At 60.4% G+C, this 57,352-nt stretch carries 56 protein-coding genes (1 of these 56 cut by a window edge); 41 read left to right on the top strand and 15 right to left on the bottom strand.

The features are described from left to right. The 6 genes from H8S57_RS00280 to H8S57_RS00255 form a co-directional block, all read right to left on the bottom strand. Positions 1-903 carry the 5' portion of a C39 family peptidase gene (locus H8S57_RS00280; RefSeq protein WP_144232837.1) on the bottom strand. Its footprint begins 474 nt before the window's first position, so only the first 903 of its 1,377 coding nucleotides appear in the window; its start codon is at positions 901-903; the stop codon falls past the left edge of the window. Continuing rightward, positions 904-1,896, bottom strand: coding sequence for a hypothetical protein (locus tag H8S57_RS00275; protein ID WP_144232838.1), 993 nt, complete (start codon positions 1,894-1,896; stop codon positions 904-906). Between the two features lie 11 nt (positions 1,897-1,907). Continuing rightward, positions 1,908-2,618, bottom strand: a complete 711-nt coding sequence (locus H8S57_RS00270; RefSeq protein ID WP_144232839.1) for a hypothetical protein — start codon at positions 2,616-2,618, stop codon at positions 1,908-1,910. Positions 2,619-2,657: 39 nt separating this feature from the next. After that, entirely contained in the window at positions 2,658-3,056 is a 399-nt protein-coding gene (locus H8S57_RS00265; RefSeq protein WP_186292842.1) for a fimbrial protein, read from the bottom strand. Positions 3,057-3,309: 253 nt separating this feature from the next. After that, positions 3,310-3,861, bottom strand: a complete 552-nt coding sequence (locus H8S57_RS00260) for a hypothetical protein (RefSeq protein WP_144232840.1) — start codon at positions 3,859-3,861, stop codon at positions 3,310-3,312. Between the two features lie 12 nt (positions 3,862-3,873). After that, entirely contained in the window at positions 3,874-5,013 is a 1,140-nt protein-coding gene (locus H8S57_RS00255) for a MarR family transcriptional regulator (protein WP_144232841.1), read from the bottom strand. Positions 5,014-5,617: 604 nt separating this feature from the next. On the opposite strand from H8S57_RS00255, the gene H8S57_RS00250 reads away from it, so the two are divergent. The 6 genes from H8S57_RS00250 to trmFO all read left to right on the top strand — a co-directional run bounded on the left by H8S57_RS00250 (position 5,618) and on the right by trmFO (position 13,539). Beyond that, entirely contained in the window at positions 5,618-7,000 is a 1,383-nt protein-coding gene (locus H8S57_RS00250) for a TrkH family potassium uptake protein (protein WP_186906118.1), read from the top strand. A gap of 176 nt (positions 7,001-7,176) precedes the next feature. Further along, on the top strand, positions 7,177-7,830 hold the full coding sequence (locus H8S57_RS00245; protein ID WP_186906117.1) for a potassium channel family protein: 654 nt from the start codon (positions 7,177-7,179) through the stop codon (positions 7,828-7,830). A gap of 9 nt (positions 7,831-7,839) precedes the next feature. Beyond that, positions 7,840-8,598, top strand: a complete 759-nt coding sequence (locus H8S57_RS00240; RefSeq protein ID WP_186906116.1) for a TrmH family RNA methyltransferase — start codon at positions 7,840-7,842, stop codon at positions 8,596-8,598. Positions 8,599-8,629: 31 nt separating this feature from the next. Next, complete coding sequence (gene dprA / locus H8S57_RS00235; RefSeq protein WP_186906115.1) at positions 8,630-9,850, top strand: DNA-processing protein DprA; 1,221 nt, start codon at positions 8,630-8,632, stop codon at positions 9,848-9,850. Between the two features lie 68 nt (positions 9,851-9,918). Next, a complete protein-coding gene (topA, locus tag H8S57_RS00230; protein ID WP_256174563.1) occupies positions 9,919-12,192 on the top strand; it encodes a type I DNA topoisomerase in 2,274 nt (757 codons plus the stop codon). A gap of 42 nt (positions 12,193-12,234) precedes the next feature. After that, on the top strand, positions 12,235-13,539 hold the full coding sequence (trmFO, locus tag H8S57_RS00225; RefSeq protein ID WP_186906113.1) for a methylenetetrahydrofolate--tRNA-(uracil(54)-C(5))-methyltransferase (FADH(2)-oxidizing) TrmFO: 1,305 nt from the start codon (positions 12,235-12,237) through the stop codon (positions 13,537-13,539). Between the two features lie 87 nt (positions 13,540-13,626). On the opposite strand, the gene H8S57_RS00220 is transcribed toward trmFO, so the two are convergent. Next, complete coding sequence (locus tag H8S57_RS00220) at positions 13,627-13,878, bottom strand: hypothetical protein (RefSeq protein WP_186906112.1); 252 nt, start codon at positions 13,876-13,878, stop codon at positions 13,627-13,629. Positions 13,879-13,963: 85 nt separating this feature from the next. On the opposite strand from H8S57_RS00220, the gene H8S57_RS17170 reads away from it, so the two are divergent. The 5 genes from H8S57_RS17170 (at position 13,964) to H8S57_RS00195 (ending at position 17,024) form a co-directional block, all read left to right on the top strand. Further along, complete coding sequence (locus tag H8S57_RS17170) at positions 13,964-14,116, top strand: helix-turn-helix domain-containing protein (protein WP_353845851.1); 153 nt, start codon at positions 13,964-13,966, stop codon at positions 14,114-14,116. 165 nt (positions 14,117-14,281) lie between these two features. Further along, positions 14,282-15,319 (top strand): phosphate acyltransferase PlsX, encoded by a 1,038-nt coding sequence (plsX, locus tag H8S57_RS00210; protein WP_186906111.1) that lies wholly within the window; start codon positions 14,282-14,284, stop codon positions 15,317-15,319. Between the two features lie 93 nt (positions 15,320-15,412). Next, on the top strand, positions 15,413-15,646 hold the full coding sequence (gene acpP / locus H8S57_RS00205) for an acyl carrier protein (protein ID WP_186906110.1): 234 nt from the start codon (positions 15,413-15,415) through the stop codon (positions 15,644-15,646). A 65-nt stretch (positions 15,647-15,711) separates the two neighbouring features. After that, on the top strand, positions 15,712-16,383 hold the full coding sequence (gene rnc / locus H8S57_RS00200; RefSeq protein WP_186906109.1) for a ribonuclease III: 672 nt from the start codon (positions 15,712-15,714) through the stop codon (positions 16,381-16,383). A 287-nt stretch (positions 16,384-16,670) separates the two neighbouring features. After that, entirely contained in the window at positions 16,671-17,024 is a 354-nt protein-coding gene (locus tag H8S57_RS00195) for an arsenate reductase family protein (RefSeq protein WP_186906108.1), read from the top strand. A gap of 53 nt (positions 17,025-17,077) precedes the next feature. Here H8S57_RS00195 and H8S57_RS00190 read toward each other — a convergent pair whose 3' ends face one another. Then, complete coding sequence (locus H8S57_RS00190) at positions 17,078-18,013, bottom strand: alpha/beta hydrolase (protein ID WP_186906107.1); 936 nt, start codon at positions 18,011-18,013, stop codon at positions 17,078-17,080. A 105-nt stretch (positions 18,014-18,118) separates the two neighbouring features. Between H8S57_RS00190 and pepT the strand changes: the two genes are divergently transcribed. Continuing rightward, positions 18,119-19,336 carry a peptidase T gene (pepT, locus tag H8S57_RS00185; RefSeq protein ID WP_369807581.1) on the top strand — a complete coding sequence of 406 codons (1,218 nt, stop codon included), beginning with the start codon at positions 18,119-18,121 and terminating at the stop codon, positions 19,334-19,336. Between the two features lie 63 nt (positions 19,337-19,399). Here pepT and H8S57_RS00180 read toward each other — a convergent pair whose 3' ends face one another. Further along, positions 19,400-20,062: a GDSL-type esterase/lipase family protein gene (locus H8S57_RS00180; protein ID WP_186906105.1), complete on the bottom strand. Its 663-nt coding sequence runs from the start codon at positions 20,060-20,062 to the stop codon at positions 19,400-19,402. 10 nt (positions 20,063-20,072) lie between these two features. Next, the gene (locus H8S57_RS00175; RefSeq protein WP_186906104.1) at positions 20,073-21,455 is read right to left on the bottom strand and encodes an ROK family protein; all 1,383 of its coding nucleotides are present in this window, start codon (positions 21,453-21,455) and stop codon (positions 20,073-20,075) included. 186 nt (positions 21,456-21,641) lie between these two features. Between H8S57_RS00175 and H8S57_RS00170 the strand changes: the two genes are divergently transcribed. From H8S57_RS00170 to H8S57_RS00120, 11 genes are all read left to right on the top strand, one after another. Continuing rightward, entirely contained in the window at positions 21,642-22,847 is a 1,206-nt protein-coding gene (locus H8S57_RS00170) for an AGE family epimerase/isomerase (RefSeq protein ID WP_186906103.1), read from the top strand. Between the two features lie 11 nt (positions 22,848-22,858). Continuing rightward, complete coding sequence (locus tag H8S57_RS00165) at positions 22,859-23,713, top strand: MurR/RpiR family transcriptional regulator (RefSeq protein ID WP_186906102.1); 855 nt, start codon at positions 22,859-22,861, stop codon at positions 23,711-23,713. Positions 23,714-23,872: 159 nt separating this feature from the next. Next, the gene (locus H8S57_RS00160; protein WP_186906101.1) at positions 23,873-25,243 is read left to right on the top strand and encodes an ABC transporter substrate-binding protein; all 1,371 of its coding nucleotides are present in this window, start codon (positions 23,873-23,875) and stop codon (positions 25,241-25,243) included. A gap of 209 nt (positions 25,244-25,452) precedes the next feature. Further along, positions 25,453-26,334, top strand: a complete 882-nt coding sequence (locus H8S57_RS00155) for a carbohydrate ABC transporter permease (RefSeq protein ID WP_186906354.1) — start codon at positions 25,453-25,455, stop codon at positions 26,332-26,334. Between the two features lie 15 nt (positions 26,335-26,349). Continuing rightward, entirely contained in the window at positions 26,350-27,273 is a 924-nt protein-coding gene (locus H8S57_RS00150; protein ID WP_186906100.1) for a carbohydrate ABC transporter permease, read from the top strand. Positions 27,274-27,352: 79 nt separating this feature from the next. After that, complete coding sequence (locus H8S57_RS00145) at positions 27,353-28,258, top strand: dihydrodipicolinate synthase family protein (protein ID WP_186906099.1); 906 nt, start codon at positions 27,353-27,355, stop codon at positions 28,256-28,258. Between the two features lie 104 nt (positions 28,259-28,362). After that, complete coding sequence (nagB, locus tag H8S57_RS00140) at positions 28,363-29,115, top strand: glucosamine-6-phosphate deaminase (protein ID WP_186906353.1); 753 nt, start codon at positions 28,363-28,365, stop codon at positions 29,113-29,115. Beyond that, entirely contained in the window at positions 29,106-30,233 is a 1,128-nt protein-coding gene (nagA, locus tag H8S57_RS00135) for an N-acetylglucosamine-6-phosphate deacetylase (RefSeq protein WP_186906098.1), read from the top strand. The genes nagB and nagA overlap by 10 nt, the downstream gene beginning before the upstream one ends. Before the next feature lie 186 nt (positions 30,234-30,419). Beyond that, positions 30,420-31,544 (top strand): ABC transporter ATP-binding protein, encoded by a 1,125-nt coding sequence (locus H8S57_RS00130; RefSeq protein ID WP_186906352.1) that lies wholly within the window; start codon positions 30,420-30,422, stop codon positions 31,542-31,544. Between the two features lie 794 nt (positions 31,545-32,338). Next, positions 32,339-32,980 carry an HDIG domain-containing metalloprotein gene (locus tag H8S57_RS00125; RefSeq protein WP_243204622.1) on the top strand — a complete coding sequence of 214 codons (642 nt, stop codon included), beginning with the start codon at positions 32,339-32,341 and terminating at the stop codon, positions 32,978-32,980. Between the two features lie 16 nt (positions 32,981-32,996). Continuing rightward, complete coding sequence (locus tag H8S57_RS00120; RefSeq protein ID WP_186906097.1) at positions 32,997-33,926, top strand: tocopherol cyclase family protein; 930 nt, start codon at positions 32,997-32,999, stop codon at positions 33,924-33,926. 376 nt (positions 33,927-34,302) lie between these two features. Here the strand turns inward: H8S57_RS00120 and H8S57_RS00115 are convergent, their stop codons facing one another. Then, on the bottom strand, positions 34,303-34,965 hold the full coding sequence (locus H8S57_RS00115) for a GntR family transcriptional regulator (RefSeq protein ID WP_186906096.1): 663 nt from the start codon (positions 34,963-34,965) through the stop codon (positions 34,303-34,305). Between the two features lie 4 nt (positions 34,966-34,969). After that, a complete protein-coding gene (locus H8S57_RS00110) occupies positions 34,970-35,563 on the bottom strand; it encodes a UbiX family flavin prenyltransferase (RefSeq protein ID WP_186906095.1) in 594 nt (197 codons plus the stop codon). A gap of 476 nt (positions 35,564-36,039) precedes the next feature. Between H8S57_RS00110 and H8S57_RS00105 the strand changes: the two genes are divergently transcribed. The 11 genes from H8S57_RS00105 to H8S57_RS00055 all read left to right on the top strand — a co-directional run bounded on the left by H8S57_RS00105 (position 36,040) and on the right by H8S57_RS00055 (position 48,068). Continuing rightward, positions 36,040-37,245 (top strand): 4Fe-4S binding protein, encoded by a 1,206-nt coding sequence (locus H8S57_RS00105; protein WP_186906094.1) that lies wholly within the window; start codon positions 36,040-36,042, stop codon positions 37,243-37,245. A gap of 27 nt (positions 37,246-37,272) precedes the next feature. Then, entirely contained in the window at positions 37,273-38,913 is a 1,641-nt protein-coding gene (locus tag H8S57_RS00100; protein WP_186906093.1) for an FAD-binding protein, read from the top strand. Between the two features lies 1 nt (position 38,914). Further along, the gene (locus H8S57_RS00095) at positions 38,915-39,580 is read left to right on the top strand and encodes an RraA family protein (protein ID WP_186906092.1); all 666 of its coding nucleotides are present in this window, start codon (positions 38,915-38,917) and stop codon (positions 39,578-39,580) included. Positions 39,581-39,725: 145 nt separating this feature from the next. Continuing rightward, positions 39,726-40,895 (top strand): iron-containing alcohol dehydrogenase, encoded by a 1,170-nt coding sequence (locus H8S57_RS00090; protein ID WP_186906091.1) that lies wholly within the window; start codon positions 39,726-39,728, stop codon positions 40,893-40,895. A 62-nt stretch (positions 40,896-40,957) separates the two neighbouring features. Further along, positions 40,958-42,274 carry an NRAMP family divalent metal transporter gene (locus tag H8S57_RS00085; RefSeq protein ID WP_186906090.1) on the top strand — a complete coding sequence of 439 codons (1,317 nt, stop codon included), beginning with the start codon at positions 40,958-40,960 and terminating at the stop codon, positions 42,272-42,274. 269 nt (positions 42,275-42,543) lie between these two features. Beyond that, on the top strand, positions 42,544-43,998 hold the full coding sequence (locus tag H8S57_RS00080) for an aldehyde dehydrogenase family protein (protein WP_186906089.1): 1,455 nt from the start codon (positions 42,544-42,546) through the stop codon (positions 43,996-43,998). Positions 43,999-44,099: 101 nt separating this feature from the next. Continuing rightward, a complete protein-coding gene (locus H8S57_RS00075) occupies positions 44,100-44,714 on the top strand; it encodes an RraA family protein (RefSeq protein WP_186906088.1) in 615 nt (204 codons plus the stop codon). 99 nt (positions 44,715-44,813) lie between these two features. Beyond that, positions 44,814-45,482, top strand: coding sequence for an RraA family protein (locus tag H8S57_RS00070; RefSeq protein ID WP_243204621.1), 669 nt, complete (start codon positions 44,814-44,816; stop codon positions 45,480-45,482). Between the two features lie 36 nt (positions 45,483-45,518). After that, on the top strand, positions 45,519-46,733 hold the full coding sequence (locus tag H8S57_RS00065; protein WP_186906087.1) for an aconitase X: 1,215 nt from the start codon (positions 45,519-45,521) through the stop codon (positions 46,731-46,733). Between the two features lie 2 nt (positions 46,734-46,735). Continuing rightward, a complete protein-coding gene (locus H8S57_RS00060) occupies positions 46,736-47,155 on the top strand; it encodes an aconitase X swivel domain-containing protein (RefSeq protein WP_186906086.1) in 420 nt (139 codons plus the stop codon). Between the two features lie 19 nt (positions 47,156-47,174). Continuing rightward, entirely contained in the window at positions 47,175-48,068 is an 894-nt protein-coding gene (locus tag H8S57_RS00055; protein ID WP_186906085.1) for an EamA family transporter, read from the top strand. A 130-nt stretch (positions 48,069-48,198) separates the two neighbouring features. Here the strand turns inward: H8S57_RS00055 and H8S57_RS00050 are convergent, their stop codons facing one another. Both H8S57_RS00050 and H8S57_RS00045 read right to left on the bottom strand, forming a co-directional pair. After that, the gene (locus H8S57_RS00050; protein WP_186906084.1) at positions 48,199-49,575 is read right to left on the bottom strand and encodes a PepSY1/2 domain-containing protein; all 1,377 of its coding nucleotides are present in this window, start codon (positions 49,573-49,575) and stop codon (positions 48,199-48,201) included. 71 nt (positions 49,576-49,646) lie between these two features. Beyond that, a complete protein-coding gene (locus H8S57_RS00045; protein WP_186906083.1) occupies positions 49,647-50,267 on the bottom strand; it encodes a superoxide dismutase in 621 nt (206 codons plus the stop codon). Positions 50,268-50,353: 86 nt separating this feature from the next. Here H8S57_RS00045 and H8S57_RS00040 point away from each other — a divergent pair, with 86 nt between their 5' ends. The 7 genes from H8S57_RS00040 (at position 50,354) to H8S57_RS00010 (ending at position 56,906) form a co-directional block, all read left to right on the top strand. Continuing rightward, positions 50,354-50,767 (top strand): Mini-ribonuclease 3, encoded by a 414-nt coding sequence (locus tag H8S57_RS00040; protein ID WP_186906082.1) that lies wholly within the window; start codon positions 50,354-50,356, stop codon positions 50,765-50,767. Continuing rightward, the gene (locus tag H8S57_RS00035; protein ID WP_186906081.1) at positions 50,758-52,482 is read left to right on the top strand and encodes an Rqc2 family fibronectin-binding protein; all 1,725 of its coding nucleotides are present in this window, start codon (positions 50,758-50,760) and stop codon (positions 52,480-52,482) included. Before H8S57_RS00040 ends, H8S57_RS00035 begins: the two co-directional genes overlap by 10 nt. A 1-nt stretch (position 52,483) precedes the next feature. After that, positions 52,484-53,191, top strand: a complete 708-nt coding sequence (locus tag H8S57_RS00030; RefSeq protein WP_186906080.1) for a response regulator transcription factor — start codon at positions 52,484-52,486, stop codon at positions 53,189-53,191. An 82-nt stretch (positions 53,192-53,273) separates the two neighbouring features. Continuing rightward, entirely contained in the window at positions 53,274-54,197 is a 924-nt protein-coding gene (locus H8S57_RS00025) for an ABC transporter ATP-binding protein (protein ID WP_186906079.1), read from the top strand. Beyond that, positions 54,190-54,945, top strand: a complete 756-nt coding sequence (locus H8S57_RS00020; protein WP_186906078.1) for an ABC transporter permease — start codon at positions 54,190-54,192, stop codon at positions 54,943-54,945. Before H8S57_RS00025 ends, H8S57_RS00020 begins: the two co-directional genes overlap by 8 nt. Positions 54,946-54,966: 21 nt before the next feature. After that, positions 54,967-55,722, top strand: coding sequence for an ABC transporter permease subunit (locus H8S57_RS00015; RefSeq protein WP_186906077.1), 756 nt, complete (start codon positions 54,967-54,969; stop codon positions 55,720-55,722). A gap of 287 nt (positions 55,723-56,009) precedes the next feature. Beyond that, positions 56,010-56,906, top strand: a complete 897-nt coding sequence (locus H8S57_RS00010; protein WP_186906076.1) for a sensor histidine kinase — start codon at positions 56,010-56,012, stop codon at positions 56,904-56,906. A gap of 149 nt (positions 56,907-57,055) precedes the next feature. Here H8S57_RS00010 and H8S57_RS00005 read toward each other — a convergent pair. Beyond that, positions 57,056-57,352, bottom strand: a 297-nt coding sequence (locus H8S57_RS00005; RefSeq protein WP_186906075.1) for a transposase, incomplete at its 5' end; no start/stop codon positions are given.

Below are 57,352 nucleotides of genomic sequence, written 5' to 3'. Positions count from 1 at the left end.
ATCCAGTTGGTTATAGTACACCACCGGTGTCACACCATCGGTAAAGGTTACATCCCCAAGAGAGGGGATGCTGTTTCCGGTCCACTCCGTCATGTTCTGGAGCAACCCATCACCCAAAAAGGTACTCAGGTTGGAAGCGTAGTCAGAGGCAAGTTTCTTTTGCTCATCCGTGAGTGCGAAAACATGGTCCGCAAGATAGGATTCACCGTTATACCGGATCGTGTAAATGATCCATGTTTCGGTAGTGGTGGTTTCCTCGCCGGTTTCCGGGTCCTCGGTAGTAACCTCACGGGATTCCTGGACGCTGGTGTAGGAATACAGGTGTTCCTTATTATCCCGGAGAACAGCGGCCAAATCATCCAGTGAAATACTTTCAAAATCCTCATCCCGGGCCGCACAATACTGAGAGATGATGAGATTGGCATTGAAAACAGGGCCGGAGGAATAGGAATTCTTGATCTCCATGTGGTCGACACCGGACGAAGCAAAATCTTCCTCAATCCGGGCCATCACATCATCCAACGCCTCGCCCAGAATGGAATTGATGGTGAATGTTATGTCGTTGGCATTTTCCACGATAGCTGTCTCGCTGTTGAGAACAGGGGCTTCGGAATCTGCCGGAGAAAAGGCATTAACCAGACCTCCAAAGATAAGCCCGGGGAGCATCAGGACAAACAGTACCGGAAGCAAAAGCAGAATGATGATGACGGCGATGATCTTGCCGATGTGCTTGCGCCCGGCCCAAACGGCCCCGGCCACGGCACCATACGGGCCGCCGGCGGCAGCTCCTTTTGCGGCACCGGGAATTGCCTTGCCTGCTTTAATAGCGCCTTTTATGGTGTGGGCAGCGGATGCTCCGGTTTCCACGGCATCGGCAAGACCAGTCTTTTTTTCTTCACCCATTTAGATCTTGTCCTTTCTGCGGGGAGTGGGGGGCAGCTTCTTGACGATTGACTCGTTGTAGGCTATCGACCCATCCGGTGCCATGTAGGGGGATTTCTCCACAGTGTCAACAGCGTATTGCTTATACCATGCCGCACCGTCGGCGGAATGAACCGTTGTGTATTGGCCCTCGGGTGCAACATACTGATCTGCATGATACATTCCGAAAGCGATGCCTTCCGGATGCTCGGCGGTAACTTCGGTGCCTGTGATACGCCCGCCGCCGATCTCAACATTCTGGTATTGAGGAATGTTTTCAGCACCGGCTTCCAAAGCAGCGTGCCCCATGTAAGAGTGCAAAGCGTCAACAGCTTTCTCACCGGAAATTGTACCCATCTGGGTAATGTTCCCGGTGGCAACAGAACCGATCACATTGTTGGCGAAATTGCCGCCCTTGCTGACGGACGAAGTATAGATGTGGCCGCCGATACCCCCTGCAGCACCGCCTACGAGACCACCAAGGCCAGAGGCTTTTGTTTCTGAGGGAGTTGTTGCTGTTTTTACCGCATTGTTCGTGACCTTCCGGCCAATCACCCCAGCCAAACCGCCGCTGGCAAAGCCGGCACCAAAGCCGCCACCCTTACCGCCACCGCTTGCATTCACATGGGTGGAATTGCTGCTGTGCCCACCGCCGAAATGGTGGCTGGAAAAGCTCTTGAATCCACTGAAGCCCCGGGCGGCTATTAAGGCCTCCGCCAGCATACTGCCGCCGGTATGACCTACATTGACCCCAAGACTTGCCATGAAAGAGTCGATTTTCTGTGATACTTTGAGAAAACCAATCGCACACATGAACCAAATCAGGACATTGCCGGATACAGCTTCTTTGCCCACGGCGTCTACCTGTGCCTGCACTTCTTCCTCCGAAACGGCGGCAAAAGCGGGTTGGCAGCACAGGCAGGCAAGAAGACCGACCATGAGCGCAAGAAACAGAATTCTTCTGAGTTTTTTCATTACGCCCCTCCTTAAAGCGAAAGCGGGTTGGAGATAAACGAACCAACCATGCTCGTAAATAGGCGCAGACACCAGGCGTTCATAAGCAGCAGAAAAATCTGCCCGCCCAGCATCCGGCACCAGGATTTCCAGATGTTTGATGTGGTCTGGCTTGCCCCCATCGCAAAAGCGACTGGTGCAGTATAGACCAGCACACCAAGCAATACATATCGTTCCGCTGCTTCAAGCAGCAGTTTCAGATAGTTCCATGCCAAAATGATGACCAGAATCAAAGTGATCAAGGCCACGGCTCCATTGGCGCATACACCGATGATCACCAGCATCACCGAATTGAAATCGGCAAAGCTGAGGGGCGGCAGTTCCGAATCCATGATCCAGCGGTACGGGGTGCCGCCGATGGTCAGTATCGTGTTGATGATCTCGTCTGAAAAAAGTGCCAGCAGAATGAAGAGAACCGAGCGGATGCTCAGCTTCACAGGATCTTCTGCCTCGATGCCGGCGCTCAGACCAAAATTCTTAAACAGCTGCCATACCCAGTTGAGCAAAATCAGACCGACAGCCAGAGCTACAAAAATCCCGTACATCGTCTCTGCGGCGGGGAAATAGCGCAGAAAAACGGTCATGTCACAACCAAGCGCGCCCAAAACCGAAGTAGTCACAAGGTCGAGACCTGCCATGATCTGCTCTGCAATCCATTCAACGATGCCATCCAGGATACCCATAAATTACGCCTCCTTCCAGCGGGTGTAGAGTTGTCTCTGTCATCCAGCCCACTGACCGCCGGCAAACAGAGGCGTCACATAAGCCATGATAAAGCCTAATCCGTTGAGGATCGCCCAGGTGATACAGATGCGCTTCAGCCAAGCACGGCTTTCATCGACGGTCCGGCCCGAGCGGGAGAAGTTCATCAGCAGCAGGGCGACCGAGGCGGTCACAATAGCCGCAATGGTGGAAATTGCGACAATCTGCTTGTAGACATCCTGCATGATCTCTTTGGCTTTAGACCAAACATCGGTTGCAGCAAAGGCCGGCTGACAGAAAACCAGCGACATCGTGACGCAGAGAAAAGCCATATAGGCGAGTTTGGCAGCGGAAAAATGATGCTGAGGCGTGCGGTCGGCATCTTTCCGCTTCGACTGGGGAAGTTTCAGTTTCTTCAATGTTTGAGGACCTCCAATCCAAATGTGATGATCGTTGCTCAAAAGCAAAGAACAAGCCCGCACCTGATTTGCAGATGCGGGCTTATTCCCGGGCCGGACGGCCGTTTGGACAGAAAAAAAGCACTTCGGAAAAAGGCGCTGTTCTCTGTCCGTATTCGGTTTTGGGTGCAAGTTTGAGCATATTCAGTCTAACACATTGAGATTTACGCCTCAAGGGCAGAAACGCGCCAATTATTTTCCCGATATGTGCCAATTATTTGCCCTGCTTGTTTTCGCCGGCCGTCAAGTCTGGGAAAAATTGCTCCAGCACATTCAGGCTGTCCTTGGAGGTATATCCCCACAGCACGGAACTGAGGGCTTCAATGGCCTCCCGCCGCTTACGGTAATAGGTACGGAAGGAAATATCCCGGATATGAGGGCGCAGGTTCTCGATGATCTCCTCCACATTTTTCAACTGCTGGGGGGAGAGAAAAGAGTAGTACAGAAGCCAGTAGTATGCTTCACCGTTCTTGTGCTTGGTGCGGAGCAGATCGACTGCCGAATCCAGCAATTTCAGCATTTTGTGGCTGCGCTCAATGCACTTGGCGTGATGCTCAATATCGCTGCCCGCCAGATCGGCGCCGGCCAGGTAGACAGAATCCAGAAAATCCTCGATGGAAGTGCCATACTCGATCTCAAATTTTGTCCGGACATGCTGAACAGACAGCTCCAGGCTCCATACCACATCACGGTATTTCTTCAGCAGCTTCCAGGTGTCGTGGTACAGCGGGTTTTCAGCAACATTCTTTTCGTCAAATTTCTTCATGGTTATGCCTCCTTATTTGTTTTCAACAATGGGGTTGAGAGTAAGTTCAAAACTTGCGACCTGCTTGTTGCCACACAACACAGCCAGGCCTAAGCGCAACACAGTTTGCTCGTGTGCGCGGGGTAGTAATTCTTCCCGGCAGTCGCCCGATAAAGGATATAACTTGTAGTGAGAGAGGGAGCATCCAAAGCACGAAATCCCTTGTGCCATCAGGATTTGCGCCATTTTCTGCATGATGATTTCAATGTGAGATTTTGAAACGCTGGAGAGTTCGTCTGAAACGATGACCTCATGCTCCATGGTGGGCTCTTCCTGGTCAACACAGCCCTCCGCAGGAAGCTCCAGACGGATATTGAGTGTCATAGCGACCTCCTCTTTGTCCACCATCACATCAGATATTTCAAACATGGTGGACAAGTAGTTTTTAAGATAGATCACGCTGCCGTGGCGGCCGGGGAAGGACATGAGGGAAATATAGTCCAAGGCGGACAGCTTTTTAAGAATACGGCCAACGGTGGCCCGGGACAGTCCCCAGCGGGCAGCAAGTTCCGTATAGGTGACCAAAGGATTGCCAGTGCCATTGCGGAAATAGGCTACAGGCCCAAGACCCGACCCCTGCACTTGACTGTCGTTGTAGATGGCCGAAACCCATAGATCCAGCACGATATCCATTTCGGAACAGCGGTCAGAGCTGATTAGGTCAGTAACGATAGATACCGGCAGAAAGAAAAAGCCGGTGTCCTTTTGACAGGGAGCGTTATACTCCAAAACCGTGTTGTGCCGGGCCCAGTTCCGGATTTTATAGCGGATCACATTTCCGCGCCCGAGAGAGGAGAAGTCAATGAGGTGCCGCTGCTGAAGCTCTCCCAGGATGGAAAGCGCCTGACACTGAAAACGAGTCCGAAACCATTGAGACAGTTCTTTGAGCGTACAGACCCATTCGCCGGGGTAGACGGTGTAGCTGATGCCATCGATGCGCCGGTATGAGGTGCGGAAGTTTGCAAAGCTGCAAAGCACGGTATAATGAAAAAGGCCGGAGCCGCCGCTTGCGCGAATGCTCCGGTCATCTATCAGACGATGGATAAACTGTCGGTAAATCCGACAGCGTGGATAGTCCACCACCTGTTTAATTTGTAATTGATAGGCTGGCATAAGAATCTCCTTTTTATATATAAGGTATGAAATTGGAACATGCTACGAGAAAAGCGTTGACTTGAATGGTTTTCTGGCTTATGCTATTATTGTATGGCTTAGAGAATCCGGCTGGTATTTTGGCTGATTTGGGTTAACGGATTGCTCTTCATGTATGTTGGTTATGCCGAGAGGTGCAGCATTCGGGATGTACTTCATAGCTGCAGAATGTATCGCACTATTTTCTGGAAATTCTCCGCAGAATATTCTGCTTGTGATTTTCTGGAAAAACGATTGAAAAAAGGCGAAAAAAACGGCCTACAACTTTTTACAACTTTTCTACAACTTTTGCCCCGAATCAGACGAAACGGGAGGACAGTTTATGAGATTTAAAAAGTTTGAAAAACCGCATAAAAACGCCAAATTTCAGGCAAAACGGGCTGTGATGAAGCAAGATGAAACGGTCAAAACTCAAATCCCGACCATGAAGCCGCTGGACTAAAGAGAGAATGGCATACCGAGGGCGCCAGCCTCGGTATGCCTTTCTGCGCTTCACGCGCGCCGTGGGGACCGCACCGGCGCGGGTCCGTCCGGCCGTTGATTCTTTTGCTCTGGAGGTACCTCTTTGATCAAAAAGATCGCCCTCTGGCTGCGGGACCGCCTGATCCGCAGCCGGAGCCTCAACGCCACCCGCCTGGTGGCCGGCTCCTTCGCCCTGATCATCCTGGCCGGCACGCTGCTGCTCACGCTGCCCGCGGCCTCCCGGGACGGGCAGAGCGCCGGAGTGTTTACGGCGCTGTTTACCGCCACGTCTTCCTCCTGCGTCACGGGCCTGATCCTGGTGGATACCTGGACGCAGTGGTCCCTGTTCGGACAAGCGGTCATTCTCTGCATGATCCAGCTGGGCGGCCTGGGGTTTATGACGGTCATCACCCTGTTTTCCTTTGCGCTGCACCGGCGCATCGGCCTGTCCGAGCGGCTCATCATGGTCTCCACCCTGAACCTGAACGACCTGGACGGGGTCGTGCGGATGGTGCGCCACGCCCTGATGGGGACCTTCCTGTTGGAGGGGGCGGGCGCGGCGCTGCTGTCCATCCGGATGGTGCCGGACTTTGGCCTGCTGCGGGGCGTCTGGCATGCGGTGTTTCACGCGGTCTCCGCGTTCTGCAACGCGGGGTTTGACCTGCTGGGGGGAAAGTTCGGCGCCTTCTCCAGCTTGGCCGGCTATCACGGCGATCCGCTGGTCCTGGGCACCACCGCCGCGCTGATCGTGGTGGGGGGCGTCGGGTTTTTCGTCTGGGAGGATGTCTTGGCCAAGCGCAGCTGGCGGCGTCTGAGCGTATACAGCAAGATGGTACTGCTCATCACGGCGGCGCTGATCCTGGGCGGCGCGGCCTTCTTTTTTGTGGAAGAGTTCGAAAACCCCGCCACGCTGGGCGGGATGCCGCTGTGGGAAAAGGGGCTCAACGCCCTGTTCCAGTCGGTCACCTTGCGTACCGCCGGATTTGACGCCCTGGGCCAGGGCGCTTTGACCGACAGCAGCAAGGCCATGTCGGTCATCCTGATGCTCATCGGCGGCTCCTCCGGCTCCACCGCGGGCGGCCTTAAGACCGTTACCATCGGCGTGCTGCTGCTGGCCCTGCGCGCGGGGCTGACCGGGCGGGAGCAGGTCACCTTCCGGGGGAGGGCCATTCCCTACCGCCGGGTGCTGGGCGCCATGACCCTGGTCCTGGTGGTGCTCTTTTTGTTCCTGACGGCCTCCATGTTCCTCTCCACCGTGGAGAATCTGCCTTATCTGGACGCCGCCTTCGAGGTGGCCTCGGCCATGGCCACGGTGGGGCTGACCTGCGGCATTACCCCGGACCTGACGCCCGCTTCGCAAAGCCTGATCATTTTGCTGATGTATCTGGGCCGGGTGGGGATCTTGTCCTTCTCCATCGCCTTTATGACCCGAACCAAATACCATGCCAAGGTCAAATATCCGGAAATGAACGTCATGATCGGATAAACGTCCGGAGGCGTTCCCTCCGGATCTGTGGCCGGCGCGCCGGCCCGGAAAGCGCTGAGCGTGACCTCCCGCCTGCAGGGCGGGCGGCGGCGTCCTGCGCAGGCGCATGTCCCGCTTCGGACGCGGATTGAATGTTGGCTTCGCGCTGCGGAGCAGATTGCATCGAGGTTGCAGGTATGAAAACATTTGTCGTAATCGGTCTGGGCCGCTTCGGCACCGCGGTGGCGGAGGAGCTCTCCGCCCTGGGACATGAGGTGCTGGCCCTGGACGGAGCGGAGGAAAACGTACAGAAGGTGGCCGATCAGGTCACCCACGCCGTCACCGGCGACGCCCGGGACCCCGCCGTGCTGCGGGCGCTGGGCGTGCGGAATTATGACTGCGCGATCGTGGCGGTGGGAGATGACGTGGGCAACTCCGCGCTCATTACCCTGAACCTGAAGGAACTGGGGGTCAAAAAGGTCATCTGCAAGGCACAGAGCCACGTGCACCGCAAGGTGCTGGAAAAGATCGGGGCCGACCGGGTGGTCTTCCCGGAGCACGAGATGGGCGTCAAGCTGGCGCAGGGGCTGTCCAGCTCCAACGTGCTCAATTTTATCGAGCTCAGCGAGGATTTCGGCATCGTGGAGACCGCCATCCCCCGGGAGTGGCAGCAGAAGACCATTCAGGAACTGGACGTGCGGGCGCGGTACAAGGTGAACATCATCGCCATGCGCAAGGGGAAGAGCGGGGAGCTGAACATCGCCCCAGGCCCCGCTTATGTGATGGAGAGCGGGGACGACGCGGTGGTGCTGGGCCGAACGGAAGATATTAATCGCCTGCAAGACCTGTAGAGGTGTCGTATGGAGCAAATCACCAGCCGTCAAAATCCGCTGATTGCCCGCCTGCGGAAGCTGGGCGGAGACCGGAGCCTGCGCAGGCGCGAGGGGGTCTTTCTCTGTGAGGGCGTGAAGCTGGCGGAAGAGGCCGTCCGGTGGGGCGCGGAGATCGAGGTGCTGGTCCGGGCCCGGAACTTTACGCTGCCGTTTGCGCCTCCGGCGCAGGCCAGACAGGTGGAGGTGCCCGAAGACCTGCTTCGGGCGGTGTCCACGGTAGACGCGCCCCAGGGGGTGCTGTGCCTGTGCCGCATGCCGCCGCTGGCGCCGCCGGAGCGGCTGGAGCCGGGGCGGTACCTGGTGCTGGACGGCCTGCAGGACCCGGGCAACGTGGGCACCGTCTGGCGCACGGCCGACGCCTTCGGGGCCGCCGGGCTGTTTTTGATCGACGGCTGCGCCGATCCCTTTTCCCCCAAGACCATCCGCTCCACGATGGGGGCCTGTTTCCGGCTGCCGGTGTGGGAGACGGGGTGGGAGCGTCTGAAACCCCTGCTGGACGCCGCCGGGATTCCGCTGTACGCCACCGCCCTGCGTTCGGATACGGAAGACGTGCGCGGCGCTGCGCTGGGCCGGGCGGCGGTGATCATCGGCAGCGAGGGCCGGGGCGTGTCCCGGCAGGCGCTGGAAATGTGTGAAAAGACCCTGAAGATCCCCATGCGGGAGCGCTGCGAGTCGCTCAACGCCGCGGCCGCGGCCGCCGTGGTGCTGTGGGAGGGCTGGCGGTAGATTCGGAAAGCAACGAAGGAGGTGCGGCCGGATGGCGGCATTGCAGTATCTGCTTTGGCTCACGACCCGGCCCTATCTCCGGCCGGAACGGGCCGCGGCGCTGTTGGAGCAGTTCGGCAGTGCGGAGGCGGCTTATTTTGCCGACCCCTCGGAGTACGACCTGCTGGGCCTGCCCGGCGGATTGAAAAACGCGCTGCGGGACAAGAACCTGGACCGGACGGAACAGATCCTGGCCGACTGTGACCGGCAGGGGATCTGGCTTTTGACCTGTCAGGACGCGGCTTACCCGGAGCGGCTGCTCCAGATCGGGGATTATCCTCTGGTGCTCTATGGCCGGGGAAGGCAGTTCCGCTTTGATGAGGAGCTGGCCATCGGTATGGTGGGCGCGCGCAAGTGTACCCCCTACGGGCAGGCCATGGCAGGCCGCCTGGGGCTGGAATTGGCCCGGGCGGGCGCGCTGGTGGTCTCGGGCATCGCCCAGGGGATCGATACGGCTTCTCTGCGGGGCGCGCTTCAGGGGGGCGGGCAGGTCGTCTCCGTGCTGGGCAACGGGGTGGACGTGGTCTATCCCGCCCAGAATCAGTGGCTCTATGAGGATGTGGCCGCCGCCGGGGCGCTGATCTCGGAATTTCCGCCGGGCACCGGTGTGGAGGGCTGGCACTTCCCCGTCCGCAACCGCATCATCAGCGGGTTGTCCCTGGGCGTGGTGGCGGTGGAGGCCTCCGAGGAGCGCAGCGGCACCCTGGTCACCGCCCGCAGGGCCCTGGACCAGAGCCGGGACGTATTCGCCGTCCCCGGACCGGCGGACGCCCCCATGAGCGCAGGCACCAACTCCCTCATCTCCAAAGGAGAGGCCAAGCTGGTGCGCTCGGCCCGGGACATCCTGGCGGAATATGAAGCCAGGTTTCCCCATAAACTGCACGGGAGCGTCCCGCTGACCCGGGAGGAGGCGGCGCAGCGGCTGTCCGCCGCCCCCGATGCGGCGCGGGAGCCGGAAGCCGCCCCGGCGGAGGAAGCGGCGCAGGGGCTGCCGGCGGCGCCCCGGTCCGCGCTGGACGCCATGGGGGATGAGCAGCGTGAGATCTTCTGGCTGTTGAGCGAACACACGCTGGTCCCCGACGAGATCGTGGGACGCACCGAGATCCCGGCCCGGCGGGTGAATACCGCCCTGACCCTTCTCCAGGCCGGGGGCTATATCAAAGAACTTCCGGGCAAGCGGTTCACGGCTGCCGTCCGCTTTGCGGAAGACTAGAGGAGCCGACGTCGGACCGGCCCCAATCCCAAATGGACCGGCAAGGTCGGATAAAGGAGCATACAGTTGTGGCGAAATCGAATCTGGTGATCGTGGAGTCTCCGGCAAAGGCCAAGACCATCGGTAAATATCTGGGCCCCGGGTATGAGGTCAAGGCCTCCATGGGCCATGTGCGGGATCTGCCGAAAAGCAAGATCGGCGTGGATGTGGAGCGCGGCTTCGCGCTGGATTACCAGCCCATCAAGGGCAAGGAAGAGGTCATCGACGACCTGAAAAAGAGCGCCAAGAAAAGTGAAAAAGTCTTTCTGGCCACCGACCCGGACCGGGAAGGCGAGGCCATTTCCTGGCATCTTAAGGAGATGCTGGGACTGAGTGATGAGAAGACCTACCGGGTGACCTTCAATGAGATTACCAAAAAGGTGGTGGGGGACTCCATCGCCCATCCCCGGGCGCTGGACATGGATCTGGTCAACGCCCAGCAGGCGCGGCGGGTGCTGGACCGGCTGGTGGGCTATCAGATCTCGCCTCTGCTGTGGAAAAAGATCCGCCGGGGCCTGTCGGCCGGGCGGGTGCAGTCGGTGGCCACCCGGCTGGTGTGCGAGCGGGAAGCGGAGATCCGCGCCTTTGTGCCCCAGGAATACTGGTCCCTGGACGTGGAACTGGAGCGCGTGGCGCCCAATCTGGGCCGGTTCAAGGCCGCCTTTTACGGCCGGGACAAGAAGATGGAACTGAACAGCGAGGACGCGGTCACGGCCGTGGCCCAGGCGGTCCAGGCCGCGCCCTTTACCGTCCGCGGCGTCAAGCGGCAGGACAAACAGCGCAACCCGGCGCCCCCCTTCATCACTTCCACCCTTCAGCAGGAGGCCTCCCGCAAGCTGAACATGACGCCCCGGCGGACCATGTCCGTCGCCCAGCAGCTCTATGAGGGCGTGGATCTGGAGGGGGAGGGCACCGTGGGCCTGATCACCTATATGCGTACCGACTCCCTGCGCCTGTCCGACGAGGCGACCGCCGCCGCACGGGATTTTATTCTGGCCCGGTATGGTTCGGATTACTATCCCGGCAAGCCGCGGGTCTACAAGACCAAGTCCGGCGCCCAGGACGCTCACGAGGCCATCCGGCCCTCCGACGTGCGCCTGACTCCCGAGGATATCCGAAAGGACCTGACGGCCGAGCAGTACCGGCTCTACAAGCTGATCTGGAGCCGCTTTTTGGCCTGCCAGATGGCAAGCGCCGTGTACGACAGCGTCGCCATCGAGGTGGAGAGCGCCGGCTACACCTTCCGGGCCAACCATTCCGCCCTCAAGTTTTCCGGCTATACCGCCGTGTACGTGGAGGGAAGAGACGAAGACGAGGAGGCGCCGCAGTCCCCCCTGCCCGACCTGCGGGAGGGGGAAGGACTCAGGCTGCTCAAAAGCGACCGGGAGCAGCACTTCACCCAGCCGCCCACCCGGTATACCGAGGCCACCCTGGTCAAGGCGCTGGAGGAGAAGGGGATCGGCCGCCCGTCCACCTACGCGCCCACCATCTCCACCATCATGGATCGCGAGTACGTGGTCAAGGAGGGCAAATACCTGCGCACCACCCCGCTGGGGGAGGTGGTCACGGGTTTGATGAAGGATAAGTTTACCGACATCGTGGACACCGCCTTTACCGCTCACATGGAGGAGCAGCTGGACGAGGTGGAGGCCGGAAAGGTGGACTGGAAGAGCCTGCTGTCCCAATTTTACGGCGGCTTTGAACAGGAACTCAAAAAGGCGGAGCAGGACCTGGACGGGGAGCGCATCAAGGTCCCCGACGAGGTGTCCGACGTGATCTGTCCCAAGTGCGGGCGCAATCTGGTGTATAAGTCCGGACGGTTCGGGCGCTTTTTGGCCTGCCCCGGCTGGCCGGAATGCGACCACACCCAGCCCATCGTCATCGAGATGCCCGGCAAGTGTCCCAAATGCGGGGGCCGCATCCTGAAAAAGACCTCCAAGCGGGGCTATGCCTATTACGGCTGCGAGTTCAACTCCAGCAAGGATGAGGCGAAGAAGTGCGACTTCATGACCTGGGACGTACCGGTGAAGGAGAATTGCCCCGCGTGCGGCCAGACCCTGTTCAAAAAGTCGGGCCGGGGCTTTAAGAAGCCCTTCTGCATCAACCCCGCGTGCCCCAATTTCCTGCCCGAGGACCAGCGGGGCTATAAGAAGAAGACCGCCGAGGCCGCGGAGAGCCCCGCGGAAGGCGCGCCTCCCCGGGAGGAGAAGAAGCCGCCCGCAAAAACGGCCGCCCGCAAAACGCCGGCCAAAGCGAAGGCGGCGGCCAAAAAGCCCGCCGCCCGGACGAAAAAAGAGGCCTGACGCAGCCCGGCGCGGATGCCGGGCAAGGCCAAAGGAGAACACATGGAACCAGTCATCGTGATCGGCGCGGGCCTGGCGGGGTCCGAAGCCGCCTGGCAGCTGGCCTGGCGGGGCTTCCCCGTGGAGCTGCGCGAGATGAAGCCCGCCCAAATGACCCCTGCCCATCATACCCCCTGGTTTGGAGAGCTGGTCTGCTCCAATTCCCTGCGCTCCGACCAGCTGGAAAATGCGGTGGGCCTTTTGAAGGAGGAGCTGCGGCGGATGGGCTCCCTGATCCTCGCCTGTGCCGACGCGCACCGGGTGGAGGCGGGCGGGGCCCTGGCGGTGGACCGCCACGGCTTTGCCCGGTCCGTTACCGAGAAGATCCGCAGCCATCCGCTGATCCGCGTGGCACAGGGGGAGGTCACCGCCCTGCCTCCGGAGGGGAACGTGATCGTGGCCTCCGGGCCCCTCACCTCCGACCCGCTGGCCCAGGCCATCCGGGACTTCTTCCCAGAGAGCCATTACCTCAACTTCTTCGACGCCGCCGCCCCCCTGGTCACCTTTGAGAGCGTGGATATGGACAGCGCCTTTTTTGCCTCCCGCTACGACAGGGGCACCCCGGACTACATCAACTGCCCCATGACGGAGGAGGAGTACGATGCGTTCTGGACCGAGCTGTGCGCCGCCCGTGAGGCGGAGGTCCACGGGTTTGAGGACAGCGGCGTCTTTGAAGGCTGCATGCCCGTGGAGGTGATGGCACGGCGGGGCAAGCAGACCCTGTGCTACGGCCCCCTGAAGCCCCGTGGCCTCCGGGACCCGAAGACGGGGCGGGAGCCCTTCGCCGTGGTGCAGCTGCGCCGGGACAACGCCGACGGCACGATCTACAACCTGGTGGGCTTCCAGACCCACCTGAAATGGCCGGAGCAGAAGCGGGTGTTCTCCATGATCCCCGCCCTGAGAAACGCCGAGTTCGTCCGCTACGGCGTCATGCACCGCAACACCTATCTGGACTCCCCCCGGCTGCTGGACCGGTACTACCGGGTGAAGAAGCAACCGCGCATCTGCTTCGCCGGGCAGATCACCGGCGTGGAGGGGTATGTGGAGTCCACCGCCTCCGGCTTCCTAGCGGCGGTGGAGCTGGCCCGGCGGCTGGAAGGCAGGCCCCCGGTGGATTTCCCACCGGAGACCGCCGTGGGGGCCCTGGCGCTCTATGTGAGCAATGAAAGCGTCACGGACTTCCAACCCATGAACGTGAATTTCGGCATTATTCCGCCCCTTGGCTACCGGGTCAAGGGCAAGCGGAACAAGAACGCCGAGCTGTCCCGGCGAGCCCTGGAGGCGCTGGACGGCCTGGATTGGCGGTAGGCCGCCCCGCTTGCCCTGCGGGCGGGAGCAAGGCGCATCCCCCAGAGGCGCTGGACAAGCCGGGCGTTTGAGGATAAAATGGAACGGTCACGATCCGGCGGAGAACGACTCCCCCAGCAGCCGGCCTGCCAGACGGAAGCCGTGGCGGAAACAGGCTTCTTCCTCCAGCGCGTATTGGGCGGAGAACGGGTCCATCAGCTCGTCGGCCTGTTTGCTCTCCAGCCGGTCCAGATAGGCGATGAGACGCTGTCGGCCTTCCGGCCAGCCGGAGAGGGAACGGTAACCCAATGCGCCGCGCTCCTGTTCCAGCAGAAAGAGTTCGGGAAGAAGAGAAGTCATATAATCAACCCAATAAAACCGTGATATCAATATACGCGGGTTTATTGGGCATACCAAGAGGCGAATTGCTCTGTACCGCAACGAATTGTTTGGCTTGCGCCTGCGAAAGGTTCGAAATCATGCAGGAGAGACACAGAAAACGCTGGCTGAATTGCTTGGAGTGTCCCCCAATCAAATGGGTGAAATGGAAAATGGGGGAGGGGGCAACCACCTTGGCACGACTTGCCCTGCCCTGTGAGCATTATAACGTTACCGCGGATTATCTCCTGGGGCTGACGGATGAACCACGCGCCTTGAAGCTGTGACGGCCCGCGCCCGGAACCGCCCCGCGGAGGGGGGATGCGGCCGTCCGCCGAAGGCGCGTCTCCGGAACGGACCAAGACAAACGAAAGAGGGAAGTTGCATGAAGATCATCGTAGACGCCATGGGCGGGGACAACGCGCCCGTCTCCAACGTGCGGGGCGCGCTGAGCGCCGTGCGGGAACTGGGGGTAGAGGTCGTCCTGGTCGGCCGTGGGGAGGAAATCCTGAAGGTACTCAAGGAAGACGGCGTGGACGATCTGCCCCCCGGCGTGGAGATCGCCCATGCCTCCGAGGTGGTGGAGATGTGCGACAATCCGGCCACCGCCTTCAAGGAAAAGAAGGACTCCTCCCTGACCGTGGGCCTCAACCTGCTGAAGAACGGGGCCGCCGACGCGTTTGTTTCCGCAGGCAGCACCGGGGCCATCCTGTCGGCAGCCACCCTGCTGGTTAAGCGGATCCGCGGGATCCGCCGGGCGGCCCTGGCCCCAGTGGTGCCTACCGGGGCGGGGGGCGCGGTACTCATCGACTGCGGCGCCACCGCCGAGTGCACGCCGGAGTATCTCCTGCAATTCGCGTTTATGGGCTCTTACTACGCCGAGCGGGTATTAGGGCGGCCCGAGCCCAAGGTGGGCCTGCTGAACATCGGCGTGGAGGAGTCCAAGGGCATGGACCTGCAGCGGGAGGCCTACGCCCTGCTCAAGCAGGCGGGCGAGGCGGGGCGCATCCACTTCGTGGGCAACGTGGAGGCCCGCGAGGCGGTCTACGGCGCGGCGGACGTGATCGTCACCGACGGCTACTCCGGCAATATTTTCCTCAAGACCATGGAAGGGACCGGCGGATTTTTGGCCAGGCAGCTCAAGGCCATGTTCCGAAAGAGCCTGCTGACCAAGCTCGCCGCCCTGATGGTCTCCGGCGGGCTGAAGCAGTTCAAAAAGCTGATGGACGCGGGCGAGGTGGGCGGCACCGCGCTGGTGGGCATTTCCAAGCCGGTCATCAAGGCCCACGGCTCCTCCGACGACTTCGCCATCAAGAACGCCATCCGGCAGGCGGCCGCGTTCGCTTCGGCCGGCATCATCGAGGATATTACCGAAAACATCGGGCATATGCGCCTTCCCGTAGGCGGAATGGAAAAAATTTGACTTTCCTATTGACAGGCTGTGGAATCTTGCCTATTATCATAGTGCAATGACGACGCCGCCAGTGCCGGCGGAAGCGATAGGAGTAGATGAGTAATGATCTTTGAGAAAATCGCCTCGATCCTGGCAGAGCAGTTCGGTATCGAACAGGATGAGATCACTATGGACACCAGCTTTGAGGACCTGGGGGCCGATTCCCTGGACGTGGTGGAGCTCACCATGGCTCTGGAGGAGGAGTTCGGCATCGGTGAGATGGAGGAAGAGGATCTGTCCGGCATCTCCACCGTGAGCGACCTGGTCCGCTATGTGAGCGACAAGCTGGAGGATTGAACAGAGAATGGGCAGAAGCCCCGCTGCAGAGCGGGGCTTCTGCTTTCGAGGAAAGAGGGACACGCATGGAAGCCTTGGAAGAAAAGCTGGGCTATCAGTTTGAACAACCGGCGCTGCTGGAAAACGCCCTGACCCACAGCTCCTACGCCAACGAGAGCCGGGACCGGGAGATGCAGAGCAACGAGCGGCTGGAATTTTTGGGAGATTCCGTGCTGGGCATGGTGGTGGCCGACTACCTTTACCGCGCCCACCCGGACCTGCCTGAGGGAGACTTGACCCGGACCCGCGCGGCCCTGGTATGCGAAGGCAGCCTGGTAGAGGTGGCCCAGCAGTTGGGGCTTGGCGCTTATCTGAAGCTCGGGAAGGGAGAGGACGCCGGCGGCGGCCGCACCCGGCCCTCCATCCTGGCCGACGCGGTGGAGGCCGTGCTGGCCGCTGTGTACCTGGATGGGGGCATCGGCTCCGCCCGCAAGATCATCCGCCGGTTCATCCTGGACCGGGAGGAGGAAAAAGGGGCCAGCCGGGACTATAAGACGGCCCTGCAGGAGATGGTGCAGCGGGAGAGCGGTCAGGTGCTGACCTACCGCCTCACCGGTGCGGAAGGGCCGGACCATGCCAAGGTCTTCTCCATGGAGGTGGACCTGAACGGCGCTACCGTAGGCCAGGGCAAGGGCCACAGCAAAAAAGAGGCGGAGCAGAACGCCGCGCGCGCGGCGATCGAAGCGCTGAACCGGTGAGGGGCGTTCGCTTCGCCTCCTCCGGGCGTAAACAGGCCACCGCATAAGCCGAGCACCGGCGCTTTGCCGGGCAAATCCCCTGGGCGAATGGTCCCGATCGGACCGGGAGAAGGCGAGCTGGGGCAGGATGCCGGGCGGATTCCCTGCGCAGCCGTTGACGGCTTTGCCGTCTTGCGGATGCGGCGTACCCCTTGCGGCCCTTCCGCCCCCACGCAGGAAAAGGGGGGCGCCCAGGATGCCGGGCAGCCCGGGGCGGCCGCGATGACACAGAACAAGGAGGAAACGGTATGCTGTTTGTCTGTTATCCCAAATGCAGCACCTGTCAAAAAGCCAAGGCTTGGCTGGAGGAGCGGGGCCTGTCCTTTGAACTGCGGGATATCAAGCAGGAGCGTCCGACGGCGGAGGAGCTGCGCCGCTGGCACGCCATAAGCGCCCTGCCCCTGAAACGTTTTTTCAACACCAGCGGCCTGCAGTATAAAGCGCTGGGGCTCAAGGACCGTCTGGGCGGCATGAGCGAGGAAGAGCAGCTGGCCCTGCTGGCCGCCGACGGGATGCTGGTCAAGCGCCCCATCCTGGTGGGAGAAGACTTCGTGCTGGTGGGATTCCGCCAGGCGGAGTGGGAGACGCGGCTGGGCGGATAAGGCGCAGCAAAACAGCGGGGGAGGACGGCAGTTTGCCGTCCTCCCCCGCTGTTTCAGGGCATATGCGCCTCCAGCCAGGCCAAAGTATCCGCGAATACCTGCTCCTTGTTGGGCTCGTTGAGCATCTCATGCCGCCCGCCGGGGTAGAGCGTTACGGTCACATCCCGGACGCCATACTGGCGGAACAGGTTCGCCACCTTCCGCACGCCCGCGCCGGAAGCCCCCACCGGGTCTTTGTCCCCGGCGAAGAAATAGACCGGCGTATCCGGGTCCATACGGCGGAGATGCTCCGGTTTCACCAGCAGCTGAAGCCCCACCATCATGTCGTGATACATCCCCACGGTGGGCAGAAACCGGCACAGCGGATCCTGTACATAGGCGTCTACCACCGCTTCGTCTGTGCAGATCCAGTCGGCGCCGGTGCGGTTGGGCGAAAATTGCCGGTTGTACGCCCCGACGGACAGGGCGTTGAGCAGCCGGCTGCTGGCGCGGCTCCCCCGGAGCCTGCAGAGCAGCGCGGACAGGACGCGGCCGGCCGCCACGGTGGCGGCGGACTCCTGCCCGGTGCCCGACAGGATGGCCCCATCCACCGTGCCGGGATAAAACATCAGATATCCACGGGTGACAAACGAGCCCATGGAATGGCCCAGGATAAAATAGGGCAGGCCGGGATACGCCTCCCCGGCCAGCTGCCGCAGGGTGTGCGTATCTTTGAGCACGTATTTCCAGCCGTCCCGTTCCGCAAACCAGCCGTATTCCTCCCGCCCCTTGGCCGTGCGGCCGTGTCCCAGGTGATCATGACCGACCACCGCAAAGCCGTGATCGGTCAGATAGCGGGCAAAGGGGGCATAACGGCCGATATATTCCGAAATACCGTGAACCAGCTGGACGACAGCACGGGGCGCGCCCTCATCCGGCAGCCACCAGACGGCGCCCACCGAATGGGTCCCATCGCTGGAGGGAAACGTAAATTCCCGCATGGTTGCCATAGTCAAACCGCTCCTTTTATGATAAAATAAAAAAGTCCCTCTTAGTTTATTCCAACACCGCGCTCCCGTCAAGGGACAGAGGGGTAGACGGAAGAAAGGTTGATCGTGATGAATGCTATTGACCGTTTTATGAAGTATATCCGCTTTGACACCCAGTCCGACGAGGAGAGCGATACCTGCCCCTCCACCGGAAAGCAGAAGGTACTGGGCGCCGCCCTGGCGGAAGAACTGGGGCAGCTGGGGCTGCATAACGCCCACATGGACGAATACGGCTATGTCTACGGCTGGCTGCCCGCCAGCGTGGGGTACGAGGGGGTGCCGTGCATGGGCCTGATCGCCCACATGGACACCGCGCCCGGCGTCTCCGGCGCGGGGGTAAGGGCCCGCATCGTGCATTACGAGGGAGGCGATATCGTCCTCAACGAAGAGAAGGGCATCGTCATGTCTGCCTCGGAATTCGAGAGCCTGGCCAAATACAAGGGACAAGACCTGATCGTCACCGACGGCACCACCCTGCTGGGGGCCGACGATAAGGCGGGCGTGGCGGAGATCTTTGCCGCCGTGGAGTACCTGCTCCAGCATCCGGAGATCCCACATGGACGCATTGCCGTGGCCGTTACCCCCGACGAAGAGGTGGGCCAGGGGGCTGATCACTTCGATGTGGAGGGCTTCGGCGCGGCGGTGGCGTATACCGTGGACGGCGGCGAGCTGGGCGAGCTGGAGTATGAAAATTTCAACGCCGCCTCCGCCCGTGTGAGCATTCACGGCGTGAACATCCATCCGGGGTCCGCCAAAAACAAGATGAAAAACGCCCTGCTCCTTGCCGTGGAGCTGGCGAATATGCTCCCACCGGCGGAGACGCCCGCCCATACCGAGGGCTACGAGGGCTTTTACCACTTGACTGCACTGAGCGGCGATGAAAGCGGGGCCGAGCTGCGCCTCATCGTCCGGGACCACGACCGCACGGCATTTGAGGCGCGCAAGGACTACCTTCGGCGCCTGAGCGCCTATCTCAACGACAAGTACGGCGCCGGCACGGTGGAGCTGGAGCTGAGCGACAGCTATTATAACATGCGGGAGCAGATCGAGCCCCATATGTATCTGATCCACCGGGCGCGGGCCGCGATGGAAGCGGCGGGGGTGACGCCGGTGGAGGTGCCCATCCGGGGCGGCACCGACGGGGCCCGGCTGAGCTATATGGGCCTGCCATGCCCCAACCTGTGTACCGGCGGCGTGAATTTCCACGGCGTCCACGAATATATCCCGGCCGGCGCGCTGGAGACCATGACGCAAGTACTGGTGAATCTGGTAAAAGCGGAATAAGCGGACGCCCCGGCGGCCCATTGGGCCGCCGGGGCGTCCGCTTATTCCGGCAATTGCGCGCGTCTACAGCAGGGTGGGGACGGTCTCCGCCAGGGCGGCGGCCAGGGCCGCGTGGCTGCGGCGGGTCAGATGCATGAAGTCAATTTGATTGTACGCGCAGCCCAGCGCGGCGGCGTCCAGAAAATGGCATCCGGTCTCGCCTGCCACCGCACGGAACTGTCCCGGCAGCCGTTGGGACTTTTCCACCGCGCCCGCGCCCATCTCCTGGGCGACGGGGGAGCGCTCCACCCGGGGGTCGATGGGCAGCGGGGCGATAACCAGGATATTGGGCGTGCCGCCGGGACCCCAGCAGTCTACCGTCTGGGCCTTCCGGACCAGACGGCGCAGCCCAAGGCCGATGGCGTAAGCGTTGGCGCCCAGCCGCTGTTTGGTGTCGTTGGTGCCCAGCATGACGATCAGCAGGCTCACCGGCTCGTGGCTTTTCAGACAGGGGTAGAGGTAATCCAGGGCGGACAGGTGCTCATAGAGCGGGTCGTCAAACACGGTGGTGCGGCCGGAAAGGCCCTCTTCCGCCACCAGGTAGTCCTCCCCGAGCTTCTTTTGGAGCAGGCAGGTCCACCTCTCCTCTTCGTTGAAGCGCTGGAGGGCCCCGTCGGCACAGTCGGCGGGATCGGCGCAGTAGCCGTGCGTGTTGGAATCCCCCAGACAGACGATATGCTTCTTCATGTTCCGGCCCTCACCGGCCCAGCTCGGGCAGAGAGGCGGCCGCCACGGACTGGCCGACCCGGCGGGACTTCTCGTCCGGGAGGGTGGGGCAGATCTGCCGTGCGATCTCAGGATATTCCTCCGCCAGGACCTTCTTGGCGGTGTCCAGGATGAGATCGCCGCCCCGGCCGGACATGACCCGGCCCAGCAGCAGCACGTGCCTGAAGCGGTAGAAGTGGTGGTACAGGGCCAGGGAGTGGCCCAGATACACGCCGATGGAGCGGTAAATCGCCTCGGCAGGGGAGCCGGGCACATCCATCAGCTTTTGGACCTCCTTAAGCTTCTCGGCGGGGGAGAGCTTCTCGGAGAGATTGATCCCAGCCGCGGGCGCCAGCTTGATGACCGCGTCCTGGGAAAAATACTTCACGCCGCAGCCGATGTCGCCCGACCACTCGTCCCGCATGGCGGCGGGGGAGGCGTCCACGGGGACGAAGGCCAGCTCGTTGAGCCAGCCGGTGATGCGGCCTTCCGGGTCCACATAGCCCACAGCCTCGCTGGTGCCCATGGCGATGCCCAGCACATTGTTTTCGCCCAGGTTCATGGCTCCCGCCAGGGCGGACACGTCGCCGTCGTTGCATACGGCGTAGGGCACGTCCCCAAAGGTGTCGCGGATGGCGCGGATATAGATGTCCTTCACCTTGGCGTCAAAGGCGTCCTTGGGGACCTGCAGGAACAGGGAGGCGTTCATGGTGCGGTTGTCGATATACACCCCGGCGGAGGAAACGCCCACCGCGTCCACCCGGGGCATATGCTCCGCGGCGGACTTGAGGGCGGAGACGATGCCGTCATAGTGATAGTCCGGATCGGAATTGATCTTGGGGAACCAGACCACCTCCTCGGAGAAGACCGGCTCGCCGTCGACGACGGCGGACACCTTCCGGTCGGACCCGCCCGCGTCGAAGCCGATGCGGCAGCCCTCCAGGTGGCGGCCGATGGCTTTGGGGTCGCCCTTTTCCGCGGGGATCTGATCGCAGTAGACCACCTCGAAGGGATGCTCGAACACATTGGCCATGTAGTCGAAGTCGAACGCCTGCTGGCCGCCGGGGCAGTAGATCTGCTGCATTTTGGCGCAGATTTCCCGGTCTCCGCTGATATAGACCCGGAAGCCGCCGTAAAGCCACAGCATGGTTTTGATGATGCGCTCCACGTAGTAGCAGTCGGCCTGCGCCCGCTCCGGGGTGCCGTGGATGAAGGTGCGGTAGACGGCCACCTGACCCTGCGAACGTTCTACCGCCAGCGCCAGAGGCTTTTTGGCGTCCGTTCGGAACGCCGCGTTGAATTTGCCCAGGGGGAGAAAGCCGGGGTCCAGTTCCGGTACGTGCTGCACGGGGACTTCGATGCCCAGATGATTCATAAAAAAGCCCTCCTGTCGGTTGGTTTTGAAAATTCCTTCGCTTATATGCTATCCGTTTTTTTGGAACTGTCAAGCGCTTTTTCAAGTTTTTGAAAATTATTTTCAGAATCTGCTTGACGATGACCAGTGGCGCGGTTATGATGAGGGCAGAACGGAAGCTTACGGAAAGGAAAGGTGGAATTGATTATGGATACTGCACGGCTGCAGGGCCATCAGAAGTGGATCAGGGAGGAGCTGGAGCGCTGTGTGGCGTTCTGGCTGGAACATGGTATGGACCCGGTCAACGGCGGCGTATACACTTGCCTGGATCGGACGGGAGAGGTCTTTTCCACCGACAAGAGCGTCTGGATGCAGGGGCGCTGCGGCTGGATTTTCTCCTATCTGTGCCATCTGTACGGCGTGAAGGACGAATGGCTTGCGGCCAGCAAGAGCTGCATCGACTTTCTGGAGGAGCACTGCGTCAACCACGACGCGGCCGGGCGGCTGTATTTCACCGTTACCGCAGAGGGAAAGCCCCTGCGCCAGCGCCGCTACTGCTTCTCCGAGGCGTTTTACGCCCTGGCCAACGCGGAATATTACGGCGTTACCGGCCGGCGGGAGCACCTGGAGCGCGCCCGCCGGGCCTACGACCTGTATTGGGACCTGAACCACGGAATGGCCGACCCCACCGGCCTGGGGCCCAAGACCATCCCCGAGACCCGCACCGGACGCGCCTTCGGCATCCCCATGATCCTTCTGAACGTCACCGGCGTGCTGCTGCGGGTGGACCCGGAGCGCAAGGCGCTGTACGAGGAGCGTTCCGCCCGGTGTGTGGATGAGATCTTCCGGTATCACGTCAAGCCGGAGCTGAAATGTGTGCTGGAGAACGTAGCGCAGGACGGCGCCGCCCGCCTCTACTACACCGAAGGGCGCATCGTCAACCCAGGCCACGATATCGAGGGCGTCTGGTTCCTGCTGGAGCACGCCAAGCGGACCGGCGACCGGGAGCTGGTCCAAAAGGCGGCACAGATCTTCGACTGGGCCATCGAGGCCGGCTGGGACAAGGAGTACGGCGGACTGCTCTACTTCATCGACTGTCTGGGCAAGCCGCCCGAGGCCTATGAGCACGATATGAAACTCTGGTGGCCCCACGACGAGATCCTGATCGCCTCGCTGATGCTCTATCGGGATACCGGGGAGCAGCGGTATCTGGATTGGTTTGAGAGGACCCTGGACTACTGCAAGGAGCATTTTGCCGATCCTGCCTATGGGGAGTGGTACGGCTACCTGCGCCGGGACGGCAAGCCAACCCAGCCGCCCTGCAAGGGCAGCACCTTCAAGGGGCCCTTCCACCTGCCGCGGATGCTGAGTATGTGCGACCAGATGCTCTCGGAGCTTCTGGCGGATGCATGAGGGGAGTGCCTATGCCCTACGGAAACGTATTTGCAAAGATCAATAACGAATATTACCAGCTGACCGGCGCAGAAAAGAAAGTGGCCGACTACGCGGTGGCCCATCAGCAGAAGACCCAGTATATGTCCATCTCCGAGCTGGCGGAAGAGGCGGGCGTGGCGGAGGCCACCATCTCCCGCTTCTGCCGGCGGCTGGGCTATAAGGGCTATAACGCGTTCAAACTGGCGGTGGCCAACTCCACCGCCGGACGCAGCGAGCTCAACCCCCTCTCAGGGGAGGTCCTGCCCGAGGATACCATCGCGGACCTGTGCCAGAAGATCTATGCCGCGAATGTGGACGCTATGACGCAGACGCTGGGGCTGCTTCGCCCGGAGGCCGTCCGGGCCGCGGCGTCCCTGATGATGGGGGCGGACAAGGTGCTGTGCATGGGCCAGGGCGGCTCCATGATCCTGGCCCAGGAGGCGGCCCATCTGTTCGCCACCGCCCTGCCCAACTTTTTCCCGGTGGTGGATTCCCATATCCAGGCGATGCTGACCGCCCAGCTCACCCGGCGGGACGTGGTGCTCTACTTCTCCTATTCCGGCTCCACCAAGGAGCTGCTGGACAATCTGAAGATCGCGCGGGAACGGGGGGCTGGGGTCATCCTGATCACCCGCTTCCCCAAGTCGCCCGGCGCGGCCTACGCCGATGTGGTGCTCCAGTGCGGCTCCCATGAGGGGCCGTTCCAGGGCGGCTCTGTGGCCGCCCGGATTGCGCAGCTCTATGTGGTGGACGTGCTCTTCAGCGAGCTTTGCCGCCGGGATCTGGAGGGGTGCCGGGAGCGGAGGGAACTGGTGGCCGAGGTGCTTTCGGATAAGCACATCTGACGAAATCAGACGGGAATTGAAAAAAATTTGCAAAATTAAAAATTAGATAAAATTTTTTTCAAATTTCTGTTGACAAACGCAGCGAGGGATTATACAATCTACCCAACAGGACGCCGCACCGGGCGTTCGAAATTTGTAGAAACTGAAGGAGGACCTATAATGAAGAAGACCCATCGGATTCTTGCTCTCTTGCTGAGCCTGTGCCTGGTCGTTTCGTTGGCCGCCTGCTCCGGCGGTACCGGCGCCGGCACGCCTGAGACCAGCGCGCCCGAGACCTCCGCCCCGGAAACGGCGGCTCCTTCGACCGGCGACGCCACCAGCATTTCGCTGTGGGTGTACCCCGTCGGCGGCTGGGGCGACGAAACCAAGGTCAAGGCCCTGACCGACGCATTCACCGCCGAGACCGGCATCTCCGTCAAGGTGGAGTACCTGGCCTATGCCGACGGCGACGACAAGGTCAACACCGCCATCACGGCCGGCAACCAGCCCGACCTGATCCTGGAAGGCCCTGAGCGCCTGGTGGCCAACTGGGGCGCCAACGGCTATCTGGTGGATCTGGCCGACATGCTGGACGACACCGACAAGAGCGAGATCATCCCCGCGGCCCTTGCCCCCTGTATCAACGCCGAGGGCAAGATGTACGAGTACCCCATGTGCATGACCGCCCACTGCATGGCCATCAATCTGGACGCCTTTAAGGCCGCCGGCGCTGACCAGTACATCGATCTGGAGACCCGCACCTGGAGCACCGACAACTTCATCAAGGCCGTCGAGGCCCTGTATGCCGAATTCGGCAGCACCGTGGGCGCCGTGTACTGCGGCGGCCAGGGCGGCGACCAGGGCACCCGTGCGCTCATCAACAACATGTACGGCGGCACCTTCACCAACGCCGACCACACCGCCTATACCTGGGACGACCCCAAGAACATCCAGGCGATCGAGCAGCTGCTGTCCATGGACGGCATCGCCTTTGACGCCTCCCTCCAGGGCGGCGACGAGATCGCCAAGTTCTATCAGGGCGCTCTGAAGATGGCGTTTTGCTGGAACAGCGCCCAGCAGCTCAACCCCAACAACGCCGATACCGGCGAGGGCAAGACCGTCACCGGCGAAGAGATCGTCTACATGAACTTCCCCACCGCTGACGGCTCTCCCGCCGAACTGTGCGGCGGCATCTGGGGCTTTGGTATCTTTGACAAGGGCGACGCCGCCAAGATCGAGGCCGCCAAGAAATTTATCAAGTTCATGTGTGACTCCCCCAGCACCGCCGATGCCGTGTCTACCTCCACCTTCTTCGCGGCCCGCACCTCCGCCGAGGGCACCGACCTGACCAAGCTGTTCGACAACGAGATGATGAATGATTACGCCGCTCTGATGCTCCCCAACCTGGGCGACTACTACAACGTCATCAAGGGCTGGGCCGCCGCCCGTACCGAGTGGTGGAACATGCTCCAGGAAATCGGCAACGGCGATGATATGACCGAGACCATCGCCACTCACATGGCAAATGCCAATGCCGCTGCCGCCGGCTGAGATCCAGTCAAACGGTAAGTGACCTGATTCGCAAACGGGTTCGCGCGCCCCTTCCCCGCCCCGCGCGGGGAAGGGGCGTGTCTTTTCCTCCCGGATGGGGCTATGCATGGACGGCCCGGTTCCGCCGGGCCTTCGGTGCGTACCCCCACCCATAAATCCACTTCGAGAGAGAGGAGCGGTCTATTTTGGCCAAACAGCCCCAAACCACGATGAGCCGGGCATTGGTACGCCGGGAGACCATCTCCGGTTATCTGTTTCTGCTGCCCAGCCTGATCTTTTTCCTGGGATTTGTTATCATCCCCATGGTCATTTGTATCTTCAACAGCTTTACCAACGCCAATATGCACCCTGGCGACGTCCAATTCGTGGGACTGAAAAACTTTATCGATCTGTGGCAGGACGTGACCTTTCTGAAGGCCTTGAAGAATACCTTCCTGATCGTCATCGTGTCCGTGCCGACGGTGTGTGCGTTCTCCCTGTGGGTGGCCTCGGCCATCTATAAGCTGAAGGGCCCCGTGCTCTCCGCGTTCCGCTGCATCTTCTACCTGCCCGTGGTCACCGGCTCCGTGGCCGTCACCGTGGTGTGGAAGTGGATGTACGACAACTATAACGGCATCTTCAACCAGATTTTGAAAGGCGTCGGAGCGGATACCATCAACTGGCTGGGCGATTCCCGGTTTGCCATCTGGTGCATCATCCTGATCCTGTTTACCACCTCGGTGGGCCAGCCCATCGTCCTCTACGTCTCCGCCCTGGGCAACGTGGATCAGTCCCTGGTGGAGGCGGCCCAGGTGGACGGGGCCAATCATTTCCAGGTCTTCTGGCGGGTCAAGTGGGCCCAGATGATGCCCACCACCCTCTATATCCTGGTCATCACCACCATCAATTCCTTCCAGTGTTTCGCCCTGATCCAGCTGCTGACCCAGGGCGGCTCCGACACCAACACGGTCATGTTCTATATCTACTGGACCGCCTTCAAGCTGACGGAGCAGGCGGGCCACTTCGGCTATGCCAACGCCATGGGCGTGGTACTGGCCATCTTCATCGGCCTGCTGTCCGCCGTTCAGTTCCGGCTGGCCAAAGAGAAGTAAGGGGGGAGCGGAGTAATGAAAATCGGATCCGGGCGCACCAAGGCCTATCGGATCGCCAGCATCCTTATCCTCATCGTGCTGGCGCTGTTGTTCCTGTTCCCGCTCTATTGGATTGTCACCGGTTCGTTTAAGTCCGCCCAGGACATCTATGCCGCGGAACCAAAGCTGTTTCCCACCGAGTGGGTGACCACCAACTTTGAAAAGCTGTTTGCCAAGCGCTCTGCTCCTCTGTGGGAACTGCACGTCCCCTTCGCGCAGGACGCAAACGGCGATCCCCTGGTGTTTTCCACCGGCCCCATCGTACCAGGCGCCATCCGCTGGCTGGTGAATACGGTGTTTATGTCGGTCATGGCCATGATCCTCACCTGCATCACCGCCGCCATGGCGGGCTACGCATTGGCCAAGAAGCGCTTTGTGGGCCGTACGCTGTTGTTCTCCCTGATCGTATGCGCCATGGCCCTGCCCAAGCAGGTCATCCTCATTCCGCTGATCAAGGAGATGGCCGCGCTCAACCTCGTCAACAGTCTGTGGGCCGTGATCTTCCCAACGGTGGGCTGGCCCTTCGGCGTGTTCCTGATGAAGCAGTTCTGCGAGGGCATCCCGGGAGAGATTCTGGAGGCCGCCCGCGTGGACGGCGCCAATGAGGCGAAGACCTTCATCACGATCGTCCTGCCCATGGTCAAGCCGGGCATCGGCGCACTGGCGATCTTCACCTTCATCAACTCCTGGAACGACTACTTTATGCAGCTGGTCATGCTGTCCAGCAATTCCAACTTCACCATCTCCCTGGGCATTGCGACCCTGCAGGCGGAGACCACTGTGGATATGGGACTTTTGATGGCGGGAGCCGCGCTGGCCGCCATTCCCATCATCATCGTGTTCCTCATCTTCCAGAAGTATTTTACCAAGGGGATCACGATGGGCGCGGTGAAGGGCTGAGACGTGGAGAAACGTGCTTGAGTACTTGCATCTTGATGATGAATGTTGTACAATATCCAATGAGAGAAGGATCATTATAATGAGCGATTTGAAGAAATACAGCGGCGTGATCCCGGCGTTTTACGCCTGTTACGACGACCAGGGGACCGTTTCCCCTCAGCGGGTGCAGGAATTGACCCGTTATCTCATCGAAAAGGGCGTCAACGGCCTGTACGTAGGCGGCTCCTCCGGCGAATGCATTTACCAGAGCGTTGACGAGCGCAAGACGGTGCTGGAGAACGTGATGGCCCAGGCCAAAGGAAAGATCGCGGTCATCGCCCACGTGGCCTGCAACAATACTGCGGACAGCCGGATACTGGCCGCCCATGCCGAAGGCCTGGGGGTGGACGCGATCGCCTCCATCCCGCCCATCTACTTCCACCTGCCCGAGTACGCCATCGCCCAGTACTGGAACGATATCTCCGCCGCCGCGCCCAATACGGATTTTATCATCTATAATATCCCCCAGCTGGCCGGCGTGGCATTGACCCCGTCCCTGCTGCGGGAGATGAAGAAGAATCCCCGGGTCATCGGCGTAAAGAATTCCTCCATGCCTGCCCAGGATATCCAGATGTGGCGGGACGAGGGCGTCATCGTCTTCAACGGCCCCGACGAGCAGTATGTCTCCGGCCTGGCCATGGGGGCCTGCGCCGGGATCGGCGGCACCTATGCCGTCATGCCGGAGCTCTTCCTGAAGGTATATGACTGCTTCCGCAAGGGCGAGATGGAGACCGCGCGCCAGATTCAGAACGAGATCTGCCGCATCATTTACAAGATGTGCTCCGCCCACGGCAATCTGTACGCCGTAATGAAGGCCATCCTGGACCAAAACGGGGTGCACTGCGGCAGCGTCCGCAAGCCGCTGCCCGCGCTCGCCGGCAGCGATGCCGCCGTGGTGGACGAGGCCGCGGCCATGATCGCCGCAGCCGTCAAAACCTACTGCTGATCCCCCGTGCAAGCGCCCAAGGGCGGGCGCAGGATGCGCCCGCCCTCTTTTTCTAAAAATACCGGGCTGCCTTCTGCGCCCGAGTGACTGAGGTGTCGATCGACATGCGCATCTATCAGGCAGAAACCTATCAGGCCATGAGCCGCCGGGCGGCCAATATCATCTCCGCCCAGGTCATTTATAAGCCGGACTGTGTGCTGGGACTGGCCACCGGGGGAACCCCCGTGGGCACTTACCAGCAGTTGGTGGAGTGGTTTCAGAAGGGCGATCTGAGCTTTGCAGAGGTTCGCTCCGTGAATCTGGATGAGTATCTGGGCCTGTCCCCCCATCATGAGCAGAGCTACCGCTATTTCATGCAGACCAACCTGTTTGACCATATCGATATCAAGCCGGAAAATACCCATGTGCTCAACGGACTGGCCAAAGACCCGGCCGTCGAGTGCGCCGCTTACAACAAGCTCATCCGGGATCTGGGCGGGATCGACCTGCAGCTGCTGGGCATGGGGCGCAACGGGCATATCGCATTCAACGAGCCGGGGGACGACTTCGGCCTGGAGACCCACCTGGTCAGCCTGACGGAGAACACCATCGAGGCCAACGCCCGCTTCTTTGCCAGCCGGGATGAGGTACCGCGCCATGCCCTGAGCATGGGGATCAAGAACATCATGAACGCCCGGCGCATCCTCATCGTCGTCAACGGCGAGGAAAAGGCGGAAGCGGTGTACCAGGCGTTCTGCGGTCCCGTTACCAAGCAGGTGCCCGCCTCCGTGCTGCAGCTGCACCCCGACGTGACGCTGGTGGGCGACAAGGCTGCGCTGCACAAGCTGGCTGAGGCAGGTGAGACGGTATGCGGATAACCGGCGGTCAGGTCTTTGATTTGCATGAGGGCTTTCTCCGGCGGGATGTGTGCTTCGACGGGCGGCTCCTTTCCGACTCCAGCAGCGACGGCAAGATCTACGACGCCGCAGGCTGCTATGTGATCCCGGGTCTGACCGACCTGCACTTCCATGGCTGCAAGGGTCAGGACTTCTCCGACGGTGACGCCGGGGGCCTGGAGACCATGGCAAAGTACGAGCTTTCCAGGGGGGTGACCCAGATCTGTCCCGCGGGCATGACCCTGCTGGAGGATCAGCTGATCCGGATCTGCCGGGTAGCGGCCGCCCATCGGGAGGCCGACCGGCCCGGCGCGGCCCTGTGCGGGGTGAACCTGGAAGGGCCCTTCCTGTCCCGGGCCAAAAAGGGCGCCCAAAACGGCGACTGGCTGCGCGATCCCGATCCGGCGCTGCTGCGGCGGCTGCTGGCGGAGTCCAAGGGGCTGGTGAAGCTGGTGTCGGTGGCCCCGGAACTGCCCGGCGCCATGGAATTCATCGAGGCGGTGGAGGAGATCGTCACGGTCTCCCTGGCGCATACGACCGCGGATTATGATACCGCCATGGAGGCCTTTCGTCTGGGCGCCCGGCAGGTGACCCACCTGTTCAACGCCATGCCGCCCTTTTCCCACCGCGCCCCCGGCGTAGTGGGTGCGGCGCTGGATACGCCGGGCTGTATGGTGGAGCTGATCTGTGACGGCATACACATCCACCCGGCAGTGGTGCGCTCGGTGTTTAAAATGTTCGGTGAGCAGCGCGTGATCCTCATTTCCGACTCCATGCGGGCGGCCGGTATGCCGGACGGGCAATATACTCTGGGCGGACAGGATGTGACCGTGAAGGGCAAGCTCGCTACGCTGGCGGACGGCACCATCGCCGGTTCGGTCACCGACCTGATGGGCTGTCTGAAAACCGCCGTATCCTTTGGGATCCCGCTGCATGCCGCGGTGCGCGCCGCGGCGGTCAATCCGGCCCGCGCTATCGGCATTTACAGCCGGTGCGGCAGCCTGGAGCCTGGCAAGCGAGCCAATGTAGTCATTCTGGATGAACGTCTGGAGCTCAAGGATGTCTTCTTCCGCGGCGAACTGGTCCGCGGTGAAGGATAGAGACCCCCATAAAAAGGCATCCCATTTCTACTCCATTTCAATAGAAATGGGGGAGCCGTAAAAAAGGAGGAAAACCCCGCCGGGCCGGCGGTGCGGCAGTGTGGAGACCTGTCGTAACGTCCGCAGGACCAAGCGCCTGCGGACAAGGGGGTAGGTGCGAAGGCTCTGCCCTTACGGCCCATGCGCATGGCAACTGTGACCCTGAAGAACATCAAAAAGATCTACGACAACAAGGTGACCGCCGTCCACGACTTTAATCTGGAGATCGCGGATAAGGAATTCATCGTGCTGGTAGGCCCCTCCGGCTGCGGCAAGTCCACCACCCTGCGGATGGTGGCCGGACTGGAGGACATCTCCGAGGGCGACCTGTTCATCGGCGACAAGCGGATGAACGACGTGGAACCCAAGGACCGGGATATCGCCATGGTCTTCCAGAACTACGCGCTCTACCCGCACATGACGGTCTATGAAAACATGGCCTTCGCCCTGAAGCTGCGCAAGACGCCCAAGGACGAAATCGACCGGAAGGTCCGTGAGGCGGCCGAGATCCTGGATATCACCCAGTATCTGGACCGCAAGCCCAAGGCGCTCTCCGGCGGCCAGCGGCAGCGTGTCGCCATCGGCCGCGCCATCGTTCGGGACCCGCAGGTCTTCCTGATGGACGAACCGCTGTCCAATCTGGACGCCAAGCTGCGCAACCAGATGCGCGCGGAGATCATCAAGCTTCGTCAGCGCATCAACACCACCTTTATTTACGTAACGCATGACCAGACCGAGGCCATGACGCTGGGCGACCGCATCGTGATCATGAAGGACGGCTTCATCATGCAGATCGGCACGCCGCAGGAGGTCTTTGACCATCCGGCCAACGTTTTTGTGGCGGGCTTTATCGGTTCCCCCCAGATGAATTTCTTCGACGCCAAGCTGGAGAAGGCGGGCGACACCTATCAGGCGGCGGTGGCCGGCGCGGTGATGCCTTTGGCGGAGGAGACCTGCAAGGCTCTGGCTGCCAGAGGGATCTCTCCCATGGACGTGACCCTGGGCGTGCGTCCCGAGCACATTACCTTTGCAAAGGATACCGGAAGCCACACCATCACCGGCAAGGTGGATGTGTCCGAGATGATGGGCAGCGAGGTCCATCTGCACGTGACGGCCGGGGAAAAGGACGTGGTACTGCGGATTCCCACCACCGACCTGCCCGCCGAGTACCGCGGCGGCATCCCGTACGGCTCCGAGGTGCACTTTACCTTCCGGCCGGAGCTCATCCACCTGTTCGATCCCCAGACCGAGCTGAATCTTCTGGGTCTGTAAGGGCGCCCCAGCCCCCGAGCGCCGCAGGCCGAGCCGAGCCGCGGGGAGCAGAGAGCAGCCGGACCGGAGCTGCGCCGCTTTGCGGCGCAGCTCCGGTTTTTTTGCGCGCGGCTGCGGACGAAACCGCCGGGCACTGGCGCAGGATGTGGAAGTTTTCCATAGATATCGTAAAAATATCCCTTTACAGAGCGTCTTGCTGTGCGTATACTATAAAAGACAATACAATAACGTCGTTCGAGCCTGTCTTAGGCAGGCAGCCATGGAAGCGGGTGCAATGCCCCACGAGTCGGTCACTGTGAAGCCCGGAAACGGGATAAGTCAGATACATGTCGGAAGGCGTACACCCCTGCCGGAACCGGGGGCGGCCGTATGCGCACCATCTGCAGGGTGCGCTGCTTCCGCCTGCGGTCCAGGGACCGGAGGCGTTTTGTTTTGTCTCTGCGGTTGGGTGCAGTCCCTTTTTTCTTCCTCCCTGCTTGGCTGAGAGCCGGCGTCTCACTTGAGACGCCGGCTCTCAGCCCCGTAACGGGTCGTTTTGGACGCCGGGGACGCAGACGGAAGCACGCTTGCCCTAATAAGACCAAAGTCCGCCCAGCCAGCCCGAACACCCCCCAAAACAGAGGGCAAGGGCAACGCTTACCGGGCGCGGTGGCCGTCCGCCTGGTTTTTCCGTATACCAAAAGCGGGCGCCGCAGACCGGACCGGCGGAAAAAGGATGCGGGTTTCGAGCATAACCTGCCGGCGGGGCTGCAATACTACTCAGGGGACAGGGGACGATAAAAATAGTCCCGATTATGCGGAATAGGGACACGGGGGCGATCGAGCTGTCTGAGACTATGGAGCGGGAAGCGCTGTTTCGCGCGCTGGAACGGAGCCTGATGGAAGACCTGCGGCCCAGCATAGCGCTGGAGGCGCTGTTTGCGGGAGCGGTTCCGCCCGAATTTGAGCCGCTGCGCCGGATGAAGACCACGGCGCAGTCGCCGGTCCATCATCCGGAGGGAAACGTATGGAACCATACGATGCTGGTGGTGGATGAAGCGGCGAAGCGGCGGGCGGAGAGCAAAGATCCTGCGGCCCTGATGTGGGCCGCGCTGCTCCATGACGTTGGAAAGCCGGATACGACCCGCGTCCGAAAGGGGAAAATCACCTCTTACGGACATGAAACCTTGGGTGCGGAACTGGCCCGGCGGTTTTTGCAGTGCTTTTCGGCCGATCAGGACCTAATCGGCCGGGTGTGCGCCTTGATCCGATACCATATGCAGGTCCTGTTCGTCGGGAAGGGAATGCCTTTTGCCGACGTGAACGGGATGCGGGAAAACGCTGACCTGGAGGAAGTGGCGCTGCTGGGCCTGTGCGACCGTATGGGCCGGCTGAACGCGGATGCGGAGCAGGAGGCGGAGAACATCCGGATCTTTTTGGAGCGCTGCGGCCGCTGAGCGGAGGGGGAACGGAATGGCGAAGTATTATCATGGCGCAGGACGGGCGGGCCCCTACTTTGAGGGCTGGTATCTGAAGTGCCAGACAAAGGACGGAAGGGGCCTGGCGCTGATTCCCGCCCTGCACGTCGACCGTGCGGGGCGGCGCAGCGCCTCCCTCCAGGTCATTGCGGACGGCGGGGCCTGGTGGGCGGAATATCCGGATGCGGCGCTGCAGGCCTCTGAGGGCGTGTTCCAGATCTGGCTGGATGGGAACCTCTTTAACCGCAAGGGGATCTGGCTGAACGTGGAGCAAAGCGGACTTTCCCTCCGGGGAGCGCTGCTCTGCGGCCCCTTTACGCCGCTCAAATCGGACATTATGGGGCCATTCCGCTTTTTGCCGGGAATGGAGTGCCGCCACGGTGTGATCAGCATGGGCCATACGCTGGAAGGAACGCTGACCCTGAACGGCGCGGCCATGGACTTTACCGGCGGTACCGGTTATGTGGAGACGGACCGCGGGCGGTCTTTTCCCAGCGCTTATCTCTGGACCCAATGCGCGTGGCGGGAGACGCGGTGCAGCAGCCTGATGCTCTCCATTGCGGACATACCGCTGGCGGCGGGGAGCTTCACCGGATGTATCTGCGCGGTGCTGCATCAAGGGCGGGAATACCGCCTGGCCACCTATCAGGGCGCCCGGGTCGAGCGATGGTCCGGCGGCGGAGCGCTGATCCGTCAGGGGCGGTACCGCCTGGAGGCGGAAGTGCTGGAGGGGCGGGGACATCCCCTGCGGGCCCCCGTGGAAGGCGGTATGGGCCGCATCATATACGAACGCCTCAGCGCCAAAGTGCGCTACCGGTTTTGGAAGGAAAACGCGCTTTTGTTCGAGCATACCGATGCGCATGCCAGCTTTGAGTTTGCGGAGCAAGCGTACCGGCCGGACGCATCAGCCGTGTGGAGCGATTGAAACAGGCGGGGGTCCTCTGTTTTGCAAAGGCCCCCCGCCTCAGCCTGTCAAAAAACCTCCCGGGGGAAGGCCTCGCAGAGTTCCGTCGTCCACAGACGACGGAAGGAAAGGAAGCTCCGTCATTTCCGGCGACATGCGCGTCGGAAATGACACCTCTCATGACGGCCAGGGCGACTTTTCCGAAGGAATCGAGCCCTGGCCGTCATGTATCCCCTTGTCGAAAAAGGCCTTTTTCGACAAGCTGAGGCGGGGGTCCTCTGTTTTGCAGAGGCCCCCCGCCTGAGATGTTCCCAAGCGTGTCGAAGCCGCTTGCGGGCCGAGCCATATGCATTGGTGCCACACCTGGCGTTTTTCTGCGATTGTGCCTGGCGGGCGGTCAGTACTGCGAGACCATGTTCCTGCAGACGTTCAGCGTGCTCTCCTTGATGTTCTGGAGGTGGATGGAGAGATGCCTGGTGGCGCTGACCAGATCACGCGTGCGCAGGGCATAGATGATATCCAGGTGCTCCTGCCGGGATTTTACCAGGCGCTTGGGCGTCATGGCCGAGATCCGGCGCAGCTGCTCCAGCTGGGCCTCCAGCGTCTTGTGGAATTTGATCATGCGGGAGTTGCCGGAATATTTCATGATCATCATGTGCAGGTCGCGGTCCGAGCGATAGAAGGCCTCCTGCGTGGGGGGTTCTTCGCTTTTTTTATCGTCCAGATAACGCACCCGGTCCTCAATGTAGTCCAGCTCGTCGTCGGTGATGCAGTTGATCGCACTTTTCAGGGCGGTGATCTCAAAGAGCTCCCGGAGCTGAAAGATCTCCTCCACGTCCTGCACGGTCAGATTGGTCACAAAGGTCCCCCGGGAGGGCAGATGGCGGACCAGCCCTTCGGATTCCAGCTGCTTGAAGGCCTCCCGGATCGGAGTGCGGCTGATGTTGAGCCGATCCGATATGTCCTGCTCGACGATGGCCTGCCCTGGCTTCAGCTCATAAGACATGATCGCATCCAGCAAATAATCGTAAGCTACATTTTTTAAACCGCGTTTTCCCATGATGTTACGTTTCTCCTTTCGACTCAGCGGGTGCTGCGCCCCAACGGCCGTCCTCTCCGGCGCGGAGCCCGAACTGGTCCAGCACCCGAACCACCTGATAACGGATCAGATCCTCGATTTGTCTGGGGCGGTGATAAAAGCTGGGCATGGGCGGCACGATCCGTACTCCCAGGCGGCTCAGCTTGAGCATGTTCTCCAGGTGGATGGCGTTGAGAGGCGTCTCCCTGGGGCAGAGCACCAGCGGGCGGCCCTCTTTCAAAGTCACGTCCGCCGCCCGGGCGAGAAGATCATGGTCATACCCGTTGGCAATCGCGCTCAATGTCTTCATGCTGCAGGGCAGGATGATCATTCCCATCGTGCGGAACGAGCCGCTGGAAATGGCCGCCCCCAGTGCGTCGGCTTGATAGGACACATCGGCCAGGGCCCGGACCTGTTCCGGCGTGTAGTCCGTCTCCAGGCGGATGGTCTCCTCCGCCCACCGGCTGACCACCAGATGGAGCTCTGCATCACTGCATTCCCGCAGCAGTTCCAGCAGACGGATTCCATAAATGGCGCCGGTGGCGCCGGAGATGCCCACCACGATACGTGGACGCTCCATACGACCCCTCCTTGTTGTCGGTTCACACCCCAAAATGAGAGTACAAGCGGTGCTGCACGTTAAAATTCCTCTTCACATTGTATACAATCTGTGCTTATTGTAGACCATTTGACATTCCATGTCAAGGTAAAATCTTGAATTTTTAAGTTTTTGGTCAAAATAAGAACTTTTTTACGGACATATTTGCTTTTATACAAAAAGTAATGCATTTAATTTCTATTTATCGCTTTAAAATAATAACTAAAACAACCTTGTACATTTTAGCGGAAGCGATGAAATTATCGAAAAAGACCAATTAGAGGCGAAAAATATGAAAAAGGCTATTGAAATATACCAGAGATTCCGCTAGAATATGTGACACAAGGTTGTATACAATGAAAATACAATTTCAATAAAAAACTTCAAACAATTTATTTTTTGTTCTAAATTGTATGCTCATTGTATTCAATCAGAATTGCTTAAGGAGGAACAAGAATATGGCGAATCTGAAGGTAAACGTGGCTGGCGTGGAGTTCCCCAATCCTGTTATTGTGGGCTCTGCCTCTCCTTCTATGGACTGGATCGGCGTCAAGAAAGGCATTGAGGGCGGCTCCGGCGGCGTGATCGTGAAGTCCCTGTTCGGTGAAAAAGGCAAGCTGGGCCGCAACTTCCCCCGTCCCCGCTTCAAGCTCTATGACTACAAGACCTATCCCGGCTATCCCCAGTCCCTGCCCCATGCGTTTACGCTGAACTCCCTGGAGGAGTGCTCCCACTTTGGTTACCAGGAGTACATGGAGGATGTAAACCGGGCCAAGGACGCAGTGGGCGATAAGGGCATCGTCATGGCCAGCCTGTCCGGCGTTACCCTGGACGAGTGGCAGGAGATGGTGGGCCTGGTGAACGAGACCAATGCCGACTGGGTGGAGCTGAACGTATCCTGCCCCTTCGCCGCCGACATGGGCGTCAAGATGGGCGCCGGAGCCGTGGATATGACCGCCGACGTGGTCCGTACCTGCGCCAACCTGCTGAAGAAGCCCTTCAGCGTCAAGGTCTCTCCCCAGACCGTGGATCAGTCTTCCGTGGCGCTGGCCTGCCAGGAAGCCGGCGCCCAGTGCATCAACCTGTCTGCACGCTTCTCCGGCTTTGACCTGGATATCGATCAGGCCCGTCCCGTGGGCCCCGGCGCCCAGGGCGGCTGGGGTGGCCCCTACTTCATCGGCTACGGCCTGAAGAACTGCGCGCTGGCCGCCAACAAGCTGAGCATTCCCATCATCGCCGGTCTGGGCGTGTGGGATTGGCGCGACATCATCAAGTACACCATGGTGGGCGCTTCTCTGGTGCAGTCCGGCGTGGGCATCATGCTCCAGGGGTACGACGTGGCCAAGAAGTGGAACGAGCACATCAGCCAGTGGCTGGATGCCCGCGGTTACAGCTCTCTGGACGATATCCGCGGCATCGCCCTGCCCAACGTCCTGAAGACCGCTCAGGTGGAGCGCGCGCCCGAGGGCGTGTACGCCAAGGTGGACTACGACAAGTGCACCAAGTGCGGCGTGTGCAAGCGCAGCTGCTTCTATGACGCCATTACCCTGACCAAGTGCGGCGCGGTCATCGACCAGCACAAGTGCGACGGCTGCGGCATGTGCATGGAGGTCTGCCCGGCCAACGCCGTGTCCATGACCTCTCCCCAGAAGCGGGCGAATTAATGTTGCTTTGACCAGGAGGTCCTGCAAGTGAGAGAACTTCAATGCGGCGTTCTGGTGGTCGGCGGCGGCGCCGCCGGCACCAGAGCCGCTTACGAGGCCAAGAGGGCGCACCCGGAATTAGAGGTGTGCCTGGCCGTCACCGGCCGGTATGAGACCGGCGGCAGCACCAATATGGTGGCCTCGGAGGCTCTGGGCATCAACGCGCCCTTCAACTGTGAGGGGGACGGGGACGATCCGGAGATCTACCTGGAGGACACGCTCCAAACCGGCGGAGGGCTGGGCGATTCGGCCCTCTGCTGGGTCCTGGCCCACGAGGCTGCCGACCGGGTACGGGAGTTGGCGGAGCTTGGCGTTCCTTTCGCGCACAGGGGCGGGCATCTGGAGCAGCAAAAGCTCTCCGGGTGCACCAGGGCCCGCTCTTTGACCTGCGGCGGCAGCACAGGGCGTCAGATTACCCGCTGCCTCAAGCAGGCCGCGCTGGCACAGGGCGTTCGCCTGTTGGAGCAGGTGTCCATACTGGGGCTCTGCCGGGAGGAAAACGGCCGTGTCTGCGGCGCCTGGGGTCGGGATGAGGCTGGTGCGCTGCGAATCCGCGCCGGGGCGGTCGTCCTGGCCACCGGGGGCGCAGGGAGCATTTTTTCCGTCAACGTCACGCCGCCGACCCAGACCGGAGACGGCTGGGCTATGGCCTATGAGGCCGGGTGCCGGTTCGTCAATATGGAGTTTTTCCAGATCGGTCCGGCGGTGGTCTGCCCGGGGCTTACCTTTATTATCCACAGCCATATGTGGCGGTTTCTGCCCAAGCTTACCAACCGCGATGGCGCGGAGTTCCTGGCGCGATACTGCCAAGGCGGCACGACCCCGGAGGAGGCTTTGGATCGGAAGGCCATGTCCTATCCCTTCTCGGTCCGTACAGACGCCAAGTATGTGGACATCGGCATCTTCCAGGAAATCGCCCAGGGCCGGGGCACCGAAGAGGGCGGCATATGGTTTGACGTGTCCCACGTGACCCGGGAAGAACTGCTGGCCAAGGCGCCCATCACGTACAACACGCTGCTCCGGGCGGGGATCGACTGTGCCGTGGAACCGCTGCAGGTCACCATGGCGGTGCAGAACTTCAACGGCGGGATCCTGATCGACACCAACGGCTTCACCGGAGTCGAGGGATTGTACGCGGCGGGGGAGATCACCGGGGGCGTCCACGGGTCGGACCGGCCCGGCGGAAACAATCTGACGGATACCCAGGTCTTCGGCTACCGCGCCGGACGGGCCGCCGCGGATCATGCGGCCTCTGCGCCGGCTGCGGCGGTGGTCCTGGAAGAAGCGGGACCGCGCCTGGAGCCTGACGAGGAGGAGCGGGCGCTCATTGCTCAGAGCGAGCGGCTGTACTACCAGAACCTGACGGTGGTGCGCAATAGCCAGGGACTTCAGCGTGTGCTGGACTTTACCGGAGCGCACCTGCGGCCGGGCATCTCCGCACCGCTGCGCAACCGTCTGCTGTTGGGCAGACTGTTCGCCATGGCGCAGCTCACCCGGACGGAGAGCCGGGGCACCCATTACCGGGAGGATCATCCGGAGACAGCGCCGGAATGGCGCCGCCGTTTGGTCTTCCGCCGGGGCGCCGACGGGGAAGCGGTACTGTGCCAAGATGAAAATGAGGCGAAATGATATGGAACGGTTTACGGAAGAATACCGGGCGCGCTTCGCGGCGCTCTCGACGACAAATGTTTCCGACGCCATGGATGCGCTGGGCATCCATGGCGCCACCTACGGCATCCGGCCTATGTGGCATACCATGGAGAAGGTCCTGGGACCGGCGGTAACGCTGAAGATGACCGCCGCGGGCCAGACCAAGGGCAAATATCATCTGGGTGTGCGGGCCATCGACGCGGCGGAGCCGGGCGATGTGATCGTGGTGGATAACGGCGGACGGATCGACACCTCCTGCTGGGGCGGCGTTCTGGCCACCGGGGCCAGCGTGAAGGGCATCTCCGGCGTGGTCATCGACGGCGCCTGCCGGGATCTGGATGACTGCGTAGAGCTGAATTTTCCGGTTTACGCCCGCGGAACCGTGGTGGCCACGGCCCGCGGACGGGTCCAGGAGGAGGCCACGAACGTCATGGTCCAGTTCGGCGGCGTTCAGGTCCGCCCCGGAGACATTGTCATGGGCGATAAGAGCGGCGTGGTAGTGGTCCCGGCGGAATGGGTGGACCAGGTGCTGGATAAGGCCGAGCAGCTCTTCCGGAAGGAAGAGGGGATGGTAGCGCAGATCCGCGCAGGAAAGACCATGATTGAGGTGGACGAGGCGTTCCAGTATGAGCGGATGCTGAAGTAATCATATGAGTTGCGTATCTTACCGTTAAATATTGAACAGAAAGCGTTTAAATACGCTTACCTGACCAAGGGGGACTGCTTTGTTCATTTAAGATTCATTAACTGTGTTTAAATGGGGCCAAACTTTGATGAGAGGAAGTCTTGATATGAGCAATATTTCTCTGTTGCGCTTCCCTTCTGTGGTGAGAATGGGCAACCAGTGCATCTCGACCTTCTTATCCGGCGACTTAGAAATGATTCATGCCAGAAAGATTATGCTGGTTACAGACCCCGGTATTGTCAAAGCTGGATTAGCCGAAATTGTACAGAATGTGCTGGAAGCCAAACATATTCGCTACTGTCTCTTCTCCGATGTGGAGCAAGAACCATCGATTGAAACAGTGAAGACGTGCATTGCCTATGCAAAGGAAGAGAAATGCGATACCTTTATTGGGCTGGGCGGCGGAAGTGCTATGGATGTTTGCAAGGCAGTAGCTTTGTGTGTCGCAGATAACGTAGATATTGATTCACTATTTGGCATGGAAACTATTAAACGACCAGGTTTACATAAAGTTTTGATTCCGACGACTTCTGGAAGTGGAAGTGAGAGTAGTCCATCTATTGTGTTAAGCGATCATCACAATAATACCAAGAAGGCAATTTGGAGTCGATATGTACTGGCCGACATCGTCTATCTGGATTCAGATATGACTATTGGTATGCCAAAATCTGTGACAGGAGGTTCTGGTGTTGATGCACTGTGTCATGCCATTGAGGCATATATGGCTACCAACAGTAATTTTGTGACTGACAATTTTGCGTTGACAGCGTTAAATCAGATTGGAAAGCATCTGCGTGAGGTATATCAAAACGGAAAGAACCGAGAAGCGCGATTGGGTATGATGGGTGCCAGTTTTTTGGCTGGTATGGCCTTCGGCGGCTCCGGCCTCGGATGTGTGCATGCGTTGGCATATCCGTTTACCACTCTGTTTGGATATCCGCATGGCAATGCTCAAGGGATGAGTATGCCTAATGTATTGCGATTCAATAAGCTAGGACATGAGGAACGCTTTGCACAAATTGCTCGTAGCCTGAATTTGATAGATGTCAGTGCCATGGACGCTAAAGATGCAGCAGAGGCTGGCATTGATGCCATTGAACAACTAATTAACGACGTTGGCATTTCTACTAAATTGCGCGACTATCCGGGCATTACGCCGGACCGCTTTTTAGAGATGGGGAAAATTGCAATTGAATCCAACGGGCGCCTCGTCAATACAAATCCACGCCCCATGACGGTGGAACAGGCAGTAAAGATTTACCAGCAGTCCTATTGATCCCTGCACCTATTGTATTTCAAGTTTATCTATGGAGGAGAGTCTGCAGTTAGTCGCAATAGATGAACTACGAAATAAAAAACAAAAAGGGAGATGTAAGTATGACTGAAAAAAAGGTAGGTATTCGCGACTATTTGTCTAAGATTGGTCCCGCTGTTATTGTTTCCATGACGATTATTGGCCCGGGTACGATGTCCGCACTTGTAACATCTGGATCAGGGTGGTATTTTTCCTTTTTCTGGGCGGTTATCTTAAGCATTGTCTTTGCATATGTCGCCACTTGGATTAGTACAAAACTTACTTGTGTGACAGGGCTTTCTCCCGTGGAGGCATTAAAAAAGCACACCTGGGGTTGGCTTGCTTGGGTACTGGTGATCTTCAATTTTGTAACCCAGTTCTGTGTTATGGTGGCCCAAGGGCGCGGATTGCGTACTGCAGTTACCACGTTAAGTCAAGTAGGCGGCAGTGAGGGACTGAGTTCCGGAGCCTCATTAATTATCACAATCATACTATTTGTAGTTATCGTTGCTGCATATTTCTTGGGTGGCTCATTCTCTTTTGTGCAGAAACTAACCAGTGTTATGCTGACTGCAATGCTTATCTGCTTCGCTATCACATTTTTTATCGCGTTGCCCGATATCAAAGATATTTTTCTTGGTATCATTCCGTCTTTCCCCCCAAGATGGGAGGGACTACTTCCAGATTCACAGCAATGGACCAGTATTGCGGGTATTATTGGTGGTGCAGCAGGGCTATACATCTATGTATATCACGGCTTTGCTATTATCTCAAATAACCGCAATAACAAGGAGTGGCTAAAATACGGCAAGATGGATGCCGTTGTCTTTACTGTTGTTTTGTTTGGCCTGTTTAGCTTCTTCGTATTTTCTGTTGCTGCAGCGGTTCTCTACAAGACTGGTGAGCCCATTACTGGAGTCGCCGGAGCTGCAGCGGCGCTTGCTCCGCTATGTGGTCCCGCTGCCGGTTACGTGTTTACCATTGGATGGATGGGGGCCGTTATGACTACATCTGCTGGCTGCGCATTTTTTGGACTGATTCCGTTGTTAGCCCTAATGGGAAAGAGCGTGGATTTAAAAGATAGAAAGTGTCAGATTGCACTGACTGTTTACTTGGGAGTACCTGCCATTATTGTAGCCTCTTTCGTCTCTGGAGGAGCATTATCCCTGCTGACAAAGGCGATGTCTTTGAATAACCTTGTCACGCCACCTGGTATTCTGGCCTTCTGGTATATGACATCTAGTAAAAAGATTATGGGTGAATATAAGAATAACTTCGTCACTAACATTGTTATTGCCATCATGTTTTTTGTGGTTTGTTTTAGCGCGTATAACTCCGCAGTAAGCATCTTTACATTCTAAAATAAGATTCTCTTTTGCTGAGATTTCACTCCTAAAGCTGCATCCGGATATGAAATTTCTGGATGCAGCTTTCCTCCTAAGCACATCTGATTAATTCGGACAGGCCTTTTACAGAGTTTAATACTTATATTTTTACCAATAGTACCAAAGAGCCACGGCAATTTCAAGACAAATTTTTAGCATTTGAACTCATGTCTCTAAATACTGAATATGTCACAATATAGATAATTACCAACGTCATGCTTTATAAAGTTAGAAAGGTTGAGAGTATGAAAGAGTACAAGCTGTATATTAATGGGAAATGGATTGAGACGACGAGCGGAAAAATAATTAATGATATTAATCCTGCAGATGGTACTACATTTGCCCGAGTTCACTTGGCAGGTGAACTTGAGACAGAAATGGCGTTGGAAAGTGCACAACGCGCCTTTACCAGCTGGTCCAAGACTATGGCTGCACAGCGTGAGCAGATTTTATGGAAAGCGGCAGATTGCCTTGAGAAAATGGTTGATGAGGCTATCGAAATAATGATTTGTGAAAGTGGGTCAACTTATACAAAGGCCCGCTCTGAGTTGGCAGGGGCTGTAAACGTTATTCGCGTGGCAGCTGGAGAATGTCGACGGATTGAGGGAGAAATTAATCAGCCAACCAGCGCGGATCAAGTATCCCTTGCTGTAAGGGTTCCCCTTGGGGTAGTAGCTGGAATTGCGCCGTTTAACTATCCTGTTATTTTAGCGGTAAAAAAGCTTGCGTACGCGTTGGCAGCAGGCGATACCTTCATTCTCAAACCTGCTTCTGTTACTCCCCTCTCGGGGTATATAATTGCCACTGCTTTTGAAAGAGCTGGTTTACCGGCGGGGGTTTTGAACGTGATTCCGGGACCGGGAGATATTGTAGGAGATAAACTGGTGGAAGATCAGAGGGTTAAGTGCGTGACGTTTACTGGCTCAAGCCCGGTTGGCCGCAGTATTGCAGCGAAAGCTGGCTATCATCTTAAGAAATTTGCGATGGAACTGGGGGGTAAAAACCCTCTGATAATTCTCGGCGATTATGATGTAGAGCAGGCAATTAAAATTGCTGGATATGGTGCGTTTTATCATCAGGGACAGGTTTGCATGGCGTCTTCCCGTATTATTGTAGAGGCACCCATTTATGATGCTTTTTGTGAAGGATTGGTAGCATACGCCCGTACGCTCAGAATAGGAGATCCCCATGATCCGGATACCATTATCGGCCCGCTGATCAGCAATGAGCAGTGTGATTTTATCGATGGACAAATTCAGGATGCACGTTCAAAAGGAGCTAAAATATTGACTGGGGGAAAGCACCAGGGAACTTTTTATGAGCCGACAATTTTAGCCGAAGTAACGCCTGAAATGGATATTTTTTATCAGGAAACATTTGGGCCCGTTACGTCAATTTTTTGTGTCGAGAACGCTGAACAGGCGCTTGCATTGTGTAATGATAATAAGTTTGGCCTTTCTTCTGCATTGCTTACCTATGACATGCGACTTGCAATTAAGCTGGGGCTCAATATGGAATCCGGCATGGTTCATATCAATGACACCACGTTTGTAAGTGGTATCACAGCACCGTCTGGCGGTATCAAAAACAGTGGTTATGGTCGGGAAGGCGGTAGATACTCCATTGAAGATTATACTGAACTTAAATGGATTACGATGCAATATGCCGATAAAAAAATGCCATTTGAACCGAAGATGTAGGCCTGCCCCTGAAAGGCTTCCCGGAGACGGTGGAGGTCCCGGGTACAGAGGACGTAGATCTGGAAGAGCTGATCTGCGGCCGGTAAAAGGAGAGAAAAACGATGGAACATGTCATGGAGCGCTTCCAGCGCCTTCCGCTGGGCAATATCTGCGATGCAAACGGAAAGCGGGGGAGCATGGATCCGGCCATCCGGCCGGTGGACCCCAGCCTGCACATGGTGGGGCGCGCCTACACGGTGCGCTGTCACCCCGGCGACAATCTGGCCATCCACAAGGCCATTACAGAGGCGCCGGACGGCAGCGTGCTGGTGATTGATGCGGGCGGCTATACCGGCGGCGGCCATATCGGAGAGATCATGTGCTTTGCCTGCATGCAGCGGGGGATTCGGGGTCTGGTCATCGACGGTACCTGCCGGGATGCGGACGATATCCAGGCGCTGGGCTTCCCGGTGTTTTCCCGGGGCTTTAATCCCGGCGGCACGGTCAAGGAAACGGTGGGGCAGACCGAGATCCCGATCGTCTGCGGCGGCGTGCCCGTGCGGCCCGGCGATCTGGTCGTGGGAAACCGGGACGGCGTGGTCGTGGTGGCAAAAGAAAACATCGAAGCGGTGCTGGAGGGCGCGGAGGCTATCGCCCGGAAGGAGGTCCGGGTCCTGGAGGAACTGAAGCAGGGCAGGACCACCGCCGAGATCTACCAATTCTCTAAAATTCTCTGAGGCACAGAAAGCCCGTTTGCAGCCCGCTCAAAACCGCTGCGCACCGCTCCTCCGCGGGGGTACAAACAGGCTTTCCGAAACCGGAAAGGACGCGCAATGATGGAACCTATGATTACCGACGCGATGGTGGAAGAATTCCGCCAGATGGACACCTGCTGCCTGTCCGACGCAATGGACCGGCTGGGCATTCCCTGCGGATTGGAGGGCATCAAGCCCGTCAATCCCGACTCGGCGCTCTGCGGCCGGGCGTTTACCGTGCATTATGTTCCCTGTGGGACCGTGAAGGGGACCGTGGGCGATTTTCTGGATGATGTGAAGCCGGGCGAGGTCGTGGTCATCGACAACGGCGGGCGGACCTGGTGTACCGTTTGGGGGGACCTGATGTCCATCGCGGCCACCCACAAGGGGATCGCCGGGACGGTGATCGACGGCGTCTGCCGGGATCTGCCCACCGTCCATAAGCTGAACTACAACATTTTTACCAAAGGCCATTATATGGTCACCGGAAAGGACCGGGTGGAGGTAGACCAGATCAACGTCCCGGTAGCGGTATCCGGCGTCCGGGTAGCGCCCGGCGACCTGGTGGTGGGCGACGCCACCGGCGTTGTGGTGATCCCCCAGGAAAAAGCCGCGCGCGTTCTGGAAGTAGCCAAAGAGATTGCCGCCAAGGAGGCGGTGATCGAGGAAAGCGTGGCCCGCGGCGTACCGCTGCGGGAGGCCCGCGCCAAGGTGCATTACCACAACCTGCAGACCCGTGAGGAGACCTGACAGTCCCACATCCAACATACTGGGAGATGGAAACGTATGCATTTAACGGCAGAAGAGCAAAAAATGCTGGACGGCGCCTACGGCGAGACGGTCCGGCGGTCCATGAAGGTGCTGGTCGCACTGGGCGAGATCTACGGCGCGGATCACATGATCGAAGTAAAGAACGTCCATTCCCCCGGCGTCAGCTACCGGGTGGCAGGGGACGCGGGCCTGGGCTATGTGGAGGACGCCAGCAAGGACGCCGTGTTCCAAGTGCCCATGACGCTGAACACCATCGGCATCGACGAAAAGGACTGGAAGCAGATCGGCTTCCCGGAGGACTTCTCCTGCAAGCAGCTGGAGCTCTCCAGAGCTTATGAGAAGATGGGCGCCATCCCCACCAACAGCTGTACCCCCTATCTGAACGGGAACCTGCCCATGTTCGGAGAGCACGTGGCCTGGGGCGAGTCCTCCGCCGTGGCATTCGTCAATTCGGTCATCGGCGCCCGGACCAACCGGGAGGGCGGACCTACCGCCCTGGCCGCCGCGATCACCGGACGGGTACCGGCCTATGGTTACCACCTGGATGAGAATCGGAAGGGCACCCACCTGATCCGGGTGGAGGTGGACCTGAAGACCGATAAGGACTTTGCCGTACTGGGGTATTTCGGCGGCAAGCTGGCCGGGAAAGACGTGCCGGTCTTTGAGGGGATCAAGCGCCGTCCCACTCTGGAGCAGTTCAAGGCGCTTGGTGCGGCCCTGGCCTCGGCGGGCGCGGTCGCCTTGTATCATGTGGTCGGCTTCACGCCGGAAGCGCCTACGAAGCAGGACGTCATCGGCGACGAGATCCAGCCGGTGGTCTTCGATCAGGCGGCCTATGACAAGGTTTGTGAAAAATTCAGCCAGAAGGGCCCCATCGATTTCGTGGTCCTGGGCTGTCCGCATGTGTCCATCCGCGAATTTGAGGAGATCGCCGGCCTGGTCCGGGGCAAGCGCCTGAACAGCGATCTGTGGGTGTGCACCTCCCGCATGGTGCGGGAGCTGGCCGAACGGATGGGCTTTGTGGAGGACATCCAGGCGGCGGGCGGCGAGATCATCTGCGACACCTGTCCGGTACTGTGCTGCACGCTGACCCAGCGGGGCTACAAGACCGTGGCCACCAACTCCGGGAAAATGGCCCACTACGCGCCGGGACTGTGGAATCTGCAGCCCGTGCTGCTGAATACCGCCGAGTGTATCCAGGCGGCCATCGACGGGAAATGGGGGGAGTAACCATGTGTGAAGAAAAAGTTCTGAGAGGCAGATGCATCGTGGAGGGCTGCGTAGAGGGCGAGGCCCTGGTCACCAACGATGCGATCTCTTTCATGGGAACCATCAACCCCAAGACCGGCTACGTCATCGAACGCAAGCATGAGATCGAGGGAGCGTGCCTGAAGGGGAAGGTGCTGGTGTTCCCCATGTCCAAAGGTTCCACCGGCGGCTCCTACATGCTCTACGATCTGGTGAAAAACGGCGTGGGTCCTCTGGGCATCGTCAATATCGAGGCGGAATCCATCGTGGTCATCGGCGCCATCGTCTCCGACCTGCCGATGGTGGACCGCATCGACATCGGCCAGATCCATACGGGGGATTACGTCCGCCTGAACGCAACGGAAGGAACCGTCACCGTTATTCCGAAGCAGCCCAAAGGCTGACCGGGGCCGGTGAGCTGCGATGGGTGAACTGTTTGCCCTGATCAACGCGGCCGGATGGAGCTGCGGGATGGTATTTGCCCGGCGTGCCCAGCAGCGGGCGCAGGTCGGTATTCTGGGCGGCCTGTACTGCTCGCTGCTGGTCAACACCGTCATCAATCTGATGATGTTCCTGGGCGGCCTTTTGGCGCAGCCGCTCCCGCCGGTCACAGTCCGCGGGATGGTCTTTTTTGTGCTGGGCGGGGTGTGCAACAGCCTGATCGGCCGCGGGCTGCTCTTTTACACGGTCTCCCTGCTGGGGGCGGCCCGGGCCGGGGTGGTGAAGGCCACCACGCCGGTATTCGCGCTGCTGTGCGGCGTCTTTCTGCTGCACGAGGTGATCGCCCCGCTGGATTGGCTGGGGATCGCGGCGGTGCTGTGCGGCGTGCTGACCATCGCCATAGGCGGGGCCCGCCGGAACCAGGGCGGCGCCGCCTGGGACGGGACGGCCGTGCGGGGCGTTCTTTTTGGACTGCTGGCCAGCCTGTTCCTGGCCCTTGGCAACCTGTTCCGAAAGCTGGGCGTCAGTGCGATCCCAAGCTCGTCCGTGGGCGTGTTTGTGGGGTCGCTCAGCGCCTTGAGCGTGCTGAGCGTCTTCCTGCTGATCACCGGACCCGGTATCCTGCGGCAGGCCCTGCGTCATCTGGACCGGGATTATGCCGTGTCCGGACTCAGCACCAGCGTGGCGCTCTATTTCCTGTTTACCTCTTTGCAGATGATCCCGCTCTCGATCGCCAATTCTCTGACGGCGGCGGAGCCGCTGTTTACGCTGCTGCTGGGACGGCTGCTGCTGGGCAGGCAGGAAAAGCCCACCACGGCGCTTGTGGCCGGCGCGCTGAGCACCGTGCTGGGCGCCGTGCTGCTGGCCTGCTTTTGAGCGCGGGGAGCCGCCGGGAGCGCTCAGCCGGTTCGTTTGCCCGCTTGGCACAGCTTCGCGGCCGGAAGGCGGCACAGTGCCCCGGGGTACCCCTGTGCGGGTATCCCGGGGCACTGATTTTGCCGGGGCCTCAGAGTGTGAGGGTGCCGCTCTCGTCCTCCAGCAGCAGCAGGATATTTTCCTCCTGGCCGGTGGCGGCGTTGAGGTAGACCAGCATATGGCTGCCGGTTTCCGTTTCGCACTTGAATTCGTGGCAGAGCACCTCGTGTTCGCCGCCGGTGGGGATTACGGCAAGCTGATGGGCAAGTACCTTCAGCGCATCCCCGACGGCGCTGCGCGCCTGATCGGCGGTGACGGCGGGAGCGGGAAGGTCCCGGACCCGGTGGTTCATCAGATAACCCTCCGACTGGAAGCCGATGAGCCCCCCGTTATCCAGGGCCACGGACACCTTGATGAGATCGGGGTAGCAGTATACTCCGTCCTGCCGGGGGGCGAAGTGAACGGTGAGCACATCGCCAAGATCGATGGAATAGCTGTGATCCATATTCGCATAACCCCGTTGGAGCAGAAATTCCGCCGCCGCCTGGATCGCCGCCTCCCGGCTGAGAGCGGCTCCGGAAACGGGCCGGGAGTTGGTGACCTGGAGCACCTGAGCACCCTGCTTCGTGACCTCTACATACACCTCTCCGCCGTCCACCGCGGCGGAGAAGCCCCAGGTGGGCAGGGCGCCCGCCCCGTCGGAGACCAATGTGAAGATCTCCGGGCGCAGGTCCAGAAAGGCCGCGGCCGCCGCCCGGGCCTCATCCTGGCCCGCCAGAGGCAGCCCTTCCAGGCACTTGGGCGTGCGGTTGGACAAGTGCTCGGAGAAGGGGCCGTCGTAGACCAGGGCGGGCACCTCCGGGAAATCTGCCTCCACCGTCTGAAACGCGGAGCCCGCCGTGACCGGAGCAGACGCGCCGGAAACGCCGGAGAGGCGGGAGCGTACCGCCTCCAGATCCTCCAGTGTGACGGTACGGCCGTCCAGGTCGGACTGGAGGCTCTGCAGCGCATCGGCCAGGGTGGACGCCGTCTGGGCCAGCGCATGCAGCCCGGAACGCTCCTCCTGGGTGCACGTCTGCGCGTCGTAAGCGCCGCGCGAGAGCGCCATGGCGTAGTCTCCGGCTTTGGCCAGAAAGGCGGCGGTCTGCTCCAGCTCCACATTGCCGTAGGGCAGCTCGCCCAGGGCCATCTGAGCGGAGAGCGCCTTGCCGTAGGCCTGCGTACACAGGCTGGAGAACAGCGCGGGCGTGGTGGCGTAGGACGCCTTCTGCAGGGCGGTATCCAGCTCGCCCGCCGCGGTGGCAAGCTCCGCAAAGGCATGCCGGTAGCCGGTGTCCAGCAGGTATTGGTACTGCTGCGCCCGCATGTGGTTTTGGACGGCAAAGCCCAATACGACCGCAAAGGCCGCCGTCAAAAAGCTGGCCGCCCGGATCCGCGTCCGGCGGCGCCAGTGGCTTCTTCGATTCATAAAAACGCCCTCCTTTGGCGGTAGTTTCACCAAAAGAGGGCATTTTTTCTCACGAGCGGGACAAGAAAATGTTACCGCTGTTCGTAGCGCTGCTGGACGAAGGGCCAGTGGATGCGCTCGAACCAGCGCTCCACGTAGTCGGGGCGGCGGTTCTGGTAATCCAGATAATAGGCGTGCTCCCACACGTCCACGCACAGAAGGGGCCACAGCCCCAGAGACAGGGGAGAGTCCTGGTTGGCGGTCTTCAGGACCGAGAGAGCCCCGGAGCGCTCGCAGACCAGCCAGGCGTAACCGGAGCCAAACTGGCCCAGAGCGGCGGCCTTCATCGCGGCGCGCCAGTCGTCATAGGAGCCGAAATCCCGCTCCAGGGCGGCGGCCAGGCCGCCGGAGGGCCGCAGGCCCCGCTCCGGACTCAGGCAGTTGAAGTAGAGCAGATGGTTGTATACCCCGCCGCCGTTGTTGCGGATGGCGGTGCGCTTGGGCTCGGAGAGACAGTCCAGGTGCCGGAGCAGCTCTTCCAGCGTTTTGTTCTGCTCTTCGGGGCGGTCGGCCAGGGCGGTGTTCAGATTGTCGATATAGCTCTTCAAGTGCTTGTCGTGGTGAAAGTGCAGGGTCTTTTCGCTGATCTCATCTTCCAGTGCGTCGTAGGCATAGGGCAGAGGAGGAAGCTGATAAGGATAGCGCAGTTCCATAGGATTCATCCTTCCCGGTTGTTTTTCCAGCGGTTTTGCGGTATACTCTGTCTAATATTATTCGTATCAAATGAGGAAACATACCTATGACCAATTATTTTCATCTGAACACCCGCCCGGACGCCGTCCGGGCCATCAGCACTCTGGGCCTGGCCCATCTGGGGGACGGAGTGTTCGAGCTGATGGTGCGCTCCTGGCTGTGCCTGCACGGAAAGGCCACCTCCCGGGGGCTGCATAAGGCCACTGTGGGCTATGTGGCCGCGCCGGCCCAGGCCAGGGCTGCGGAGAAGATTTTGCCGCAGCTCATCGGGGAGGAGGCCGACGTGTTCCGCCGGGGCCGCAACACCAGCCCCCACAGCGTGCCCCAAAACGCCAGCCGGGCGGACTATCAGACCGCCACCGGACTGGAGGCCCTGTTCGGCTGGCTCTGGCTTCAGGGCCGGACGGAACGGCTGAATGAACTGTTCGAGCAGATGATGGAGGAGAACCCATGCCGCTAGACGCCCTTTGCCTGACCGCCGTGGCGGGAGAACTGCGCCGCTCTCTCCTGGGGGGGAAGATCGACAAGATCTATCAGCCTGCCCGGGAGGAACTGCTGCTCTGCATCCGGGGCCGGGGGGAGAACGTGCGCCTGCTGCTCTCGGCCAACCCGGGCCACCCGCGGGCCCACCTGACGACCCGGAACCGGGAGAACCCGGACACGCCGCCCATGTTTTGCATGCTGCTGCGCAAGCACCTGCTGGGCGGGCGCATTCTGGAGCTGAAGCAGCCCCCCATGGAGCGCCTGCTGGACTTCCGTCTGGAGACCATCGACGAGCTGGGGGACCGGGTGGAGCGCCGCCTGGTGCTAGAGGCCCTGGGCCGCAACTCCAATCTGATCCTGCTGGACGGGGAGGGGCGTATCATCGACTGCCTGCGCCGGGTGGACGGCGACATGTCCCGCCAGCGCCAGGTGCTGCCGGGCCTGTTTTACCGCCTGCCCCCCGCGCCGGATAAACTGGACCCCATGGCGCTGGACGGCGAAGGCCTGCGCCGGGCGCTGGACAACCCCACCGGGCGGGAGGCGGACAAGCTGCTGCTGGATACCTTCAACGGTCTGTCGCCCCTGATCGCCCGGGAATTGGCGTTCCGGGCGGGCGGGGATGGGGAGCCCCTGGCGCGGGAGCTGGAAAAGCTGCTGGACGCCGTCCGGCGGGAGGACTTCGCCCCTTATCTCTTGGTGCGGGAAGGGAAGGGGACGGACGTTACGTTTCTGCCCATCCTCCAGTACGGGCCCCAGACCGAGAGCCGCCGGCAGGAAAGCTTTTCGCAGCTTCTGGACGGCTTCTACGAGGAGCGGGAGCAGATGGAGCGGGTGCGCCAGCGGGGGCAGGATCTGGTCAAGTCGGTGACCAGCGCCCGGGACCGGACGGCGCGCAAGCTGGCCAACCAGGAAAAGGAGCTGGAGGCGACCGAAACGCGGGAGCGCCAGCGGGAGCTGGGGGATCTCCTTACCTCCAATCTCCACGCGATGCAAAAGGGAATGAGCACCTTCCGGGCTGTAGATTACTATGACCCGGAGGGGAAGCAGACGGACATCCCCCTGGACCCCCTGCTCACCCCTCAGCAGAATGCTGCCAAATACTATAGGGCGTACAACAAGGCCAAGACCGCCCGGCAGATGCTTGCCCTTCAAATGGAGAAGGGGCGGCGGGAGCTGGAGTATCTGAACAGCGTTCTGGAGAATATCTCCCTGGCGGAGGGGGAGCGGGATCTGCAGGAGATCCGGCAGGAGCTGGCCGAGACCGGCTATCTCCGCCGCCCGGGCAAGGCCAAAGACCGCGGCCGGAAGGTCTCCGGAAAGCCCATGGAGTTTCGCTCCTCCGCCGGTCTGCGGATCTCGGTGGGCAAGAACAACAGCCAAAACGACCGGCTCACCACCAAGCAGGCCTATAAGAGCGACCTCTGGCTGCACACCCAAAAGATCCACGGCTCCCATGTGATCCTCTGGCTGGAGGGGGGCGGGGCCGACGCCCGGAGCCTGACCGAGGCGGCCCAGCTGGCGGCGTATTTTTCCCAGGCCAGGGACGGCAAAAAGGTGCCGGTGGACTATACCCCGGTGAAATATGTGAAAAAGCCGGCGGGAGCCCGGCCCGGCATGGTGGTCTATTCCACCTATCAGACCGCCGTGGTGGACCCGGACCCGGAATTGGCCAAGCGATTGAGGGTGAAATGAGATGGATACCTGTCATATCCTTGTGGTGGAAGACGATGCGGATATCAATAAGCTGCTGTGCCGGATCCTGGAAGGGGCGGGCTACGACTGCCGCCCCGCCTTTTCCGGCAGCGAAGCGATGCTTTGGGCGGAGCGGTACGACTATGACCTGGTGCTGCTGGACCTGATGCTGCCCGGACTGAGCGGGGAGGAGTTCATCGCCCAGCTGCGGCGGAAAAAGACCATGCCCATCCTCGTCCTCTCCGCCAAGGCGGCGCTGGAGGACCGTGTAAACGTGCTCCGGCTGGGCGCCGACGACTTTCTTCCCAAACCCTTTGACAATGCCGAGGTGCTGGCCCGGGTGGAGGCCCAGCTGCGGCGCTACAAGCAGTTCGACCGGGGCGGCGCGGCCGGCGCGGTGCTCACCCATGGGGATCTGGTCCTGGACCGGGAGGGGGTGAGCGTCACCGCGGCGGGAACGCCGGTGCCGCTCACCGCCCGGGAGTTTCATATCCTCACGCTGCTGATGGAACACCCCAAAAAGGTCTTCACCCGGGAGCAGCTCTATGAGCAGGTGTGGGGCGGAGCGTATGTTGGGGACGACAACACCGTCAACGTCCACATCTCCAACCTGCGCGCCAAACTGGCCCGCGCCAGCGAGCGGGAATATATCAAAACGGTCTGGGGCATCGGCTTTAAGCTGGCGGAGGGGCAGGACGAACCTCTTTAAGCTTTCTTCATCTTTGCTTAAAGGCAAATTGTTGCCTTGCGCGTATACTGGCATCACAATCCAAGAGAAAGGCTGATGCCAAATGTCAGAAATTGTGTTGGCGCTGCGGGGACTGACCAAGCGCTACGGGAACCACCTGGCGGTGGACCATGTCGATCTGTCGCTGGAGCAGGGGCAGATCTACGGCCTGGTGGGCCGCAACGGTGCGGGCAAAACCACCATAATCCGTATGATCACAGCCCAGACCATCCCCACCGACGGGGAGATCGAGCTGTTCGGGGCCACCGGGGAGAGGGAGCTGGGCCAGATGCGCCAGCGCACCGGCGTCATGGTGGAGACGCCCAGTTTTTACCCCTACCTGACTGCCCGTGAGAACCTGGAATATTACCGCCTCCAGCGGGGCATCCCCGGCCGGCATGTGACGGAGGAGGCGCTGGAAGATGTGGGGCTGGCCGGTACCGGGAAGAAGAAGTTCAAAAACTTCTCTCTGGGCATGAAGCAGCGCCTGGGGCTGGCGCTGGCGCTGATGAACCGGCCCGACCTGCTGCTGCTGGACGAGCCCATCAACGGTCTGGACCCAGAGGGGATCGTGGAGTTCCGCAACATCCTGCTGGATCTGTGCCGCCAGCGGCAGACCACGATATTGATCTCCAGCCACATCCTGTCCGAACTCTCCAATCTGGCCACCTGTTACGGCTTTATCGACAACGGCCTGATGCTGGAGCAGATCACCGCCAAGGCGCTGGAGACCAAATGCCGGGCGTGCATCGAGCTGCACGTGGACGATGCGGCCAAAGCCTCCCTGGTGCTGGAGCGGGACCTGGAGGTCCGGGACTACGAGGTGCTGCCGGGCAATGTGATCCGGCTGTACGACTGCCTGGACCGGCCGGAGCAGGTCACCCGGGCGCTGGTGGAGGGCGGCGTGTCCTTGGGCGGCGTCGAGGGCCGGGGGGCCAATCTGGAGGACTACTTCCTGTCCATGATCGGGGGTGCCCGTCATGGCTGATTACCTGCGCGCCGAGTGTACCAAGGCCTTCCGCCGCAAGTACCTCTACATTGCCCTGCTGGTTTGCCTGGCCGGGGAAAGCCTGCTGCTGCTGGGCTCCTGGCTCACCTATTCCTGGGGCAACACGAATATCAGTTTCCATTCCACCGCCGTCATGGTGGCTGCCATCCTCAGCTTCGGTCTCTACGCCACCCTGATCACCGGAGATATCGTCTTCTCCGATCAGTACAAGCACAATACCCTGAAAAACGAGGTGTCCTACGGCCTGCCCCGCGGGCGCATCTATCTGGGCAAGCTGCTGGTATCCATGTTGGTGGCGCTGGCGGCCTGTGTGGTGCTGATCGGCTTCTATTTGGGCGGCTGTTGGCTGCTCTTCCCCCATGACGGGAGTGATGGGACGGTCTGGAGCCTGCTGGGCTATTGCCTGGCGGGGGCCTTCCCCCTCTGGCTGGGCGGCCAGGCCCTGGTGATGGCCTGCTATTTCCTGGTACGCAGCAGTACCATGGCCGCCTTCCTGTCGATCGGTATCCTGGTGGTCCTGGCCAGTGTGTTTCAGGCGCTGGGGCTGCTGATCAGCCCGGTCTTTGAATGCATCCGGCACTTCCTGCCCGGCGTCATGCTGGATACGCTGGCCAGCATGGCGTTTGACTGGCCTTACGTGGGCCTGTGCTGGATCGTAGGCGCGGTCTGGTGCGTGGGGTCCACCGTCGTGGGACTGGCCATTTTCCGGCGGAAAGAGATCCGGTAGGCCCGGATAGGAGGGAAGGCCGTGCTCAACTATATCAAGGCGGAGCTGTGGAAGGTCTTCCGGCGTAAGAGCTGTTACGTTCTGGCGGCGCTGCTGCTGTTCTGCGCGCACCTGTACGGCTGGCTGTTCAGCGGAGGCTACTTTGCCGACCTGGCCGCCGGGGTCTCCCTCACCATGGTCACCGGGATGCCGCTGGCCCCGCTGCTGGCCCATTTGGTGGACGCAGGGAGCCGGGATACCCTGAAAAACGAGCTCTCGTTCGGCCTGAGCCGGGGACGGATCTACTGGGGCAAGCTGGCGGCCGGGCTACTGCTGGGGCTGCTCCTGGCCCTGATCCTGGTGGGGGGCGTACTGGCCACTGGAAGGCTGCTGCTTCCCCGGGGAGATCCCGATGCGGCGTGGTCCAATCTGTACCGGGTGGGCGTTTGCCTGCTGGGGGCCGTGCCGCTGTGGTGCGGCATGTTTGCCCTGTGTCACACACTGGCTCTGCTGGTGCGCAGCACGGCGGTATGGATGGCGGGCTACTACGTCGCCTTTTTCATTGGCCAGCCGATCCTGACCGTTCTGGCAGCCGGTTTCTTCGGGGGAAACATGGCGGCTTGGCCGTTTCGCCTGCTTCAGGCGGTTCTCATACCGTGCACGCTGCTGATATCGGGCTTGCCGAGCGGCTGGATCAGCGGGGAGTACCTGCTCTGGTGCTGGGGGGTCGGACTGGGCTGGCTGGCGGTCGGCGCGGGCGCGGGCCTGCTGTTCTTCCGGCGGATGGACCTGCGCTAGCGGGAAAGAAGCGGAAAAGGATCTGTTTTCGCGCGGCGGGCGGGCTGCGCCGTCACGCCGGCGGGCTTTCCAGGCTGCGGAATCGACATTGGCCGCCGCCGTTCCGATCACGAAATGTTTGCCGGCCATTTTGCGGGAAATCGAGGTGAAAGGTTCGCGCAGCCGTGCCGGCAGCCTCGGCAGTCTTCTGATTCAAAAAAGGCGCGCCCGGGCGTGTCGGAAGAGCGGCAATGCCGCCCGCCGGCCCGCCGGCGCGCCCTTAGTATGGAAAGCGGGGGAAATTTGGGATGCGGATCTTGTGCGTGACGCTGGCGCTGGCCTGCGTCATACTGCTGATATGGGTCTGGAGCCAGCGCAGGGCGCTGCATCGGGCGGCCCAACAGCTGCGGGAGGTGGAGCGCACCGATTCCGCCGCCCGTCTGCGTCTGGCCGCGCCCAATCGCGCGGCGGAGGAACTGCTGGACGCGGTGAATGTACTGCTGGAGCTGCGGCAGGCCGACCGGGCCTCCTTTCGGGAGCGGGAGCGTTCCCTGCGCCGGCAGATTGCCAATGTCTCCCACGACCTGCGCACTCCGCTCACCTCCATTTTGGGCTATCTCCAGCTGCTGGAGGACGAAGCGCTGCCGGCGGCGGAGCGGAGGGAGTACTTGACGGTGGTGGCTAGCCGCGCCAAAGCCCTCCAGAGCCTGATCACCAGCTTTTACGACCTGTCCCGGCTGGAGAGCGGGGAGTACCCGCTCCGGCGGGAAAAGGTGGACCTGTATACCAGCCTCTCCGGATTGCTGGCGGCCTTTTACAACGACTTTACCGATGCGGGCTTCGATGTAACGGTGGATCTGGCCCAGGGACTGCCCAGCGTGACGGCGGATCCGTCGGGGGTCCTGCGGGTATTCACCAATTTGCTCCGCAATGCCTTGGACCATGGTCAGGGACAGATGGAGGTGCGTCTGTTTCGGGAGGGGGATGCGGTGGTCAGCCTGTTCCGCAACGGTTCCGGCGGCATTACGCAGGAGGATATCCCCCATGTGTTCGACCGCTTCTTCACCGCGGACAAAATGCGCACCGGCCGCAACACCGGCCTGGGACTGGCCATCGTCAAGGCGCTGGCTGACCAGATGGGCTGCGGTCTGGAGGCCGGATTGGACGGGGCGTTCTTTTTCGTGTGCATCCGATGGAAGCTGTGAGCCCGCCCCGCCTGTGGGAAGCGTACGGCAATGGAGAAAAGAGAAGCGATCCCGTTTACCTTATTTGTGCATTTGGAGTACCTTTCGTCGAAATAGGTAGTGTCAAGGATTTTGCGCAAATTGGTTTGCAGGCTCTGGAATGAATGAAGTCAGCCAGCAATGGAGGCGTCCTCAACGGCAGCCTCCAGGTGCTTCATGTTCATGTACTTTTTGTTGCCCCACTGGGTGCCGGCCACATGGCGCAGGCGGGCACAGACCAGCATGAGGGCGGAGTTACCATCCGGGAAACTACCCACCACACGGGTGCGGCGGCGGATCTCCCGGTTGAGCCTCTCAATGACATTGTTGGTGCGGATGCGAGTCCAGTGTTCGCTGGGAAAATCGCAGTAGGTAAGAGTCTCCTCAATGCCATCCTCTACCTTCCTGGCAGCCTCCTTCAGTTTCAT

It is taken from the genome of Lawsonibacter hominis, assembly GCF_014287895.1.
Lineage (GTDB): Bacteria > Bacillota > Clostridia > Oscillospirales > Oscillospiraceae > Lawsonibacter_A > Lawsonibacter_A hominis.
This window is presented reverse-complemented; position numbering and strand designations above follow the sequence as displayed.

Excerpts from the sequence above, each read along its gene's own strand:
- H8S57_RS00275 (WP_144232838.1), bottom strand. The coding sequence starts at position 1,896 with ATGAAAAAACTCAGAAGAATTCTGTTTCTTGCGCTCATGGTCGGTCTT.
- H8S57_RS00270 (WP_144232839.1), bottom strand. The coding sequence starts at position 2,618 with ATGGGTATCCTGGATGGCATCGTTGAATGGATTGCAGAGCAGATCATG.
- H8S57_RS00260 (WP_144232840.1), bottom strand. The coding sequence starts at position 3,861 with ATGAAGAAATTTGACGAAAAGAATGTTGCTGAAAACCCGCTGTACCAC.
- H8S57_RS00255 (WP_144232841.1), bottom strand. The coding sequence starts at position 5,013 with ATGCCAGCCTATCAATTACAAATTAAACAGGTGGTGGACTATCCACGC.
- H8S57_RS00245 (WP_186906117.1), top strand. The coding sequence starts at position 7,177 with ATGAAAACATTTGTCGTAATCGGTCTGGGCCGCTTCGGCACCGCGGTG.
- H8S57_RS00240 (WP_186906116.1), top strand. The coding sequence starts at position 7,840 with ATGGAGCAAATCACCAGCCGTCAAAATCCGCTGATTGCCCGCCTGCGG.
- dprA (WP_186906115.1), top strand. The coding sequence starts at position 8,630 with ATGGCGGCATTGCAGTATCTGCTTTGGCTCACGACCCGGCCCTATCTC.
- trmFO (WP_186906113.1), top strand. The coding sequence starts at position 12,235 with ATGGAACCAGTCATCGTGATCGGCGCGGGCCTGGCGGGGTCCGAAGCC.
- H8S57_RS00220 (WP_186906112.1), bottom strand. The coding sequence starts at position 13,878 with ATGACTTCTCTTCTTCCCGAACTCTTTCTGCTGGAACAGGAGCGCGGC.
- plsX (WP_186906111.1), top strand. The coding sequence starts at position 14,282 with ATGAAGATCATCGTAGACGCCATGGGCGGGGACAACGCGCCCGTCTCC.
- acpP (WP_186906110.1), top strand. The coding sequence starts at position 15,413 with ATGATCTTTGAGAAAATCGCCTCGATCCTGGCAGAGCAGTTCGGTATC.
- rnc (WP_186906109.1), top strand. The coding sequence starts at position 15,712 with ATGGAAGCCTTGGAAGAAAAGCTGGGCTATCAGTTTGAACAACCGGCG.
- H8S57_RS00195 (WP_186906108.1), top strand. The coding sequence starts at position 16,671 with ATGCTGTTTGTCTGTTATCCCAAATGCAGCACCTGTCAAAAAGCCAAG.
- H8S57_RS00190 (WP_186906107.1), bottom strand. The coding sequence starts at position 18,013 with ATGGCAACCATGCGGGAATTTACGTTTCCCTCCAGCGATGGGACCCAT.
- H8S57_RS00180 (WP_186906105.1), bottom strand. The coding sequence starts at position 20,062 with ATGAAGAAGCATATCGTCTGTCTGGGGGATTCCAACACGCACGGCTAC.
- H8S57_RS00175 (WP_186906104.1), bottom strand. The coding sequence starts at position 21,455 with ATGAATCATCTGGGCATCGAAGTCCCCGTGCAGCACGTACCGGAACTG.
- H8S57_RS00170 (WP_186906103.1), top strand. The coding sequence starts at position 21,642 with ATGGATACTGCACGGCTGCAGGGCCATCAGAAGTGGATCAGGGAGGAG.
- H8S57_RS00165 (WP_186906102.1), top strand. The coding sequence starts at position 22,859 with ATGCCCTACGGAAACGTATTTGCAAAGATCAATAACGAATATTACCAG.
- H8S57_RS00160 (WP_186906101.1), top strand. The coding sequence starts at position 23,873 with ATGAAGAAGACCCATCGGATTCTTGCTCTCTTGCTGAGCCTGTGCCTG.
- H8S57_RS00155 (WP_186906354.1), top strand. The coding sequence starts at position 25,453 with ATGAGCCGGGCATTGGTACGCCGGGAGACCATCTCCGGTTATCTGTTT.
- H8S57_RS00150 (WP_186906100.1), top strand. The coding sequence starts at position 26,350 with ATGAAAATCGGATCCGGGCGCACCAAGGCCTATCGGATCGCCAGCATC.
- H8S57_RS00145 (WP_186906099.1), top strand. The coding sequence starts at position 27,353 with ATGAGCGATTTGAAGAAATACAGCGGCGTGATCCCGGCGTTTTACGCC.
- nagB (WP_186906353.1), top strand. The coding sequence starts at position 28,363 with ATGCGCATCTATCAGGCAGAAACCTATCAGGCCATGAGCCGCCGGGCG.
- nagA (WP_186906098.1), top strand. The coding sequence starts at position 29,106 with ATGCGGATAACCGGCGGTCAGGTCTTTGATTTGCATGAGGGCTTTCTC.
- H8S57_RS00130 (WP_186906352.1), top strand. The coding sequence starts at position 30,420 with ATGGCAACTGTGACCCTGAAGAACATCAAAAAGATCTACGACAACAAG.
- H8S57_RS00125 (WP_243204622.1), top strand. The coding sequence starts at position 32,339 with ATGCGGAATAGGGACACGGGGGCGATCGAGCTGTCTGAGACTATGGAG.
- H8S57_RS00120 (WP_186906097.1), top strand. The coding sequence starts at position 32,997 with ATGGCGAAGTATTATCATGGCGCAGGACGGGCGGGCCCCTACTTTGAG.
- H8S57_RS00115 (WP_186906096.1), bottom strand. The coding sequence starts at position 34,965 with ATGGGAAAACGCGGTTTAAAAAATGTAGCTTACGATTATTTGCTGGAT.
- H8S57_RS00110 (WP_186906095.1), bottom strand. The coding sequence starts at position 35,563 with ATGGAGCGTCCACGTATCGTGGTGGGCATCTCCGGCGCCACCGGCGCC.
- H8S57_RS00105 (WP_186906094.1), top strand. The coding sequence starts at position 36,040 with ATGGCGAATCTGAAGGTAAACGTGGCTGGCGTGGAGTTCCCCAATCCT.
- H8S57_RS00095 (WP_186906092.1), top strand. The coding sequence starts at position 38,915 with ATGGAACGGTTTACGGAAGAATACCGGGCGCGCTTCGCGGCGCTCTCG.
- H8S57_RS00090 (WP_186906091.1), top strand. The coding sequence starts at position 39,726 with ATGAGCAATATTTCTCTGTTGCGCTTCCCTTCTGTGGTGAGAATGGGC.
- H8S57_RS00085 (WP_186906090.1), top strand. The coding sequence starts at position 40,958 with ATGAACTACGAAATAAAAAACAAAAAGGGAGATGTAAGTATGACTGAA.
- H8S57_RS00080 (WP_186906089.1), top strand. The coding sequence starts at position 42,544 with ATGAAAGAGTACAAGCTGTATATTAATGGGAAATGGATTGAGACGACG.
- H8S57_RS00075 (WP_186906088.1), top strand. The coding sequence starts at position 44,100 with ATGGAACATGTCATGGAGCGCTTCCAGCGCCTTCCGCTGGGCAATATC.
- H8S57_RS00070 (WP_243204621.1), top strand. The coding sequence starts at position 44,814 with ATGGAACCTATGATTACCGACGCGATGGTGGAAGAATTCCGCCAGATG.
- H8S57_RS00065 (WP_186906087.1), top strand. The coding sequence starts at position 45,519 with ATGCATTTAACGGCAGAAGAGCAAAAAATGCTGGACGGCGCCTACGGC.
- H8S57_RS00060 (WP_186906086.1), top strand. The coding sequence starts at position 46,736 with ATGTGTGAAGAAAAAGTTCTGAGAGGCAGATGCATCGTGGAGGGCTGC.
- H8S57_RS00055 (WP_186906085.1), top strand. The coding sequence starts at position 47,175 with ATGGGTGAACTGTTTGCCCTGATCAACGCGGCCGGATGGAGCTGCGGG.
- H8S57_RS00050 (WP_186906084.1), bottom strand. The coding sequence starts at position 49,575 with ATGAATCGAAGAAGCCACTGGCGCCGCCGGACGCGGATCCGGGCGGCC.
- H8S57_RS00045 (WP_186906083.1), bottom strand. The coding sequence starts at position 50,267 with ATGGAACTGCGCTATCCTTATCAGCTTCCTCCTCTGCCCTATGCCTAC.
- H8S57_RS00040 (WP_186906082.1), top strand. The coding sequence starts at position 50,354 with ATGACCAATTATTTTCATCTGAACACCCGCCCGGACGCCGTCCGGGCC.
- H8S57_RS00035 (WP_186906081.1), top strand. The coding sequence starts at position 50,758 with ATGCCGCTAGACGCCCTTTGCCTGACCGCCGTGGCGGGAGAACTGCGC.
- H8S57_RS00030 (WP_186906080.1), top strand. The coding sequence starts at position 52,484 with ATGGATACCTGTCATATCCTTGTGGTGGAAGACGATGCGGATATCAAT.
- H8S57_RS00025 (WP_186906079.1), top strand. The coding sequence starts at position 53,274 with ATGTCAGAAATTGTGTTGGCGCTGCGGGGACTGACCAAGCGCTACGGG.
- H8S57_RS00020 (WP_186906078.1), top strand. The coding sequence starts at position 54,190 with ATGGCTGATTACCTGCGCGCCGAGTGTACCAAGGCCTTCCGCCGCAAG.
- H8S57_RS00010 (WP_186906076.1), top strand. The coding sequence starts at position 56,010 with ATGCGGATCTTGTGCGTGACGCTGGCGCTGGCCTGCGTCATACTGCTG.